The organism is Exiguobacterium sp. s161, assembly GCF_018619045.1.
Classification (GTDB): Bacteria; Bacillota; Bacilli; order Exiguobacteriales; family Exiguobacteriaceae; genus Exiguobacterium_A; species Exiguobacterium_A indicum.
On record NZ_JACSNH010000008.1, the window covers coordinates 57,672 to 110,256 of the forward strand.

Below are 52,585 nucleotides of genomic sequence, written 5' to 3' on the forward strand. Positions count from 1 at the left end.
AGTGACCGTGCTAAGGCAGCAGCAAAAAATGATGGAGATGTTTTTGTTAGCATTCATACAAATAAATTTAATGGCGAAGTAAACGGACAAGAAACCTTTTACTATGCGAAAACAACAGCGACAAATCCGAACGTCCAAGAGTCACGTGCGCTTTCCATTTATCTGCAGGCACGCATGCAAGAAGCGTGGAAGTTGACCAATCGTCAAGTTAAAGTAGGGAATTTAGCCGTGCTGCGTGAAAACACAGTTCCTGCCTCCCTAACTGAAATAGGATTTATCGATAATTCGAAGGATCTTCAATTTATAAAATCGGAGTTGGAGCGTCAAAGAATGGGGAAAGCGTTATTTCTCGGTACACTGGACTATTTTTACCATTATGAAAAACGAACTGATGTATTGCCATACTACAAAAAAGCTGGAGCTTCGCTCAGCAAAAAGCTGCATTGAGCTACAACTATTTTTAAGTACTGCTTCTGTAATGAAGGAAAAGATTGAATATCTTGTATTTGAATAATTTTCAGCATTTTTCGCCAACTCTTTTTAATGGAGAAAGATGAGTTTTATATGAATTTACCATTTGTCTTGTTCGGATTCGAAAGAAATTCTGTCATTAAGTTTTTTTAAAACTGTTTTTAGTTTCAGCAAGTTGTTTAACTAGTTGTTGGTGGTAAAACACTTTTGACCAAAGGTAAATAGCCAGTCCAATAAGCAAAATGGGCATTTGCCATCCCGTTTTATCATTCAAAACAAAATCATAAAGGGCCCAAACAAAGAGAGCCACACTATAAAAGAGGAATCCGTATGTTGAGGATCTCTCTTTTTTTTGTTTTCTTTTGTTCTCTTTTTTCGTTGCTGTCATCTTTTTTCTCCCTCACTTCTTCTGTTTAGGTATTTTTACTAACTGAACTTATCCCGTCAGGTAATTCTAACTCTAATGGATTTAGGCGATTAATCAACTAAGTAATAAGGCAATTCAATGAAAAAAGATATGTGCATTGGTACTGAAATGGATGGGGAATCAACCATGAAGCAAACATCTTTCTTGGTCTTCCGTCAAGAAAGTGGACACAGAAAAACTGTTCTTTTTCTTCCAAAACTCTATCGCGCTCTGCTTGATCGGACACAAGCAGTTGTAACGGCGATAAAGAATGGATGGGTAGAACTGAAATAACTGTTTTTATTAGTCAGGACTTCAAATGATGTGAGCTTTGAAAAAATTAATGAATATGCAGTACTAATCGATAAGTAAATTTCCAATTTTTTTCCAAAAATCGATATTAGAAATGCAGCTAATTTAGAAGTCTTAAATATCTTTGGCTGGAATTTTTAGTTTACATATCATGAATTTATCGGAAGTTACTTGAATACGAAGGGAGAGAAGAGGGAACAACCACATCTTCTCTCCCTTTTCCGTTATATCTGGACTTCTTTGAATATTTCTTTATGGATGAATACAAAGCTTTTATAAAAATTATTTTAAAAAGCTGTGACGGAAGAGTGAACTTATGTGTCTAATTAGATAAGAGGATGGTGATCTTATGGAAACAGAATCGTGGTTCGAAGACTACGCGGAGGAGATGTACAAATATATTTTGTTTATGGTGAAGGACCGCGGTACGGCAGAAGACCTGACGCAGGACACCTTTATCAAAGCTTTTGTCCACTCAAGAGAATTCAAGGGAGATTCCGCAGTCCGGACATGGCTTTACCGGATTGCCTATACGACGACAATGAATCATTTCCGGAAGAAGCACCCGGTTTCCACCCTGTTCGACTCACCCATCAACATGAAAAGCGCAGAATCCGCTTTTCTGGAGCAAGACAATCTGAAGGAATTGTACCGAACGATTTCCACGTTGAAGATGAGCCATCAAAAAGTGATCATTCTCCGGAAAATTCAAATGCTGTCGGTCAAAGAAACGGCGGAAGTTCTCGGATGGAGCGAAAGCAAAGTGAAGATGCAACTTTCCCGAGCTTTGGTGTCATTGAAGGATTCCATGAAGAAGCAAGGAGGGGTGAATTATGAACAATCGACAAGATGAGGAGTTCCAGCGGCTGTCGAATGCTGTTTCACTGTCCAAGGAATCGAAGGAAAAAATGCGACGTGCCGTTTTTAACATTCCACGAAGACAAATGAATACGTTTCGGTTTGCTGCCATTTTTGCACTCCTGTTGATTGCAGTCGCGTCATTCCTCGCTGTGACCCTTATCCAAGAAGGACAGGAGTCCTCGGTTGGATCATTGGGACAAGGGGAAAGGGCTGTGATGAATTTTTCCGATGAGAGCAACAGCTGGAAAGTAACCTATACCCAAAAGGGGATAGAGGGGGATAGACGGGAAGCGTTTATGACCATCGAGTATACCGGGGAGGGCACGAAGCCCGAGAAAGTCTCCTATCGGTTTGTTTACAAAAATGATCAAGGATCCTTTGGGGGAGCGCTTCTACTGAGTGAAGATGGCGGTTATCCAAATGTAGATTTAGGGACTTGCACAACCTGTATTTTATATTCGGAAGAGGATGAAATCGCTGGAACGATCGAATGGGGAGATCAACAGGAAAGCTTGGTCCTAACAAAAACCGATGAGTCGAAATGGCAAGAAAGCCCTTTATTTGAATCAGGTAGCTATACAATGATCGGTGAAGAAGAAAAAGCAGGCTTTATTTATGATGGCGGTGAAGTGGTCCGCTTCTATGAAAATAAACCCCAAAAGTACATGTGGCATTTCTGGGGAAGCCAAACAGAGCTTACCGGTTCGTTCAAAGTAGTTGGAACCCATGAGAACAGCAGTGAGGGAATTGAAGTGGTTCCTGAAGGGGATATATTGATACCAAGTCCGAATAATGGCGCCGATCATCATATCCCGACCCTGATGTCCCTGCCCGAAACGGGCATGTGGAAGTTAGAGGCGGTTATTAATGACAAGGTCATGGGCACGGTATATGTGGAAGTGCATGAGCAGTAGCTGGAAAATCAATGGCTTCAGCTCGTTCATATTACAGAAACAGACACCACATATCAGCACTTATTGGAAGGGAAGGAGGTAGAAAACGCTTCTTCCTTTTTTGTTTGTAAAAGTGTACTTTTCCGAACTATTTTTAAAGTAGCTGAATTATTTTCAACTAATCATGCTAATTTGATAACTTAATATAAAAAAGGAGAGATTGATAATTTTACTCAGTACCAATCTCTCCGTTTATTCTTTTTCTTATAGGTTTACGAGTAACTTCATTCTCTATAAATCTGTCAATGTGGCTTTTTGTTTTAGCTCTTTAAGATATTTATTAATGTCTCCATTATGCAGCGCAGATTTTAAAAAAGTTTTTACTTTAACATTTATCTGCATTTTGTGTGTTGAACGTTTTTAATCCTTTGAAAATTTATTAAACCATATCATGCGATTGTTAGTACAGTATGGCACTAACCAAAGAATATTTGTCTTTTTTATGGTGTATGGACAGAATTTTTGGCTACTTTCTTTCCATGTAAAAAGTAGTAAAGGACGGATACTGCAAAGACAAAAAATCCTAATATTGCATATAATTTATTAAATCCGATTATTGATATAAGACTTCCGAGAATAGTAGGACCGAATCCATTGCCTAAGTCAAAAAAGATAAAGAAAGTTGCTGTCGCAAGTCCCATTCTATGTGGGGCAACCATATTAACGGCTATTGTTTGACTAACTGATGAAATGTTTCCAAATCCTAAACCAATCAGAGCACCTGCTAATAGTAAAGTAATGTTGCTACTTGCTACACTAAGGAGTAACATTCCAACACCAAATAGAAGGAAAGCCGGGTACATAACAAAGTTTGCACCTTTTTTATCAATAATTCGCCCGGAAAACGGACGAGAAATCAGAACGGCTACAGTATAGACAATAAAGAAAAAGCTGGCCGCTTCAATTAAGTTTAGTTGCAAAGCATACAAATTTATATAGGAAAGAACACTAGAGAAAACAAATGTCATCATTAAAATCATAATGGAAATTGGAATTGCCTTAGGTTCAATCACGTTAGAGAGCGTAAAACCGGATTTTTTTTCGATAACATTCGGTTTTTCCAATACAGGAACTTGAACGAAGAATGCGGTGATCAAACTTAAAATGCCTAATAAAAGACACAAAGTAAAAATCATGTCGAAGCTTGTTCGTTGGCTCAAGTAAAGACCAATGAAGGGACCAATTCCGGTACCCAGCGCTGTACTTACGGCAAAATAGCCAATACCTTCCCCTCTCCGCGATGCCGGTATAGTAAGAGCGACGATTGTCCCAATCACAGTAGTTGCTATACCTACGGTAATTCCGTTTAGAAACCGGCTTACCAGGAGAGAAGGTATACCGTTCCCTACAAAGTAGAGTAAGGTTGTTAAAATGAAAAGGGATAATCCAGTTATCAGTATGCGCTTTTGTCCAAATTTATTCGTAATTGGACTTGTGAATAAGCGACCGATCAATGCTCCGATAATAAAAATTCCTGCTGTTAGACCTGCTTGAGTTGTAGACGCATTAAATTCATTTACAGCATAAAGAGCGATTGTTGCATTTAATAGAAAAAATATTAGTGTCAAGAAAAAATTAACAGAAGAAAGAATGAGGAAATCTTTTGTCCATAATTTAGATGTTGTATGCATTTATACTTCTCCTCTATATTTAGAAGGTGTATGATTGACCATCATCCGGGATTAAAACATGGGATGAGATTTCTTTTTCTTCAATAAAGTTTTTTAGTTCTTCTCTAGATAGCGCCCAATGATTCACAGCTTCCATGTGGACTGAAATGATTTTTGCGTTCGGCGCAGCTTTATATACCTCGTAAATATCTTCTTTTCCCATTACTAAAGAACCGCCTTCATGGAATTGATTGTCTCCAGCGTTTACCACAATAATACTCGGGTTGTGGGCGTCAATGACTTCTTGAACTCCTTCATACCAAACAGTGTCGCCAGCCACGTATAATGTCTTCTCGTTTGAGTGTTTGAAGACAACACCGCAAACTTGACCAGCTAGTTCCACCATAGGACCTCGACCATGCTCTCCATTTGTTTTAATCAGTTGTATGTCCTCAAAAATTGTGTCTTCTTTCAAAATCTCAACGTCCTGAAAACCATCTGCTTGAAGAATGGTTGCATCTTCTTCGTTTTGTACGTATAACTTGATCTTTTTAGGTAATGCCTCTTTTGCTGCATCATCCCAGTGATCATGATGTAAATGTGTAACAATAACAGCATCTACATCTATAATGTCATTAATAGACATAGGTAGGTCCACTAAAGGATTATTTTGTTCTTGCCTAGGTGAGTTAGGGAAAGGGGCAAAGGTACCTTTCTCAGCTAACATCGGATCGATTAAAAATTTCTTACCGGCATATTTTACGACAATTGTTGCATTACGAATGTGGTGTATCTGCATTTTTCTATCTCCTTTTATTATGTTTGTTTTAAACTATTTATAGTCTATACTAGGTACAATTAATAAATACATGGCTTGATTAAAGTCATTTGTGTGTTTGACTTTATTAATGAAAGGAATTTACTGATGTTAGATAAAACGGATGTACTCATTTTAAAAGAACTCTCTCAAAATAGCCGGATTACGATGAAAGAATTAGGTGAGAAAGTACATCTATCTAGTCCTGCGACTTCAGCTAGAGTAATGAAGTTGGAGGAACAAGGTATTATCGAAGGATATACTGTTAAATTAAATCAAGATAAATTAGGTTATCCAATACATGCTTTTATTACAATCTTCAATAAAAGTGATCGTCATCAACCTTATCTTTTGTTCGTAGAAACACAAAATCAGCACGTAATAAATAACCATAAAATTAGTGGAGAGGGTTGTTACCTTCTTGAATGTAAATTTTCATCTAATAAATCCCTAGATGAATTTTTAACAGAATTGAATAAACATACCAATTATAAATGCTCCATCGTTATCAATTAATAAGGCTAGAATGATATTAAATTGGATTAGGTATCGCAAGCGATGATTCTCAGATTCTCTAACTTAATCATAATAAAGCTGAAGAACTATAATATTAATAAACAAATACGGTCTCTGATTTAAGGTCGGAGACCGCTTTTTTTATTTTAAGGTACAGAGAATAAACGAGCTTTTTTAGTCGACAAATTAAAGGTTTACATTTTGAATTAAAAATAAAGTACACATTGCGGATGTAGATACGTCATTTAATTTATAGTGCATTTACCATCTAACAAAACGGTCGTTTTATATAAAAATCTAATATACAAGTAAACTTAGTAGAATGACCGATAAATGTTATATTTTCTCGTATATTAATCAATGTCTAATTATTAAGGAGATTTGACGTTTTATATAAAAAGTCCCTTAATCATAAGGTAGCACATTTAAATTAGATTTTTTTAATTGTTGAAGATACGTATTCGTAGTCGTTATTGACTCATGCCCCGAAAGATTCATGACTTCATATAAAGGAATTCCATTCGCTAATAGCTTTGTAATAAAAGAGCGGCGAAACCAATGGGGTGAATTTTTTTGTAATGTTAATTGTGCGGAAGCAGCTTGAGCGATAAGTCTCAATGCTTCATAAGAAATAGAATTATTATTAGTCCTAATATTGAAACAAATATAAGGATTCGTTAACCCTTCAATTTGCATTAATTGCTTTAATCGATCGATAAGATGGATTGATTTTTGGGATAACGGAATGCGTCGCCACTTTTCACGCTTTCCTTTAAATTCAATATAGTTACTAGAAGAATGCTCTTGAACCTGGCTGAACTGTAGTGCTAGTAATTCACTAGCACGCATCCCTGTCGTCAACAACAGATAGCCCATCGTCTCATTGCGCAGCTGCAACAGCTCGCGGTTCTTTTTCTGCTTCACCGTATGGCGGAAGGCAAGGGCAATTGCTTCCATCTCATCAAAATCAATTTCTCGGCGAAGCGGCTCTGGCTTCATCTGCTCCTTCACCTGCAGCGACAGATCGCGCGCATGATAATCGTTGACGTGCAAGAAGCGAAGAAAGCGTCGCAACATGGCATTACGCCGCTTGACGGTCCTTGGCGCATACTGGTCATGGACCTCTTTTAAGTACTCGTGCAGATTCAGGATCGTCAATTGCTTGACACCCTGTGTCTTCGTCACAAAAAATCGTAAAATATAATCGAGATCTTGTTTGTAGGCCCGCTTTGTATGCGGGCTTTTTTGACTATAAATCGGGAACAACTCCGTCGCCCAGAATAACTCAAAGATCTCGATGTCACTCAGTGCTTCCATATTTAAGTGGTCATTCTCGAGTACCGCGAGCAACTTCTCCCGGCTATCGGCAAATGCCAATGCTGCCTCTTCTCGGATCTCCACTTCATTCATTATTTCCTCGTTCATCATCGATCCTCCCATCAATCTACTCAACGCTTCCTCTTTTGACACCTTTTTTATTCATGTGCTAAGTAAAATACCAATTACTTGCGTATTACATTTGATTATGACTGATATACAAACGTATTTAAAAGGTATCTAAGTAATCATTAATTGTATTACATCATTTATTTATATTCAGTATAACAAACAACTACTTGTGATAACAGGTAATTATCACAAGTGATTTTAAATGGATAATATAGTTGACATAATATCTTTTGGGGTGAATTTAGCGGGGGGAGAATTCATGAGAATCAGTCATCAGTCAATTGGATGTTTCTCTCCAGGTTATCTCCAAGACGTCGAACGATTTATCGTCTCATAAAGAGAAGTATTCTTATGTTAGTGAGACGAATGATGGAGAGAAATATTATGACTCTTTAAAGTTTGATGAATCTGTTAAATCGTGCTATGAGGATGTGCGGATTTTAACACGTAAATGTCTCTGCAAGGGTACTGTAGTTACGAAGTCACATCGAGCGGGGAGGGGTTATCATGAGGAAGGACATTGAGTGCCGATATATAGCAAGTATCTTCTTTTCAGTTGCCCTCTCTCAAGAAAGATTAAGCTCCCTCGCCTTAACACGTAAGGCTATGACGTGCATCAGACAAAGAGAGACGAAGTCTTTTTTTATGATTTGGAGAAGGAAGTCATGCTGCTATGAAACATCGCTACGCCCCGCTCGCCTTGCCCGTCTTATTGGTGGTGTTGCGTTTCCTTCTTGACGCAACCAGTCGAGGTTAAGCCAGCGGAGCAACAGTAAGAAAGGTATCATTTTGTTCTATTGATACAAGTCAACTTTGAGCGAGAGATGATTGGTTTGAGTCCGATCAAACTGTATTTACTTCTTTACAAATCAACTATCAATTATGAAAAATATTTGAGGTTGCATGGATATGCTTATTTGCATGATGAAGTAATAGGAGCTAAAGGTTTTATAGGATAAACACATGTAGTCAGAATCAAATCAGTAGACCATTTGTCTAGTTTTAGTGCTTACGAAACGATAACTTCAACTGGAGATGATTAGACTGTTTTAATGAGATATATAATTTATACTGCACCTTAGCATAAAGAAATTATGTTCTCTTCTTTAGCTGAATTTATAAATCAGGTAACATATCTACCTTCAAGCCTTTAAACTACTATTTTCTAGGTTCAGGGAAGGCTTCGAGGGGGAGTTAAAGTACCGTTAACATTAGAAGCGGCGATGATATTGATATTCCTTAATCACCCCTAAAGTAATTCTATATTACAACATGATCTATACCAGTTAATGAGGGTGTAGGTCGGAAAGCATCGAGTACTTTAGCATTAAATAAGGGTCAGTTTAATGTTAAGAACTCGACTTTTTCATTAATTAATTTGTTAATTGTATCCGAGGAAAAAATTTTTTCTTGATCTTTATATAAAAGAATTAATGAAAATGAAAATGGACGATTAAGCGTACTTACGCTCAAATGGTCAAATATTTTAACTAAATCTATAACATCATCTTTACTATTTAAAGTACACTCAACTTTATAATAAACAGGAGGAGTAGTAATATGAAATTTTTGGATTTTGTGTAATTCAAAAACTTTGTCTGATAAATACTTTAAATTATTGATCATGAATCCTTTGTTTTCTTTTTCTACAAAAATTGAAAGTAAAGTGGTTAATAATTTAGCAAGATTAATAATTGTATTGAATTGCAAAATTTGATTCTTCAAACACCCTTTCGTTTTTTCAAAGTTAAGATTTCCTTGTACATTTTTTCCCCACGAAGCATGAATAACTTTATTTCTGTATATCCTCAAATTTTCATAAAGTGTAATTAGGATTAAATAAACTGATTTATTTTGTACCTCAAGAGGTAAAGCAGAATTTTTTTTATTTAAAATTTTTTTGAATTCTTTAATTTTATATAAATAAGTCGATTGAGAGTTAATGACGACATTATTACTTTCCAATATCCATTCAACGATCATATCTATGGTTTTAAAAGAATTTACAAATAATAATGGGCTCAATTCTATATAAGTATCAATTTTGTAATGAGTTAATAATGAATCACTAACTCTAAGGAAATGATTAAATGTCCCTTCATCAATAGTATTGAACTTTACTAATTGTGGACCATCATCAATTTGTTGAGAAAATAAATTACTAATTTTGTCCAAAATCCACCTTTCATATTCTACTTTCTCGTATAGTTGATCAATATCGTACATTAATTATTTCTCCTTTATTTTTAAATTATATAAAATTTAGACTTCTTTAAAATAATAGATAGCTTAATTTTCTTCAGATGATATAACGTATGAAGGATATTCATAATTAGTTTTCAATAGCATTTCTATAAACTTTAATATATTCTCTGCTTCTTTTTCGCTTTTTAATTCTATTTTATGAGTTGCCTCGTTTCCCTGTAATCGAATATAGTCGATCCAACCTTTATTCGATTTATTTATATAGCCTTCATCTGATAAATAATTAACGTAAAAAATAAAATTTTTATTCTCTTCAGCACCGAAGTGTACTGCTATATTCATCAACATCTTTCTAGCAAGTAAAACAGTGCCTGTGTAAGCACCTCCAGAAAAAGAATTTCGTGCTTCAGTATAAAGAGATGCGATTTGTGGAGGAAGCTCTTCTACAAAATGACCAATCATTTTACCGGGGAATTGTCTCTCATTAAAATCAAAAAAAGTAGGACCTTTGCATGAAGGGCATATATAAATCCCTTTGTAGTGAAATGTATTACCACTTCCGTCAGAAAAATTATTAATTTTATACCCTTTATCACTCGATACTTTATCATTACAGAATCCACATAAATAACTCATTGATGCAACTCTTTCTGGATCTGACCAATGAAAATCTGAACCAAAAATTTTCTTAGTAGTTTGTTCTTGTTCCATAATAATTCTCCTTATTTTATAATATATTAATGGAAAATACCGTTTCCTTTGAAGGAAATTAACTAAAGTTCACTTGCATAGTCTTTTTCTAGCAGCCGCTTTGAATTCTCAATCGTATCCGTTTTTCCATGCCATTATAGTGATGTGAATATCCATTGAATTTGTCTGGTAATACATAGAATGAATTAAACTACACCCCGTTTACTTTGAGTACTTTCCGTAATATAAATCACCATGTGCATTATCACCCAAGATATTTTTATAAATCTGAATTAAAATAATCTTAATTGTGAAATCTCTTGTATTTATAAATAATAGATAAACATCGATTAATACATTACGATCATTCCTATCTTAAAAATTCCTGCTACACAAAAGCCCTTAATTCTAGCGAAGGTATACATGACATCGACACAATCATTAAGGTTGTTTTCAATTAATTTCATTGTCTATTCTACTCGGAAAAGTCGATTAATTACTAAAGTAACAATTAAATTGAATTCCATAGGTATCGATTAAGTGTGAATCTGTTGAAATAATGACTTGTTTCATTGAATCAGTTAATTTACTTCTGGAAACTCCGGGCTGAACGATTGAAATATTTAATCGAGTTACATAGCCTGATCGAATCATTTTTTTTAAGGTATTCAATATATTTAAGTCCCCTTTTTCGAATCTAGAACTTAAATGACTCTTTCTTCTAGCATTTTCACGATAAATCATACGATCAATCAGTTCAATGATGTTATCGTTCCAAATAATCGATTTTTCTGCTTGACCACATACTTCATATAAGTCTTTAACTCTAGCACCGGGTTTAACTCCATCTGAATATTTGCAGTGGTATAAATTAAATGTTATATCTTTCATCTTTTAATTAATTTGGATCGAGACAACATCTGCGATTTCTCCAGAACCATCATCATCAAAGATAACATCTGATGATTGATCTACAATGTTATGAATCGTAGCATACTGAATAGAGTCAGTTTTTTTGTTAATGCCTTGAGATTCAGATTTAATATCGACACCAAGTTGAATCCAATTGATTGGTATTAATTTATTTGGATTTAATTCAATATTTTTTTTAGGATTGACAGTAATGCTTAAATTTTCTTGTACAACAACGACTAAACCATTATTTTGAATAAATGATATTTCAGGAGCATTATTAAACAAATATTCTGTTGCGCTTATCTTCTTAGTTCGACTAATAAGTATAAATAATTCATCACCTTCGATTTGTGAGAAAGAAAATGAGTTTTTTTCGATACTTTGTGCAAAAACATATTTGCGTTCATTTATCCATAGTTCAAAATGAAGTTTTTCTTTTATAATTTTTGGATTTTTTAATTCAGCATTAAAAAATGGATAATGTTTATTTTCTTTTTCAATATAAAATTGCTTACTCAGTGAATTGGATGTTTCGATGGATTCAGGTAATAAAATTTTATATGGCGTACCCTCAGGAAATTTATTAATTGGTTCTGAGACTAACGAATTTTCAAAAATTTCAGTGGTACTAATACTATCATCTAATATTTTTGAGCCAATTAATTTGCACCATTCCTTCCAAAAACCAATGCTTTCAACCCATCTCATCCATACTTTTCCTTTATAAGAACAACCAATGCTGATTCTATTTCCATTCTGATATCCATAGCCAAACAAATTTGATTTAATTGAACCTGCAGATATTGATTCATTAATTCCAGATTTAATATCAGATCCAGTAAACATTCTAAAACTTATTCGTCCGCTTGGTTGTTGCTTTAAACCTAGTGTTCCAATCATTAAACGATTGATATCGCTTAAACTTCGATAAATTACATCCCCTTTAATAGCAGATGTTTCTTTAAAGATTTTTTCGATGAGTTTGTTTCCTTTACTGACATCGGTTTCATGTATATGAATCAATTTTTTCTCTTTATCATAAAAAACAACAAAGAAATCATAACCATATTGAAAGATATTTTTTTGATCTGACCAATGTACTCTAGATTCAATTTCTTCGATGAAAATAAAAACATTATCTTGTTCATTTATCAAGTTTGTTGTTCTAGTTTTATCTAATACATCTTCCCAACGATTTATATCAATTTCTGCAGAAAAATTTCTAAAAATGCGAGTACTTATTTTAAGTTTTATTTGTGACAAATCAATATCTTTCACATGACCTTTTTTAAAACTACTGTAAAATTCATCTGTTTCAATTTCTTTAGAAATAGCATTGCTTGAATGAATATTTAAAAGTTGATTCCAATCAGAGTTTTGGTGATAGAGTTCTTCAACGGATTCTTTCAAATCGTCTATTGCAATATTAGTTACTAATTTAGCGTTTCCTAGCTTCTTTTTTCCAGATCTAGCGAATCTACCAATGAACTGTAGAGTTATAGGTAAAGATTTGTATTTGTCATGAATAGCTGCAATTTTTAACGTCGGGATATCTATCCCTTCTCCAAACATGTCAACGCATACCACGATTTTAGATTTACCGTTCTTGATAGATTGCATCTTTTCTTTTCGTTCAGCTGCAGGAATATTTGAATGGATTACAACCGGATTAAGATGAGTAAACGTCGAATAAATCTCTTTAAACAGTTCATCCGCTCTCTTTTGAGTGTTTGCTCTAGCTAATAAAATATGATTGAACCCTTCATCTATATCTTTTTCCAAAAGTTTAATTGAAATTTTTGCAATTTCTAAATCAGATTTTTGCTCGTCGAATTCTTTAATAGGATAAAAGTCGATAGGCATAAAATATCCGGCATTTTGAGCTAGTGAAAGATCGTAATTAAAAATGATTTTTCCATCGATCTTTTTTCCATCATTTCTAAATGGAGTAGCTGTAAACTGCAGTATTTTATTTTCTGTAAACATCTCTCTGACTAATGACCACTCTTTAGCTGCTAAATGATGAGCTTCATCAAAGAACACTACATCTACTTTTTGAACTAATTGTTTCATTATTTTTGGCGACATAGAACTTAGCATTCTAGGAGTCGTAACAATGATATTAGACATTAAAATATATTCAAGTAACAAATCTTCATCTTCTTTTTTAGGTTTTGATTTATACATTAAAGTTGTGGGGAGTAATGCTTTTTTTGATATCATTTCTAATTCAGGTAAAATCCCAAATTTTTTAGCACCCTCGTAAAGCTGTTCTCTTAAATAATTTGAGGGAACAACAATAAGAGATGAAGTAATTCTTTCAGAGACTATTGTAGAAAAAATAGTTTCAGATTTGCCAGTACCAGTAGGTAAAACAATAGTGGCTGGAGTGGATGAAGTAGTCCAATGAGCTCGAATAGCAGATAATGCACCAAATTGAGGTACTCTTAATCCAATTTCTTCTTTCTCTCTAGATACTTTTTCTATATAGTTATCTTTCCAGCTATCTGAAATTTCTTCTGGACTTATAAATATCTCTTTATCATTAGTAGTAATACTCAATCGATTTGATCCTAATTTTTTCTCATAACTTTTAAATTTAGACAAAATAATCACTACTTTCACAATTTAATATGAAGGAAAAATAAAATGGAAAAGTTAAAAAATACAATTAATTTTTATTCGTTTTAATAATATGGATTTAAAACCATATTATCTCTTTTCTATGAGAGTTAGCAATAAATGCGAAATAACATAAAAGTGGTTACTTAATTTGATACGATTTTCGCAATCAATTTTCCTGAAATGACTTAGCTAAATTTTGAGTTATAATAATCATTTTACTTATTTAAATATTTTACAATTTGAATACATATTCACCGCATCAAGTCTAATTTTATAAAATTAGACTTGATGCAACTAGTATCGTCATTATTCGACATATGTAATAAAGTTGACATATTAAAATATAAGTTGAATTAACAGAATAATCTGCTATATTCTAACTATCATCAGGAAGACATTGTCATAAAGTAGTTCTCAAAGGAAAGGAGCATGTACTATGTACCGATTCGGAGAGTGGTTAAAACGCGAACGTCTGGAACATGGTTGGAGTCAGGTAGAGTTGGCGGAAAAGACGTACGGAGAAATCTCACAGGCAACAATTAGCGCCTATGAGCGGAATCGTTCACTTCCTTCCATCCTGGATGTCCAAATCCTTGCGACAGCCTGTGAACAGACGCTTGGATCTATTCCTTGGGATGAGTTCGACTTAAGGATGGAGAAGAAGAGAAATTGGTCCAACCTAAAGCAAGAACGTTTCGATCTAGCAGAACTGCCACTTGCGGATTCCGTCCGCACGTTTGACGGTAAGACCTATCAGCTGCATGGACGAATTGCGATCGAACAAGAGAGTAAAGAGACGCAAGAAATTTCGCAACTCTATTACCGAATCCGTACGGTCGTCGGAGAGAATCAAGTGATTGCAAAACGAAAGCATCCGGATGACGAATTGATTCATGTTTCACGCCGTAAACTCGTCCATCAGTGAACCATCTATGAATATGTATCTGCTTATGGAGTAACACGAAACAATGACCGGAAGAAATGATGACTGTAGCAGCATATCGCTAAGGACAGTCCTTCCAAACATATATTGGCGTGTCCCTCACGAGTGACCGGGTGAGCGGGATATACGCAGAAATGGTTTGGCGAGAGTCGCCTAAAACTCGCCCACAGGTCACGTATTCGTTGAGGGTTATCGAAAAACCCTAGACAGATGTCCGGTACCGGACATCAGAGTTCGTGGGAGAACGTGCTCCAAACCCACCGCCCTGCTCGACTCCGACTGTCCTTAAGGATGTGCTGCTGCGCATCGACCTCAAGGAAGGAGTGTATGTTATGCCGACACGTGAACAGAAGCAGAACAAGACCTTTGCCGAGAAGTTGCTCCGGATTCAAGGGAAAGACTATGAAGAGTGGCTCGACGCCCAACATCAACTCGTTATCCAGGAGAACCAGGAACTGATCTTAGAAGCACTCGACTCGAAACTGAATTTCACATTGCCTGCATCCGCGTCACGGGATTGAGAGGAGGAAAACAGATGGGATTGAATGAAACAGGACTCAGCTTACTCCAGTTCTTTCAAGGACTCGCTGTCATCGCAGCAGCCATCGCCTTCGCAGTTGGTGGCTTCTACTTCATCTTCGGGGGAGACCGCGGACGCTCGAAAGCGGTCGGTTGGCTCGTCGGTGGCGCTGTCGGTCTGATCATCGTCATGGGTGCCTTTACGCTGGCTGAGATGGTCAACGATAATATCAAATTCTAATTGAACAAGTGATCGCGCAGACTGTCATTCCGAATTGGATGGCTTTTTTTATTGCCTTCGTTACGATGTCTCGCTTCAAAGGAGGAGAATATATGCTCTTCATCCGTTTCACGGATGTACCGAAAGATGGCTTTCCGAACTATGAGCGTCTCCCGTATGAGGAGGCGCTTTTATTATCGACACAAGTTCATCAGGAAGCCCAGCAAGCGAACGAACGCTTCTCGAGTGAGTTCCGGATTTTTGATGATGCTGACCAACTCGTCTACAAAGGAATGTTCCAGTTTGGTGATCCGACCTATCCGAATCTTTATCTGCAGCTGAAAGACCGAATCCCACGCATCCGGATCCGGAAGGAGGATGCAACAAAGAAGATCTTATTGCTCGAGAACTTGGAACGTTTAACACCGGAATCCTACAAGACGATGACGGCGTCAGCGATTCAGCAACAGCCGAATGCGACCCACGTCTCCCGCTTACGTCGCGGGCAACGTCGTCTCGTCTACGGCGTCAGCGGTGTCAGCCTCTTGCTCCTCGGTGCGTTGTCCGTTGTCCAACTCGTTCAGCCGGATCCACCGAGCGGCGTCCAAGCGGAAACTTCAGATTGGCAACCATTGTATGAAGCAGCGTTGACGGGAGAGACGGGTCCACTCGTCGAACGCCTGGAAAAACGAAAGTCGTTGAACGATGAACAACAGCAATTCCTGATTACACAGTATGTCGAAGAACAGGACTACGACCAAGCGGTCTCCGTGACGAAGGATCCAATCGATGTCGAGACGATCATCATGCAGTCGAAGTCATTCGCAACAGATCGTCAAGAGACATTGCAAGCCTTCCAAGCCATTTATCCGACGGATGAAGGGACCTTTGATCTCGCTATCCTAGATAAAGACTATAAACGTGCAGTCTCCATCCCGGACGTCGAGATGACGACAGCTCGTCAGGAAGCCAAAACACGCGCTTACATCGCATTGAAAGATGTGACGAAGGCTCAAGAAAGCGTCAAGACGGTTCATAACGAAGAATTGAAGGAGCAAGTGGCAATACTCGTCCAGTTAGATGAAGAGATTCAAGCACTCGAGGATCAAAAGCAACAGTTATCAAAGAAGACGGACAAAAAAGAGCTCGAGAAGCTCAATGAGTCGCTCGAAGCGAAGCAAAGACAAGCCTCTTCTCTTTTTTAACGAAAGTGTGGTGACTGAAATAATGATGAATTTCTCACTTCGTTCTCTTGTTACATCCGCTTGGCTGTGGCGATGTCTCACCTTTTTGATCGCTTTACCCATTGTATTGTTCTTAGTACTCAATGTGGCGTTTCAGTTCCTGCAACAGACAGTCCAAAATCTCTTTCAGGATGGGAAGTTAACGACCGGATCCCCGCTACAATACGATCCGAATTGGTGGACGACGCTTGCCTGGTCGACCTCCATCGCTTTCGCTTTGTTCGGTGTCTGCTTCCTCTTAGGAGGATTTCTCTTATTAAAGTATTGGCTCAACTTCCGCGATCTCAAAGCAGCACAAAAAGGAAGTGCCCGCTTCACGACATTTCAAGAGCTGAAACAGCAGTATCGCGATGTTCCGGATCGTAAAGAAATATATAGCGGTTCTGGCGGTGTTCCGGTCGGCCGCTATCGTGACCGCCTCTATATCGACGACAGCGCCGTCAATAACCTCGTCATCGGGACGACCCGATCCGGGAAAGGCGAGACGTTTGTCTTCTCGACAATCGACCTCTACAGTCGTGCCGAACGCCAAGCAAGCTTGATCATCAATGATCCGAAAGGTGAACTATTCGCCGCCTCCAAAGAGACACTCGAAGCACGCGGCTATCAGGTCGAGGTCCTGAATCTGATGAACCCATCGCAATCAATGTCCTACAATCTGTTACAGCTGACAATCGACGCGTATTTGGACGAGAACTACTCTCTCGCCCAACAGTATGCTCGTTCGGTCGCCTACATGCTTTACCATGACCCGAAGGCAAAGGATCCGTTCTGGAGCAACTCTTCAACAGACCTCTGTACCGCCCTAATTCTCGGGTTATGCGAACAAGCGAAACACGAACCAGAGAAAATCACGATGTATAACGTCGCTTTGATGTTATCCGATCTCGGCTCACGGACGATCATCGATGAAATGGGACAGGAACAATCGGCACTCGACGCCTTCTTCGCATCGTTTCCGGAGAATCATCCAGCACGCATGCAGTATGCGACGCTTCATTTCTCCGGTGGCCAGACCCGTGCCAGTATCCTCGCCAATACAAATGCCAAGCTCGGGATTTTTACGCTTGATGCGACGGCACGTTTAACGGCACAGAACTCACTTGATATGAAACTGATCGGCTTCAATCGTTGGATTCGTGGACGTGCCCTTCCCTTGTCACGGTTGACGTTCTCCTTCCAAAGCGGGAAACAACTCGCCTTGACGACGGACGACGACGGGAGTTTTGTACTTCATCACGAAGAAACCCTCAAAGTGGATACCGATATCACCGTAGAAAGTGAAGGACAGCAGTATACCGTGTCACTCTCAGGTTGGAGAGACGAAACAGTCGGTGTCTTCGACTGGACAACGGATGCACCAATCGACATACGGGAGATTCGGCAGCATCCGTGCCCGGTCGCCGTGTTCCTGATCGTTCCGGACTATGATCCAACACTGAATGTCATCGCCTCACTGTACGTCAAGCAAGTCTATACCTCCCTCGCTCGCGTCGCCTCGCAAGCGACGAGCGGACGTTGTGAACGCCAGGTCATCTTCCTGCTCGACGAATTTGGGAACATGCCAGCGATTGAAGGGATGGCGAACATCATCACCGTCTGTCTCGGTCGGAACATCCGCTTCAACCTCGTCATCCAGTCTTATGCCCAACTCGAGAACCTCTACGGGGAGGATTGGAAGACGATCGACGGGAACTGCGGGAACACGCACTACCTATTGACAGCAGATGAGTCGACGGCAGAATTGATTTCGAAGAAGCTCGGGGAGCAGACGATCGTCACGAAATCACGTTCCGGACAGACGTTCTCTCTCTCGAAGTCGAAGACGGAGAGTGTCGATGGTCGGCGCTTGCTGACGGCAACCGAAGTGATGGGACTGAAGGAAGGCGAGATGCTGATTATCCGCGTCATTAAGCGGCAAGACAAACAAAAGAAACGAATCCAATCCTATCCTCTCTTTTTGACAGGACGGACGGCGATGAAATACCGCTATGAATACTTGGCGGATGACTTTAATACGGACCGTTCCATCAACGATCTCGTCATTCCCTGTGCACATGCCCATCTCGACCTGAATACGCTTCGTGTCCCGTTTCATCTCGGTGCCTCAGTTGCATCGAAAACGGTTGAGACGGAGGAGGAGACACTTGACGTAACAGAATGGCGCGTCTGCGATGTCCTGCAACCGAAAATCCTACGCTCGATCTTCGAGACGACCGAATACGATACGTTACCGATTGATCTGTTCGAACAAGGCATTGAGGATAGGACAATCCCTGTAACCGACAACCAGCGCCATTTCTTGAAGACGATCATCAGCAAACGACTCGAGAAACTTCGTCATGGCGTCTAAGGAGGGCATCAAATGACAGAACTGACACGCACCGAACGCGTCCAGCGTGAACTCCGCGTCATCGCGACCATCATCAAGGAGAACAAGAAGCGTCTCCGTCGTGGTGAGGTATTGAATATCCAGACCCGGGACGGATTCCTCGTCGTTTTTGAGGAAGAAGACCCAGACTCAGGCGACCGAAAAACTGTTACGCTTATAGACACATTCGATTTCCGAGTCCACGTCAGTAATGGTGATCTGACGGATCCGGAATAGGTGTCATAAACGGAAAAGGGGTGGAGGCATGCAAGCGAAACGAGTACTCTCCGGACTATTGATTTCCTCTGCGTTACTTTTGGTCGGTTGTAGTGAAAATAGTGAAGCAAAGTCTCTTAAACAAGTCTCTGTAAAAGAAATTGATCAACTAAAAGATAGTAATCAAAGCAATTTCTTACTTGTTGATAGCGACAGTAAAGCAGAATTTGAGCCTTATGTAGATAAAGTGAAGGACATCGCTGAGAAAGAAGATGTACAAGTAAACTTGTTCAATCCTTTTCAACCCAACGGAAAAGATTTAGAAAATCGTGCTACAGATGAACATGGAGAATTAAAGGGTGGTCGTCTGTACAAACTAGAGAATGGTAAATTAGTTCGTTCTCTCGACCTTACTGCGTTAGATGACAAGGCAATCGAAGATGAAGTAACCTCTTTTATTAATTAAAAGCAGACAGAGAAGGGAGGACCATCATGGCTAATGGAGATCTAGCATCCAAACTGGAGGAATTTCAAGACTTATTGAGCATCAGTGATTTAGTGAGAGATGCGCTTCGTTCTATTGGTTGGCTTCTCGTTAGAGGTCTCTCCTTCATCATCGATGGTCTTGAACAGATTACAAATGACATCCTCCTCGTAAAATCATTCTTTAATAATCCTCAAGTGGTTGAATTCGTTCAGACGATTCAACCTTTTTTATATGTCATTTTAGCTGGGAGCTTTTTATTTACCGGTTACTTGATGATTTTTCAGAAAAAATTTGATCGAGAAGGGTTTCTCATCAATCTGTTTATCACTTTGTTAGTTTTAGGGTTGTTGTCTCCGACAATGATAAAGACAAGTGAGTTCACAGACAAAGCCATTACAAGCATCAATCAAGATGGAGTATATGAAAATCGGGATCATACTCTATCACAATCAGTGCTACAAAAAAATGTACATGATTTAGTCGAATACGATAAAACTGCTTTCAAAGATACAAAAATTAAAATTCCAAACTCTATTCCAGCAAGCCAAATCAAGAATATAGACATCAACGATGTATTTGATAGCGATGAGTATCGATTGAGTAAAGAAGGTGAAAATATTTCTCAGAACAAACTTGCTTGGAACGGGAAAGAAATGACCGAAACCGAGTTAGACCAGAGCGGTGTTGAATGGAACAACCAGTACTACTATCGCTATCATCCGAACTGGTTGACGATTCTTGTCACCCTTGGCGTGATGGGCTTCACCCTCTTCTCGATTGCCTACAAGCTGGCTCGACTTTCGTTCGAGTTGGCTTTTAATTATGTTCTAGCGATTTTAGTCGCCCCCGCCGATCTGCATAGCGGACAAAAGACGAAGAAAGTCATTCAAAGTATCCTGAACACGTTCCTCGTCATCATCTTGATTTTCGTCTCGATTAAGCTCTACACGATTGGGACGGCTTATCTTGCTGATACACTCGACGGTCTTGCCTATTTGATCGCGTTGATTGCTTTCTCCGCTGCCTTGATTGATGGACCGAACATGGTCGAACGCCTCTTCGGGATGGATGCGGGTCTGAAACGTGGGTGGGGTGTCGCACTCGGTGCGTATGCTGTAGGGAAAGGAACGGCAAAAGTAGGGGCTCGTGTCGCTGGACAGACGATGAAGAGGACATCACGCCCTACTACTCCATCCGCCTCAGAAGCTGCCAGTACGAAGTTACCACCGAATCCACCACCTAATGGTGGCACACCGACGGGTCGTCCGGATCGTTCGTCTGACAGTGTGCCAGTTCGTTCGCAAGCACAAGAGCGCACTTCACGATCAACCGGACAAGAGAACCAGCGCATTGAATCCACTGATTTATCGACGCACGACACGAATTCGGAGAGTCCGACTGCAACAATATCAAAAGAGTCCATACCACGCCGTTCGGACTCCGTCTCACCACAATCACCTGCGACTACTCCGTCATCATCGCAAACACCTGTTTCACAACCGAAGATGCCCGATGGATCGATGAAGGAACAATCAACTACTTCAGCTGATTCGTTCAATACCTCTGAAACAACTGTCGCATCACAGCCTACTTCATCGTCGGAGCAGCCCATTGGAACACGTGCACCTAATCCATCTTCTATTCACTCAGGATCAACATCTGACACGACACCTAAAGAGACAGCACATACTGTACCCTCTTCAGGCGCGAGCAATTCTTCACCTTCTATAAATGAGTCGCAAGAGACATCATCCGGAATACAGCGGCAACGAAAGTCGATCTATCAAACACTTGAGACGACGACACAAAAAGAACTCAAGCATGTCGAACAAACGCAGACACGTGTGACGTCAGAGTCGTCCCGGATGTACTCGACCGATGTCCCGCGGCTAGATCCGAAAAAGGAGTGAGACCATGCAACAGCGTCAGTATCGGATTCCGAACGAAGTCACGACCGAGCTGAAGATCAATAAGATGCTCTATCTCTATGATTTACTCTTTCTCGTCGCTTTGATCATCGTCCGGTTGATCGCCCTGCCGTTCATCCCGGACGCCTTACATCTTCCGTTCACATTCTTCCTGGTCGCGTTCGGACTCTTCCTCGTCATCCGCCCAACGACGAATCCAGAGAAACGAATGATTCACGTGCTCTATTACGCGCTGATGAAGAAGAAAGACACGTACATCGCATTGACCGACAGCAAGGACGAATCGAAAGGAGCGTGATGGCATGAGTTTATCGGAAGAGAAACGATCTAAAAAAATTCCGACGACAGACATTACTTGGCTCGATGAGATGCAACTGACGACACCTTCAACACGAAAGGAAAAACGCGTCCGGATCCCACTATCCGTCGCCTCGCTATTACCGATTGTCGATTCGACAGTATTCGACATGTTTGAGATGCAGGACGGGACGTTCTGCGACATCATTCAGCTGACTTCAAAAGATATCTATGGGTTGTCCGAGACGGAGAAGGATCATGACATCTTCTCACTCGCCTATCTGTTGCAGGCGTACATTCATCCGTTGAAGGTGATTCCGCTCAATACACCGCTTAATTTGGAGAAACAGAAACAGCGCATCGAACGACAGCTGCGGCAGAACCAAAACGCCGCCTATCGTCCGTTCCTGCAAAAGAAGAAACAAGAACTGATCTACCTTGAGGAGCATCGCACCAATCGCGATTATCTCCTCTTTTTTTATGCACCGGATGAGGCGATGCTGCGGGAACGAAAGCATCAATTGACGAAACTGCTTCGACGCAGCAATCCGATGGTCGAACTGACGCTCGAACAGAAAATTCATGTGTTGTTCCAACTGCACAACCCGAACACGAAACCAACACAGGACGGAAAGGAGTGATGGTGTCATGTGGCGTACGCGTTTCCTACGGAAGCAGGACCCGGAGACAATCAAACGACAGAATGGCTACAATCCGACATTCGTTAAAACGATCCAACCGCAAGGCGGACTCCGCTTCGAACCGAACTATGTCAGGACCGGTGACGGGTATCTTGCCTGCCTCCATGTCTACAAATATCAATCGACCGTCTACGATTTCTGGCTTGAACCAATCCTCAACCTCCCCGGTGTCCTGACGACGCTCGACATCGGGACGGCGGATAAACGGGAGATGATCCGGACCATCAACAAATCGATGGCTGAACAGAATACGCGCTACGAGAATGCGAAGGATAATGTCGACCGGATTGATGCACGCGAGACCTACAAGGAACTGAATGAACTCTACGAACAGATCACACAGGGCGAGACGATGAAGTACCTGCATCTCCGACTTTACGTCAAAGCGAAGACACTCGATGTACTCGAACGCCAAGTCCAGGATGTGATGGAGGAACTCGAAGCGCGGAACTTCCGCGCAACCGTCTTCCTGAACGAACAGGAATGGGAATGGCAGAGCCTGTTCCTCAGCTACGAGCAACAACAAAAACTACCGAACCGACGTCGCGGTAAGGAGATCCCTTCACTGTCAATTGCGGGAGGTTACCCATTCCATTTCACGTCGCTACAGGATCCGACGGGGACTTACTACGGGACGACGGATACGAACGGGAGCGTTATCTTCGACTTGTTCCATAAGGACAAACAACGGAAGTTCTACAACGCCTTGATGATCGGCAAGATGGGCTCCGGTAAGTCGACGTTGCTCAAGAAGACGGTCCTTGATCAAGCCATCAAAGGCAATCACGTTCGTATCTTAGACGTGACGGGCGAGTTCTCCGACCTCGTCCGACAACTTGGCGGGAAGGAAATCGCGCTCGACGGTTCCGCGGGGCGGATCAATCCGCTCCATGTCTATAAGACGGTGACGCACGCCGACGGATCGGCAGATGAGGCGCTCTCGTTCATGCAACACCTATCGAAGATTGCGGTCTTCTATCACTACATCAATCCGGCAGCTACGCAGGAAGAAGCGAACGAGTTCGAGATTCTCTTACGGCAACTCTACCTTGAGAAAGGGCTCTGGAACGAGGACGGCGACGCGCCGATCACGACGCACCCAGCAAACACCTATCCGGCCTTCTCCGACTTCTTAGCGCTCGTCCGCTCTGAATTATATACGGACGTCGCTCGGACGACAATCCGCGAGACGATCAGTCCGAACCGTGTCCGCCGGCTTGAGAACATCGAACTCGCGATCACGAATCTTGTCCACAACTACGGCAACATCTTCGACGGACATTCTTCGATCGAGCGATTCGATGAGGAAGCGATTGTCTCATTCCCACTACGCAACCTGACCAATCTGAAAGACGAAATCTTTCAGGCACAGGTCTTCAATCTGATGAACATGCTTTGGGACGGGATGATCCTCAACGGTGCCGGACAACTCCGCAGTTACAACCAGGGCGAGTTATTAATCGAAGATGCCTTCAAATATCTGATTGTCATCGATGAGGCACATCACCTGATCAATACGCGCGATATCGCGCAACCGGCGATTTTATACCTGCAACAGTTCATGCGCGAAGCGCGGAAATACTTCGGGGGTATCTTCTTCGCTTCCCACTTGATCATGGACTTTGTTCCGACTGGCTCGAAGTCGGAGAACGCCGAGAACGTTAAGACGTTGTTCCAACTGACGCAGTATAAGTTCATCGGCGAGCAGGATGCCGAGAGTATTCCGACGATCCAGACTGTCTTCGACGGACAGTTGACCGAGAGTGAGACACGGTTGATTCCGTCGCTCGAGACGGGACGCATCGTCCTCAGCATCTCCGGTGTGAAGACGTTGATTTTCGATGTCGATGTCTCACCCGAGGAGCTGACCTTATTCGGAGGTGGTGCATGATGTGGAGTACGGTCCGGCAGTCGGCACGTGTCACCGTCCGGATGAAATGGCGCCTCCTGACCTTAAAGTACCGTTTGATTGCGCTTGCTATCGCGCTCCTGCTCCTCCTATTGATTATCCTCGTCGCAGGGATTCTCGATACGTTGACCGGGATCGAGAACGAACAGGCGACGGAGACACCGATCGCTTACTCGGACGCGAGTCTGCAAGTCAGTGATGATGTTCTACAATACCGGGAAGCGATTGCGCGCGAATTGAAGAAGGAACAACTTGAAGGACAGACGAACGTCGTCCTTGCGTTGATGATGCAAGAAAGTGGCGGACGCGGGAACGATCCGATGCAAGCGAGTGAATCGAAGTGTGGACAGATTGGTTGCATCACCTCGCCTGACGAGAGCATTCAGTACGGCGTCAAACACTTCGTATCCGTCTTCCGGCAAGCAAACGAGGACGTCAAGTTGACGCTCCAAAGTTACAACTTCGGCGGAGGCTTCATCGATTACGTCCAAGAAAATGGAGGACGCTATACGAAACAACTCGCGATTTCTTTTTCACAGTTGATGTACCAACGCGTCAAGAAGAGCGGCATTTATCAGTGCCATCGCCCAAGCGCGATCGAGCATCAAGCCTGTTATGGTGACATCGAGTATGTCGATGCCGTCCTTCGTTATTTGACGCCGACGGTACTGGCAGAAGGCAAGACAGGACCGATCAAAGGTAAACTCCATGCTCCGCTCGACATCCCGCTACAGATGACATCGGGATTCGGATCACGAATTGTTTTTGGAAAGACGGACGTCCATACGGGCATCGATTTCAGCTGTCACGATACCGATACCGTCCACGCCGTCCGTTCCGGTACCGTCACCTATAGTGGTCTACGCGGACCGTATGGGCAGTTGATTCAGATCAAACAAGGCGACTGGATCACCGCTTACGCCCACCTTTCTGCACGCCAGGTTAAGGCGGGGCAAAAGATCGAAGCCGGGCAGGCGATCGGGATGTGCGGTTCGACCGGACGTTCGACGGGCAATCATCTGCACATCGAATTCAAGACGAGTGATTGGTCCGGACACATTGATCCAGCACCACTGTTTTCGCTATAAGGAGGGATGCACTATGGCATTGACGAGTCGTCATCTCCTCTGGCTCGTATTGTTCTGTTTGCTGCTGTCGATCAGTGCCAATGTCTATCAATATCGCTCCATCGCATTGGATGAACCGCATCGAATCGTCGAGAAAGACGAGAAGAAGATGTTACCAAGAACGACGGTTTCAGATCCGTCCATCTCAACTAATGAACAAGAGCAAGAACAAAATTCAATCATTTCGAAGAGCGCGGAACGCTTTATCACGTTCGCCTTCACATGGGAGGATGGGACCTATCCAACACGCAAACGACAAGCCGATCAGTATATGTCGGAGTCCATCAAACAAACGTTGTTCGCGAGTAGCGGAAGCGATAACAAGTTCGCCGCCTCCGTCTCGGACATCGAAGTCTTTCCGCGTCACGACGATCCAGAACATTGTATCGTCCGCTTCCAACGGACGTTGACGATCGATGCCAATGGTTATGAAGAGACGTCTGAAGAATTAGTTGAACTGACCTTTACGCATCAAGATAAACGTTACGTTGTCGATCAGATGAAGAGCCTTCAAACGTCAGGAGGTGTCTAAATGCATCCAGGAAAACGAAAGACGCTGACCCGTGACTGGTCACGACTGTACCTCGGAACAGGTCTGTTCTTCTTGATTGGTTTTCTGTTTTTCGGTTTCTCTTCCCTCTTCTTTGCTGAGGAACAACCGATCAATGCGACACCTATCGGTGAAGAACAACGGTTGACGAATGGACAGACCGTTACGCTTCTCGATTGGTCCCATGATGTGCAGCGGAAACAAATGCGCATCCGTCTTCAGTTCGATCAACCTCAAGACTACGCGTCAAAGCTTGTGGCGCGCATCGCCTACAAGGAACGACCAACGGATGAGCAACACGTCCGCGTCGTCTATCAACAGGACGAGCACTACGTCTTCGAAATCGAAGATGTACCTCGCGACTTTGACCAACTAGCACTACGCTTGTATGTCATCAAGCCTGAACAGTCACTCGAGAAGCTGCGTGCTACGAAGCGAGAAGATTCTCTCGTCGAATCACTCTATATGGATCAGCGACGTGTGTTAAAGATGTCACTTTCTATTCAACAAGCGGACGATTATGCACAACTTTTTCTCGCTGACGAGCACCTCCAAAGTCAAAAACGGATCAAGAACATGAAGCGTGAACAGACAGAACACGCTTCCCTCATCCAACAAATCGAACAGGACATCGAGGCAAAACAAACTACTTTACCTGACCTGACACTCGATGAACAAGTCGAACGTGAGGATGAAATCTTCAATCTGAAGCAGGACAAAGAAGACGCACTGTTACGACAAACGGAATTGAAAAAACAACTCACGCAAGAAGAAAAAAGACAGGATCAGCTACTTGTTAAAGCACGTGAACTGAAATGGTAAGGTGGCAAACACCGTGCCAAAATGCCGTTTTTAGTGGCACGCGGTGTGACCTTTTGGCGATTTTGATGATATCAGGGAAACACTAGGCTCCGCCTAGGCTAGCACGCTCCGTGATAGCAGTTTCCCCTTATGCTCTTTTTCGCGATTTCAGATCCATTTTGTTTTTTACTGCTTCTGATTTTTGGCTGGAGAACTTGATCATTCTTTTATCGAGTCCAATAAAAAAACGAGCATCGCGGCTCGTTGAATGTGTTCAAGGATTATCTTTTTAACGACTCAAATACTTTCAACATGACATAAAACGAACCAAAACTAAAAGCTAATCCGAACAACGCGAGCACCCAAACCGACATCTTCCATCTCCTCCTCTCATCCTTATACAGCATTCGGAAGCGTGAGGTTTCAGCAAATGGAAAAATGTATTAATTGATACCGATTGATTCTTTCTTTGCACTAGAAGCGTCACTCATATCAACTGAGAGAGATTCACGTGTGCGTGTCTTCGCATACAGGACTTTTAAAAGTTCCACGATCAAGGAGACAATCACGGCTTCTCCAAGTGCGTAACTCTGTTCGATGATGGATTGCATATGTTTCCTCCGTTCTTTGTCTAAGTAGGATTGCCTTTCTCACTTCTAATGACAGGAGGAACGAGTAAAATGTTCGGAAAACTTTTTATTTTTTTAATCATTAAGACTGACTTTCCTGATGGAAGGAGGAAGACGAATGGATCTCTTGATACGTGACATCGATCCCTTTTTCGTCAAACAACTCGACGAACAGGCGGAGAAACAGATGTGTTCCCGACAGGAATTATTAAAAGGATTGCTGACGACCTGGTGCGCGGACGGTATCCAGTCGACACAGATCGCACGCCTCGAACGACAGCTCGAAGCGAACACTTTACACCTCAAGCGGAGTGCAACCGAACTCGAACGATTGACTACACTCTTCCGTGAGGTGATGCAGGATGAGTAACATTCCCGGCGTCATCATCAAGTCGAAGTTCAAGTTACCGCAAGCAAACCGACGTGCGCGTCGTTACACGACCTACCTCAGCTACATCGATCGTCCGGAGACGAAAGCGCAGTCGCATCAATTCGAAAACTATCACGACTATATGGAAGATGAACTAAAATCAAGCGGTCTGTTCACGGCGACGCAAGACCGATTGAATGCGAGGGAACGAGAGCAATTACGCGATATCTTCCGACGAGCACAAGAGAACGGCAGCATCCTTTGGCAAGATGTCATCTCGTTCGATGAGGCATGGTTACAGGAAGTCGGCGTCAAAGAAAATCGTTACATCGATGAACAACGGTTGATGCAGGCGACACGGAACGCGACCGCGTTGATGATCGAAAGGGAACAGATGTTGCACGCAACATGGACCGCTGCGATTCATTACAACACGGGTAACATCCACGTCCATGTCGCGACAGTCGAGACGATTCATCCACGCGAACGGGGCAAACGCAAACCGAAAACGATCGAGAAGATGAAGGCACAAGTCGTCCAGACACTCGCCGATCGGACACGTGAACAGGAGAAATTGAATGTCTTCATTCGTGATGAAGTTCTGGCTCACAAACGAAATCACGCAACACTATCCGTTTCGAATCGCGTACTACATCCAGCACTCGTACGCCAATACAAAGCGATCCAGAAACGACTACCGGATGATAAACGGCAGTGGTATTACAACATGAACGGCATGCAAAATCTGCGTCCTTCGCTTAATCAATTCACTGACACATACCTTGCGACACACTTCGAGAAAGAACACACCGCGTTCAAGCAACGACTTGATACGGAGGTCGCATTCTACGAACGAAGTTACGGATCGGCATCTCAAGCATCGACTTATCGGAAGACGAAAGAACAGGACCTCTATACACGAATGGGAAACGCTATCCTGTCCGAGATGCGTGAATCAGATAAGTCGTCCCCGAAGCTTACGAAGGGAGATACATCCTCACCGAAACAAAAAATCCGATCAGCGTTTCGACGTGAACGGATCATGCAAGAGACACTCTATCGAATCGGACGACACATGAATGATGAATGGGACCATATCAAGAATCAGCGTGCGTTTGAACAACTCGAACAGGAAGTCCAACACGAAAGGTAAGGTGACTGGCAGTGGAGGAAACAAAACAAGTCCGGATCAAGATGAGTGCCGTGACCGCTGAATTTTTAGAGGAATATCGGGAGAGAGAACGGTTGTCCGGGATTGGTCCGGCAATCGATCACATCATCCGCGACTATCAAGAGATGATCAAAAAACAATGGGACTTGAACTATGTCAGCCGTTCCGTCTCGAAACAGATCGAGCGAGAGTTGACGACGTTCTGGGAAGAACAGATTTCAAAAAGTCTCTCTCCGTTACGAAAGAGCGTCCAACAAACAGACCTTCAAACACAGGTATTGATCGAATTGCTGCAAGCCCTGATGCAGACGGAGAGCATCGAGGACATCATCCCGACGACCGAATACCGTCCCTCCTTCCTCGAGACAGCAGAGACGGCTGTCAAACGGCGAATCGACCAACGAAAGCAATATAAGCATTCAGACGAAGAAAGGATGATCCACAAATGAGACGACTCGAAGCCTTCACACTCGCAACACTTCTCGAACTGCATCAGACTCATGTCGCCGTCATGATTCATCAAACGCGCTATAACATTCCCCTTTCACAGGAGGAACACGCGCTACTGCAACTCTTGCAGGAAGAACCCTTGGTATTACTCCCGGTATCACGTGATCACCGTCAGTTACTACTCGATCGACTGGCTACCGACCCGATGGTATTAGAAGAGTTGAACGATTTTGAAGGTGCTGCTGATTCGTCCGTTTCGTCGGAAGGAGCGTGAGTGGTATGGCATACAAGAAGAAAACACGTGAAGATTACCAGAAGGAAGTCCAAGCATTGACCGACAAGATGGAGACACAGCTCGCTTCTCACTTCGTCAGTCAGGAGAGCATCAAGGAACACCTCGACTTCATGAGCCGATTCCATCGTTACTCGACGCGGAATATGTTACTCATCGAGGAGCAGTTCCAAGGCGCCCGTGCGGTCGGTTCCTATGCCTACTGGGAGAAGCAAGGTGTCCAGGTCCAAAAGGGTGAGAAAGGGATTAAGATCTTCGTTCCCTCCCCCGTTACGTTCATCAAACGAGAGACGGAGTGGGTGGCGTGGAAAGACGCCACGAAGACGGAGCAAAAACGCGCCAAAGAAGGTTCTCTTCCGACACGGAAAGCGATGTATTATAAGATCGGTCACGTCTTCGAGTATACGCAGACCGATGCTCGGGAGAAAGGACTCGAAGTCTCCGAATTGTTCGCTTCCTATCACCGGAACGGATCGATCCGTGAAGCAGAGTTATTTCGCCGCGCGTTGAACGGAATTGCTGAGACACAAGACGTGAAAATACTCGATCAGCCATTAAGCGAGCTTGGTACCGCGAAAGGATGCTTCTATCCGGAACTGAACGCGATTGCTCTCAATCCGCGGAACTCGGATATTGAGAACGTGACCATCCTGATTCATGAACTCGCTCATGCCAACCTGCATAATATGGACCGGAACGAACAGCGTGGAATCGAGTTGAATCCACATGAGAAGGAATTCCAAGCGGAGATGGTCGCTTACACGGTCGCGGCACACTTTTGTTTTCCGACGGACGATTTTTCCTTATCGTATCTCGCCAACTGGACGCAAGGGAGAGACTTGCGCGATAAAGAAGACCTGTTACACGAAGTCCATCAGACATCCGGTCATTTCATCCGTGAAATCCATTCTGCGCTCGAGCAGGAGCAAATCTTGGAACGCGAAGCATCCCCCCTTAAGATGATTGAGTACATCGAACAGACTGCACAGATCACAGAACACGGATTACCATTATCTGAACGGCTAGAGCAAATCATGCAACATTCACCGGAGGACGTCGGCGCTTATCTAACGAGTATTGCAAAACAGGACACGCAGCAAGATCTGTCATCGTTTGACGAACCAATGATGCTGGTCCATGGAGCGACAGACTTTTTCGAACCGTTCGCGAAAGCTAACGACCGTGACTTCGACGAGCATGAGACCGTCGCCTATACGCTCGTCATCCCGGGCGAAGAACCGATCAGCCAACACTTCCGCGTCCTCGACGATGCGATGGGACCGTACCATCACATCCTGAACACGGAAGTCGTCAGTAAGGAGACCGAACAAGTACTTGAAAAAGCATGGTACAACGAAATGATTTCGACGGAAGATCGTGACCTAGAAAAGGTACGACAAATCGTAACGCGTCACTTCAATGTACCGGAACAAGATTTCCGTAGCCGTTAAAAAGATATCCTCTCCTCTTTTAAAATCAAGTACTATAAAAAAGTAGGATAAAAATGACAATACAGACAAGACGGAGGATTGACCATGACTAATAATCAAGCAATTGCTTATGCTGTTATTGCAATGGAGCAACTCGGCTACACAAGTGAACAGATCGAAAAGGTTCAGGCGAGTATGCTATCTGAGATGGACTGGACAGATGAAAAAACGGCAGAAGTAAAAGCATCAGCTATTTTAAATAGATAAATTTCTAATTAAAAAGAATTATTCAATTTTAAAGTGAAAAGCGGTACCAACAACTATTAAACGGCTTGATCCCGTTAGAATACCGAGTTCAAGCCGTTTAAGGATTTTTTATTATTTGTCTTATCTAATTGACAAGAAGCAGTTCATTTAAATAAAGGTTGTTTCTAAATAGATTTTCAAGTTTTTCAATTTCTTGATCGAATTACGAATTCCTATTATGTCGCTTTCTTCAAGTACTTCACTATCATCAACATGAATTAAATAATCTCTTACTCTAATTATAAAATTGAAATCAAGCAATACTTTTTTATTCATCAAAACCTTTTCTTTTTCCAGCATTTCTATCTTTTCTTCTAGTGATGAATTGACAATTTTCATTAATTCATCTTTATTAACAGATTCATCTTTATTAATAGATTCATCATTAATAGATTTATCAAGATACTTAAGAATTATTTTTGCTGCCATTTCGTCTACTATCCAGTACAAATTAAGGAAATATTTTTTCAACTTATTAAATTCTAATTTAGGTTCTGATAAAATATCATTTTTATCTTCTAATATAATATTTCTGGAAATAATTTCTTTTTCATCATCAGATACTTTAATTTTATCTATATTTTCTATTGCTTTGTCTAGCTTTTCTTTAATTTCAGTTACATACCTATCAATTTTTTCGTAATCTTCCTTACTCAAAATATTATTGTGAGCAACTTGGTTTCTGAAAGAATATAATTTAGTCCATCGATTTTTCAAATATTCTGCTTCGCTGTCTACAATTTCAGAAAAATATCTTTCCCAGTTTGAAGCAGGTACGAACTTTTTTAAGTAAGTTAAAGGGACATCAGTATTATCATCAGAACTTTTAATTTTGTCTAAAAGCTCACTAGTATTAAAAGGTGAATATTCTTTAAATAATATATTCGATAGTTGAATAAAATCTAAGGTATAAAGATAATTAACATTTGATTTTTCTTTTAAATTCCCCGGAGCATCCTTCACTTCTTTTGGAATATGTTTATCAGTCCAACTAAGACCAACATTTATAATCATAAATTTCGTTATTAATTTCCTCATCAAATTTTCTATTTGATGAATTTTTGGATAGGCAAGTTTTGCATAGTGAAAGCTTATATCATCTCTTAAAATATGAATATCTTCGCTTATTTTATAAAAAATACTTCTAATAACTCTTAAAAATTGCTCATATTGATTGATATCAACTTTGTTATCACAACTAAAATAAACATGAATTGATCTTTTGTTATCCTCCATTTCTTCAAATTGAACTTTATATCCTACTTTTAGTTCTTTATATTCGATGTAACTTCCTTTTAAACTTAAATCTGAGTTAGTCATTAAAAAATTATCAAAAGTTAAGTTATTAGAACAAAAGTTATCTTTTCCTTCTAATATTAGTAAATATTCTACATTTATTTTTTGGTTACTCAAAAAACTAACCCCTTCCTAAAATATAAATGTTAATAAAACTAGCAATTATATTTTAACACTTTTCAAAGGCAAGATTAATCTTCCCATAGCTTTTCCATCAAATCATCAATTTCGTGTGAAAGTCGCTGCCGTTCGCGGTCATCCTTCTCAATATGACCGTATTCATCCATCCAAATAACATCGCCGGATTCCACCGTCATCGGGAAGCGGGAAATCAGGATATCGCGCATCCCATCATCGAACTCAACGACGACCCACTTCCCCTCAATCCGGTCGATGATCCCTTTTCGCTTTTTCATTTTGACTTCTTGATCGTGTAGGACGATCCGTTCCCTTCGAAGACGATCGTGCCACTCTTATCCGTCCGCAGCATCGTCGCCTTCGCACGCTTCAAGTTCGTCACGACTTCCTTCGTCGGGTGTCCATACGCGTTCTTCCCGACACTGATGACGGCGTACTTCGGTTTAACGTACTTGAGGAACGTCGCGCTCGTCGATGTCTTCGCCCCATGATGTCCAACCTTGAGGACGTCCGCACGTAACGTCTTCTTCTTCGCGATCATGTCCTGTTCCGACTTCAATTCCGCGTCTCCCGTGAACAGGAACGTATTCTTCTTGTAAGCGACGTGTAAGACCGCGCTCCAGTTATTCAGATCACTCTTCGCATAGTCTTTGACCGGTCCGACGAACTGCGCCTTCACGCCTTTAACCGGGAGTGAGACGCCCGCCTTTGCCGTCTTGATCGTCAGCTTCTCGCGTTTGACCGCCAACAAGAAGTCCTTATAGGCTTGCGTCGTGTGCTTAACCTTCGGTGCATAGACGCTCTTGACCTTGAACGAGTCGAGGACCTCATCAAGACCACCGATATGATCGGCATCCGGATGCGTCGAGATCAACACCTCAATGTCACCGACCTTCTGTTTCTTTAGATAGGCGACGAGTGCATCGCCTTTCCCCTTGTTGCCACCATCGATGACGATATCTTCACCACTTGGCATCTTGATGTAAATCGCGTCACCTTGACCGACATCGATATAGTGGACTTTGATTTTTGGCGTTGCCGCTTCAGCTCCTTGTAGTGGTCCAACGAGTAATCCAACACTTGCAAGCGCTAAGCTCGCGCCCATCCATTTTCGTTTCATCATTCATCGCTCCATTCCTGATTTGTAAGTTATCTTCAGTATACAGTGAATACCAGGATAAAGTTGGTTATATTTCCCACCGTTCTATTTTTATTGATAGGTTAGCTTATATATTAATCAATAGACAAAAAAACAGACCTCAAAGGGTCTGCTTAGTAAAATGCGTTTGCATGAAGTTTGTCAGTCGATCAACATCGATAAACCATGTCACGTGCTCGATCGAACCGTCTACTTCTCGTACGAATCGAAGCTGGGCATCAATCAATGTCACCTTATCCGATATCTGTTTTTCCTTCGCTTGCTCCATGACCTCGAACATCTCTACTATACTCATGTATTCCACTCCTCGCTGTTTTGTTGAGCACAGCATAGAATGATTTAAGAATCTAATCGAACTACCTTAGATCAGATAAGCCAAGTGATAGGTAAGATAACTGATTCGTTACGAAATAATACACGATTGATTTTCCACGCAAAGACAAAAAAAGAAACAACCTTTTCTAGCATCGTTTCTGACATGAAAATGGATATGATCCTCTCGCACATCGAATTAATAGAGATAAACAAGTACACCTACGATCAAAATGAACGGAACCAATAATATTTTACTGGTCCGGCTCAAAAAGCTCTTCTTTTTTTTTGAAAACAAAAAGTCGATTAATAAGAAAAGTCCAAATGCAATCGGTACGAGGTAGAGTAGAGGGACATTTGTCAGTGCTGCACCGAATACATCAGTCGATCCGTCAAATTTCATATGTAGTTTCTCCTTTTTAGATATCCTCGCATACGATACATCATTCACGACCGAAGCACTAACGACGATCTTATACGCGGACAAGAATCTTTCCTTTAATATGCCATGCTTCCACTAAGCTCTAACCTCTTATTTTTCTTTTAGCATTCTCTGTAACGCTCCGTGTCCTCCGCCGCAAGGAACAGGAACGTAGAGATGCCTCGCGCAGGCGAGTCGCAGCTCTCGTTATCGGTCCGGCAGGAGGGTAGCGGTGCGATGAGGATGTTGCTGCGTGCAGCCTACAGCCTCACGCATGAGCCCGAAAAATCTTCTTATGCTGTACATCCAGTAGAAAGAGCATCACTACCTATCTACAAGAGGATCGATTCACTTCAATCAGCTATCTCTCCTCAAACCTTCGTACACTCCACTACTGTCTCACTACTGCATCCTCCATAACACCCTTCTATCTATATAGAAAAGAATAGATGTACTTTCTTACCCGCTATACAATTGCAATAAAAACGCTATATGAGCAATTATGGGCGTCTGAGAAGCCTATTCGAATTACGACATCTCTTTTAGGTAAACGTTTAGGGATAATAGCCAATCTTGAAAGACATTTAGAACAGCTGCCTATTACAAAGCGTTTACTTGAGCAAATTACGGAAAGTGTGGAACAATTTCAAATTCGCAGATGCTGTAGAATCATTGATAATTTGAAAAATGAATCAAGCGATGTGAAATTGTGGCGTGTTCAAAGATTGGCAGGGATAAAGTCAAAGGATTTTAAAACGATTCGGTCAATATTAGAGGCGTATTTACAGGAAGGTGGAATCGATGAAAAGCAAAGATATAAAGCTTAAGAATTGGCCGTTTGATCAAGGTGCACGCGTGAAATTAGAATGGATCGGTGCACCTTTTAGATACGAAAAAAAGATTGTGCTGCCAGTTTATTTTAGTGGAAAAGTTAATGGATATTATACAACTGAAAAGTTAATAGTTGATTGGACTGTATTAGCTTCTTTAAGAATCCAGCATTATTACGTAGATGGGGTTATTACGCAACCTATCTCACCTAACCAAACTGAAGAAATTATCATTACAATAGATCCAAATTACGTTGGCTATTTTGAACAAAACTATTCAATACGCGGGACAAAATATACAGAAATATCGCAAACTTTCGTTATCAAATACAATGGGGAGCGTTTCTACCTACCTTTAATTGAAGTGCTTAGAGGAATCATTGCACCGAATGCATTCCTGTTGAATTGTTTATTTGAAATGAACTCTTTCCCGTTATATTTCACAGAACAATATGAGTCGGATTTATTACGATTACACTTCGCGTCTTCATACAATGCAAAGTATTTAAAGAACGAGTATTTACATCATTTAGTGTGGCTATTAATGAACAATAACGCTCGTAAAGTATATGAAAGTATAGCTAGTAATTTTCATTTTAATGACTCTCTTAAGTTTGAATGGCCATTTCAAACACCAATCAAACTAAAGCTACGTGTGAAAAAAACACCAACAGGATATACAGTTCTATATATTAAGGCGATGCTAGATAAAGAATTGCAGGTTTCTAATTTGGAAATTACTCACCCTAGCCTTGTTCGTCATGAAAAATCGAATGAACCAAGAAAACGTATAATTCTCCCCCTTTCAACTTTAGGCGATTATGAAGCGGATGTAACAGTTGATGGACGTACAAATGAATTTGATGAAGTAATGACTGATACTTTAACTCATGAATACGTAGATGCTCTAGTAATTACTAAACAAAGAATAACTTCATCCAAACAACGCGAGGGAATTGATCACAACACTAAAAAGACTGTCAAAGCAGTTAATAACAGCCGTTCAATGGGGGATATTGGCGGAACAAGTCTATAAGGAATGGAAAAGAAGTTGCATTGTTAGAAGTTGAACGCGCTGGGCGTAGTGTTTCTACTTTAATTATTACATCCTTAGATTGTTCAAATATTAAATTGCATATTGAGCCTTTACTAAAATACATTATATTCAGCTCAGGTAGTTGGTTAAAAGAAGGTTTAGTTAAATGGGAAAAGAGCCTAGCGATTTATAAAGTAAAGCACACGAGTAACTTTAAAAAGTTGGTATTCAGTAAAATCTCAGACGTTTAATAAATAATCCTTTTAATACACTTAAATGGAACACTCCATAAATGGTGGTTGCGACAAAACAAAAACTTAACTTTTGTGTGTCCGAAACCTTGACCTAAATCCAGCTCGCTGTTACCCTGTTTTTTGGTAGATAGTATAGTTAAATGAGATTTTATTTATTATATTTGTGAAGTAATCTACTTAAACAAACGAAAGTGCTGTAGTTTAAAAAGGATTTATAACGTATACATCAATAAATATAATAACGTTCCCAAATGGAAGTTTGGGGGCATAGGGAAAAGCGACAAACATTGATATAACGGCCATTTGTCTCTTTTTAGTGGAACATTGTTTATGCAACTTTTTATGCAAGCACGGCAAACACTTGATACAAGGCAGAACAATCTATAAAATAGTAAATGGAAAGGGAGATTATAGTTTCTACCCGTAATCTTTTTTCTGCAAACGGGCCATTATCCAAAATACCACATAACAGAAGAAATTTATGATAAATATATATTAAGTTTTGAAATATTGGTATTTATGCCAAAGGGTATTCAGTACAGTGCAAGAAAAATAGTCTTAGTTAACTTGACTTTTTTTATTAAAAATATATAATTACTAATGTATTTTATAAACTATTAGGAGGATTATTAAAAATGACACATTCTATGAGACTACGTTCCCTATCTTTGAACAAGTAATTAAATACGTTCAAAGGCTCTGTTTGTATTTACAGAGTAAACGGGAGTAGTCTGTCCTTTTTTAATAATCTTCATTTCAAAAATCCACCCAATCCATACTTGTGGTTTGTCTAACTATTTTGATGTAGGCAATATACTGTTTGATTTATTTGGGATGGAAAGATGTTATGATGAGAAAGGCGACTTGTTCTGCCCTTCTTTATTTTTATCTTTTTCACTTTCTTAGCCATGCTCATGCTAGAGCTAGGTATGTTTAGTGATGACTTTCTACAAGTCACAAAAAATAAGGATGGATCTCTTTCCCTTTACTCTAAAATCACAAGCAGATGCTTGTGATTTTTTTATTATTTGGAGGTAGGGAAAATGGATAATATGAATTGGAAACGGAAATTTATTGCGATTTTTACAGGGCAGTTCTTTTCACTATTAAGCAGTGCTGCTGTTCAATTTAGTATCATTTGGTGGTTAACAGATACATCAGGAGGTTCTCCACTGATTTTAACATTAGCAGGACTGGCTGGATTTATGCCACAAGCATTGTTAGGTCCTTTTGCAGGAACTATTACTGATCGTTATTCACGAAAAGTGATTATGATAATTGCAGATATGACGGTTGCACTTGGAAGTTTAGCTTTATTTGTATCAATGTATTTTTATGATCCGAGTATTATATTGGTGATAATTGTATTGATCGTTCGTTCATTAGCAACTGCATTCCATATGCCGGCTATGCAAGCGTCTATTCCACTAATAGCCCCAAAAGAGCATTTGACAAAAGTTTCTGGATGGGGACAGACAGTGGCTTCTATATCAAATATTGTTGGTCCAGCAGCGGGGATGTCATTACTAGCGATAAGCTCCGTTGAGTGGGTTCTATTACTAGATGTCTTTGGGGCAGTAATTGCTAGTAGTATTTTGCTATTTATTCACATTCCAAATGTACAGAGTTCAGAAACTGTTGATTCTTCTAGTTTTATCAGCGATATGAAAGAAGGATATCATGCACTTGTAAAACATCCTGTTTTATTAAGGTTAACAGTCACGATTACGATTGTTTCGGTGCTGTATATTCCGCTAGGCACTTACTTTCCGCTTATGACACGAAATCATTTCGAGAAGGGCGTAGTTGAAGCTGGAATAATCGAAATTGTTTTTGCTGTTGGCCTCATCTTTGGTGGTATATTAATGGGGATTTTCGGAGATCGATTTGAAAAATTGAAACTCATTGTTAGCGGAATGATACTGATGGGGATTGCCTTATTCATTTCTGGCACACTTCCATCAACTTTATTCTATGGATTTATCGTAATGGCTGGTCTAGTGGGATTGTCTGGTCCATTATTTTCAGCTCCGTTTTATGCTCTTATCCAAACCGAAATTGAACCTCATTTACTTGGGAGAGTGTTTAGTTTTGTTGGAAGTTTGGCATTACTTGCAACACCGTTGGGTTACGCATTTGCTGGGGTTCTGATCCACTTAACAAATGTGGCCGTATTATTTTTGATTACAGGTATATTAATTGTATTAAATGCTGTTATCGTAAGAAAAGCAAAATAGGAGGGGAATTTCATGCAATTTTTACTATTCTTTTGATACGAGCTTGGTTTTGAGAAAGAGGCTCGTATCGATTCTAGCTATCGATACGGAATAAAAATATTTCGGGGGTAGCGAAAGATGGAACAAATCTGTTTTGAATTAGAAAATGTAGAAGTGACATATCTAGATAAAGAGGTTTTAAAGATTGAAAGATTAGCTGTACACCAATTTGACCGTATCGGCATAGTCGGTAAAAATGGTGCAGGTAAAAGCACGTTACTAAAATTACTGGCGGGTATCATTAAGCCAACAACGGGAAAGGTGAATCGGCTTGTTGAGAATGGCTATTTTGAGCAACTTGAAACTCCATCAGTACGTGATGCTGATCCAGTGTTACTTGGAAAATTAGACGTACCAAAAGACTCTAATCAACTAAGCGGTGGGGAACAAACAAGGATGAAACTCGCTAAATTGTTTACTCATTATTATGAAGCTTTATTAATTGATGAGCCGACTACTCACTTAGACCAAGAGGGGATTTCGTTTTTGCTCGATGAACTTAGGTATTACTACGGAGCGCTTGTATTAATTAGTCATGACCGTTCTGTATTAGATGAACTAGTTACGACAATTTGGGAAGTTCATGAAGGTAAGGTACGAATCTATTCAGGAAATTACAGCGACTACATGGCACAAAAGAAGTTAGAACGTGAACAGCAGAGTAAAGCACATGAACAGTTCATAAAAGAAAAGAGCAGGCTAGAAAAAGCAGCACAAGAAAAAATGAAGAAAGCTGAAAAAGTTGCACAAGCAGGTCGATTGTCAAAAAAAGATGCGAATGCAAAGCCGGATAAGTCCTTTATGACAAAATCCAAAGGTACGAGCCAAAAAGCTATGCAGCGTGCAGCAAAGGCCATTGAGCAACGAATGGAAAAACTTCAGGAAGTCGATGCTGTAAAAGAGGATAGGCAAATAAACTTCCATCAATCGAGAAATTTAGAGCTGCATAATAAATTTCCGATAATGGCAGACCGATTTACTCTTCAAGTGGATAATAAAGTATTATTAAATGAAGTAAGTTTTCAAATGCCGCTTGGTAAAAAAATTGCAATTTCGGGTAAAAATGGTGCTGGCAAAAGTACTTTACTCCACCATATTGCTATCAATGCGCCCGGTTTAACAATTTCACTAAAAGCAAAAATTGGATACTTTCGTCAAATGAGCTATCAATATACAAGGGATGAAACGGTATTGGAATTTCTGAAAAATCGTTCTGAATACGATGAGAGATTTTTACGAAGCGTTCTACATTCCATGTTGTTTGTCGGCACAGATATATTAAAAAGTGTAAAATCATTAAGTGGTGGTGAAGCGATTCGTCTACAATTATGTCAATTATTTTTAGGAGAGTATAATATTTTATTGTTAGATGAACCAACCAATTTTTTAGATATCTATGCTATTGAAGCGTTAGAAAGATTTATTACAGCATATAAAGGCACTATTATCTTCGTATCACATGATCGCAGGTTTATTGATTGTGTAGCAGATTGTATATATTTCATTGAAGATCAACAGCTAAAATTAAGGGGTTGATTAATGATGAAGGAGAAATAATGGGGTTATTATCAAAATAAGATCTTTCGTAATTGGGTACTGTTTTGAAGAATACAGTAGAGAATTATCAAAATTTTTTATAAAAATAGTGTAATACTTCATAAAGAAAGAACCCGTTTTGATCAAACTTTTTTCAAAACGGGTTCTTTAAATTTAACGTAAGATAAGCCTTTGTCGCTTCATTTTGATCAAACTTTATTTTAAACCAACACCCGCAGTGGATCCGTCCACTGCGGGTTTCTCATTGCCCTTGGATTCGGGACGAATCCATCCCTTACTCGCTTGCGCTCTCTCAAAAGAAAAACGTCGTCGTTTTTCATCCATGCCCTTACACGCAGACAGGACGGAGGTGTCCCGTCCGTCTACGCTCTATTATCCCCTTTAAAGAACACCTTGTGCCTTCAAGCTGACGTATTCTTCTCCGGCACCGACGATGATGTGGTCAAGAAGCTGGATACCGACGATGCGTCCGACCTCGACGAGCCGTTCGGTCACCTCGATATCTTCACGTGACGGATGCGGGTCACCGCTCGGGTGCTGATGACTGACGATGAGTGACGTCGCATTGTTGAGGATGGCGGACTTGAAGATTTCTCGGGGATGGACAACGCTCGAGTTGATGCTACCGACGTGTGCCCGATGGACGGCAATGACGCGGTTCTTCGTATTGAGTAGGATGACGAGGAACACCTCACGGTCATCGTCCTGGATGAAGCGCTTGGCGATACAGAACGCGTCCTCGGGGGACGTGATGTGCGTCGTCTCGAGCGCGACGTCCGGTTCTCGGACCTCTTGGCGGATACGAGTGATTTCAACGAGTGTAGTCAGTTTCATGGAAAAGCTCCTTTCGCGAGTGGGATGCAGTCCGACACGGTGCCGTCCTGTTGACGGGAACGCAGCGAGCGTTGCGAGACGGTGCAAGGGTGACCGCAGGGAAAGATCAAAAAAAGCGGACAGCGCACCGGGACGAAGGCTTCCGGAGCCCGCGAGCGAAAAGCTTTGCTTTGAGCCAAAACGCGGAGGAAGACGAGGAACGGCAGCGGCTTTTTTTGATGGCCCTTGCGCCGACGAGGAGCGAGCTAGAGTACGGAAACAGGACGGCTTGCAGTCCCTTTCCATCAGACAGAGCGGTACCGCTCTGTTCCATGCCTTTGAAAAGATCATTTACCGCACCACCGATTTCAATTAAGACAGCAAGAACTGGTAAGTAGCGTTATAATGAAGGACGCAACGATAGACTGAATGAAAAAGGAGTACACTCATGAAGATTTCTTACATAGCGATTCCCCTTGCCGTCTTATTGATGGCAGGATGTACAGATATGGAGACGACCTCACCTCCATCAGATCAAACAGAACAAGTAGCGCAACAAGACGACACGACTACACAAAAGACCGAAGCGAAGAAGAACTCCGATCAACATCCAGAAAAAGAGGCTGATACTCGTACAACCAAGCAACTAAAGGAGACGAATGCATCAACGGAATCAAAAACGACGACTCTGCAGGATTCTTTCACAGGATATAAAAAGATTACGGTCGATGGCGGAGACCTGTCCGGTAGTCGGCAGGCGAACGTCGTCGTCAACATCGGCTTCGGTGACCGGAGATACTGGGCGTTCACGAATGAGCATGGACAGTTGGTCCGAGTCATCGCGAAGAAGATCGTCCTCCAAAATGATGCGACGGAAGACGTCACGCATGATGGACGCTATTACTCTGATGAGGCGAAAGTGCCAGGCGTCGAACGCGCGGATCTCGATGAAGGACATATCATCGCCGACTCGCTCGGTGGCGTCTCGAACGCCTACAACATCACTCCGCAGGACAGCACCTTGAACCGTCATGGTGATCAGGCGTACATGGAGGACGTCATCCGCAAGGCAGGTGGCGCGACGAACTTCGAAGCTCAGATTACCTATCCGGATACGTCGACGATGATTCCATCCGCGTATCAGTATACCTACACGGTCCGTGGAAACACCGTCGTCGACCGGTTCAAGAACGGCAATCCGGACGAGACGAATGTTGCACTCGGTCTGACAAAGAAAAAGGAGACGAAAACAGAATCGTCAGCGACGTCCTCTGCCGATACCACAGCGACCGAGGATGTCTCGCGCGTCGATACCGACGGCAATGGTCAAGTGACAATCCAGGAAGCGAAGGACGCAGGCTTTGCGATGCCAATCACGGAGAAGCACTGGTTGTACCAATATATGCAGGACAATGACCATGACGGCATGGTCGGAGAATGAATCTCTAGTCCAATCAAATAGCCGAAACATAATGAGGTAGTGACGAGGTAATCGTCGCGCCTTTTTTCGTTCCCAGAAACGGAGGCATTGATGAGACGTCGAAAAAGCGGATTGAAAACAAGAGAAACGAGTAACATAATAAGAACAAATGTTCTTATTATGTAAAGGAGTGATTTTAATGAATTATGAAGACCGAGGCAATAAGAAGTGGATCCCGTTCCTCATGCCCGAACACAAAGGATTGCTGAAACGCTATTATCAGGAAGTGCATCATCTCAAGTTCGAGGATACGGAGGGACCGATCGATGGGACGATCGAGAACGCGTTGAACGACGCCATCTTCAGCGGAGACATCGTCACAGTGACGGCGATGAACGGTCCATTGACGCATCGTTTCGATGCCTTCGTCGAGAAGCTCGACTATGTGCAGGAGGAGGTCCACCTCGTCAAACGAAATCTAGACGTCGAGATCGTTTCATTCAAGCAAATCTTGAGTGTTACGCTATCGGGGTAAAGAAAAAGATAATGATAGTTATCCTCTTTTTTAACATAGTCAAAACACAAGAGAATGAACATGTTTATCTCAATTTGAATAGATTTCGATCTACTTCCTTACGACGAATCCTATTCATTTAAGATATTGAAAGGTCGAATCTTATGTAAGTGATCCAGTATTGATTACAATCGTATGAGTAAATCTGCATCCATACTACAATGTATGATAGAGGAGTTGATGAACATGAGTATGATTACAATTCGATTGAACGATAATGAGATACACCTCATTAGAGAATATGCGAAGGCGAAGGGCATTACGATTTCCGCACTCGTGCGAGATGCTGTCCTCGATCGCATCGAAGACGACATAGATCTACAGCTTTATCGTGAAGCTAAAGAAGCACATGAGAAGCAATCAAAAGCACTCTCTTTTGACGATGTGATGAAGGAGCTAGAATTAGAATGACAACATATACAGTTGTGTTTTAGGTGTGGATTTAAATCTCCCTTCAGAAGGTGGATTACTAAAAATATAGATCACGATGTCCTTAATCAAGCGAAATCTGATTAAATTGATGTATCGCGTTGTCACAAAAAAGATAGAACGTGTTACGAATCGTTGGATGAATGATGATACAGCAGGGGTGAAGATTCCCGAATCGCTAATATTTATTAAGAGTTGTATACAAAAAAAGATTGTAAACATTTCGCCAAAGGGTTCTTGTCCATTTTCCGAGCATACTACGGTCAATACTCTGGTGATGAATGGTATACGTCCTTCATTCAGGAGATGAGTGATACGTATCCTGAATTCAAATCACTCTGGATGGAGAGTCAGGTCAGTAAGGCTCCGGAAATCCTGATTGAATTCCGACACGGAAAAGTCGGTAAGATGCTATTCGACTTGACCTCCCTCCAAGTACAGGGAGAAGACGACTTGCGATGTAGCATCTATACACCTGTTGAGGAATCCGATACAGAAGAAAAACTGAAGCGATTGATCTCAGCTCAGTGAATTCGAAGGAATTGAAAACTAACGAAAGCCTGCGAGCGATCGTCGAGACACTTTCAATGCCAGGATTGTTTTTAAATCAGTCAGGATCGTTCGACTTTCGGTTAAAAAAAGTAATCGTGGTCAAAAACAAATAAACATAGTCAAAATACGATGATTTGACTATGTTTATGCGTGTATGAACAACATTAAATACGTTATAATGAGTTTAAACATAGTCAAACACTATGAAATGAGTATGTTTAATTTTATATGATCTATTTCGTGAAGGGAGTTCGACGCATGCGCGACTATACATATACCTATCTCAAAGACCTCGCCCTGCCGATGGAGACCGTCCGTTTGATTGGACGGATCAATGAGTATAAGGGCAAGCAGGATCTCTATAAACAGCAAGCGCCTCAAATCCTCAACACCTTACGCGATGTCGCCGTCATCCAATCGACGAAAGCATCAAATGCGATCGAAGGAATCATCGTCACGGAAAGTCGTCTCCAAACCATTATGTCGAAGTCAGCCGACCCTGCCGATCGTTCAGAGGCAGAGATTGCTGGTTATCGCGACGTCCTCAACCTGATCCACGCTTCAGCCGAAGACATCCCGGTTAATGCAAATATTTTGTTGCAACTACACAAAGAACTTTATAAGTTTGTCCCCGTCGAAGGTGGGCGGTGGAAGAACGTCGACAACGAGATTAGTGAGACGTTCCCGGATGGCACGCGCCGGACGCGCTTCACCCCTGTCCCTGCGTTTGAGACCCCGGCAGCGATGCAGGCATTATGCGACAGCCTTCGTGAGCGCAGGCAACAAGAAGACGTCGATCCACTCATCCTGACGAGCTTGTTCGTCCTCGATTTCCTATCGATTCATCCGTTCAATGACGGGAATGGTCGAATGTCCCGGTTGTTGACCCTCTTGCTGCTCTATCAGTATGGCTTCGAAGTCGGACGCTACATCAGTCTTGAGAAGATCGTCGAATCACGGAAGGAAGATTATTATGAGTCACTTCGTCTCTCCTCCGTGCGTTGGCACCAGAATCAACAGAATCCGTTCCCTTGGATCAATTACTTGCTGAGCACGATTCTCGCTGCCTACAAAGAACTCGAAGATCGCGTCGGATTAGTCACGACAGGTAGTCAGAACAAGAACAATCGGATTCGTCGTTTCGTCGAAGGACGCATCACACCATTCACGAAGGCAGACGTAAGGAAGGCTTGTCCCGACATCAGTGAGGCGACCATCAATCGTGTGTTGCGCGACTTACGTGACGAGGGGATCATTGCCCCGTCTGGTCTTGGACGGAGTGCGAAATGGATGAAGCAATAAAATCACGTAGTATTACGAAAGGTTGTGAAGAATACATCAGTCGTCACATTCTAAGAACTTTAACCAGGTAAGCCCATAATATTAGAAAACCTGCATTGGCGTTACAATGCAGGTTTTCTGTATTTACCGTTCTTCTAAAATCACATCAAATCGTAATCGGGATCTTCACCTTTCTCAATCTCTTCGTTGAAAGCGATGATACTAAATTCTTTTAAGTTAAAGATCGATAGCAGAGTTTCGTGATCACTGTACAGTTTATTTAGTGTCACTTCTTTCATAATTTTTGCTGCTTCCAAACTCCAGTTCATTTCTTTCCCAACTTCTTCAGCAGAACTTACGGACTCTTTTTTTACTTTTCCTCTATTGAAGGCATTCCAAATTAAACTAACTGAAGAAATGCTAATTGTAGGAACTTTTTTAGATAGAGCAATAAAAGCATTTGAAGTTAAGCGCTTTAAGCTACTAACGTCTACTCCTGAGTATTTACCAATTACCTCTAAAAAGTCGAACATTTTTTTTGATTCTTGATACTCACTGGGATCAATATTCTCCGTTTCCTTGATGCGCTTGAATGTTCTATATGCAACAGATCCAAATAATGCATAAGCGAGCGCAATATTTAACTTTGAAGGATCTTGCTCCAATTTGACAACAGTAGGTCGACTAACCCCCATCATATTTGCCAAATCGACTTGCGATATTTCGAGTATTTGACGTATTTCCGTGATCTGACTTCCTAAAGAGTGCAGATAATTGTTCATTTCTTATCACCTCCTCATTATTATATCATCAAGTAAAAATAAATACTTTGTATTTAATAAAAATCTTTTTGTAAATATGTTGACAATAAGTATTAATGGTTATATATTGTATCTATAAGAAACAGCACCACAACAATAACACTAGATAAGACAGGGTTACGTAAACTGGCCTCTTTTTAAGAAAAACGAAAAGATATCGACTAACTAAACTAATTATCGTGTTACATCCAGATAAGTGCGTCCTAAAGTATTTTAACAAGAAAAAATGATTGAAAATTCAGAAAGGTTGGTTTTTATGAATAAACTAATTCAAACATTAATTATTAAAGCTCTTGAAATGGTGATCTCTTCACTATTGAAGTTCGTCATAAACAAGTGGAACAACAAAAAGTAATATCTTTACTGAAATATATTTATCAAGGAGGTGGATCTCATGAAAAAAGTGATTTTTGCTGTCGCATCAACCATCTTTCCATATGTTTTAAATGCAATTTTAACGCTTATCGGAATTGAAGAGTAAGCTGCAGCGTTTCTTTTAAATTTACTAAAGGAGGTGATCCTATGCATAAGGATGCTCGTAATATCATCATTATGGTTTTACCGATTCTCACTGCAGCAATCGTAGAGATGATAAAAGATGAAAAATAATTCTTTCTCACTACTACTTCTTTTAAGGAGGTGATCCCATGCACCCGAACATCCGAGCCATCCTCGTCGTCGTCTTACCAGCAGTTACAACGGCAGTCGTTAACATCCTTAATGACGGAAAATGATTCTGCATGACCCATTACAACTGATTCAAGGAGGTGATCCCATGCACCCGAACATCCGCGCCATCCTCGTCGTCGTCTTACCAGCAGTCACGACGGCAGTCGTCAACATCCTCAATGACGGAAAATGATTTTGCAGTATCCTTACAACTAATTCAAGGAGGTGATCTCATGCACTCAAATATCCGTGCCATCCTCGTTGTCGTCTTACCAGCAGTTACAACGGCAGTCGTTAACATCCTTAATGACGGAAAATGATTCTGCATGACCCATTACAACTGATTCAAGGAGGTGATCCCATGCACCCGAACATCCGTGCCATCCTCGTCGTCGTCTTACCAGCAGTCACGACGGCAGTCGTCAACATCCTCAATGACGAAAATTGATTATCTATACACTTCAAATCACTTAGGGAGGTGAATTTCATGCTTCAAAACACACGAACTTCATTCATTTTAGTTTCTCCAGTTCTAACTACAACTGCTTTTGACTTACTTGAAGAGAAAGGAACGTAAACTAGTTTATGCAGATCATTAGCACCAAAGTATTATCCTCACTGAATACTATGAAAAAACGTTAACCAGACACATCTAAGGATGAGTAGTTAACGTTTTTTTATATAAAAATAAAATTAATCCTTTATTATTCAATCTGTCAGCACAAAAAAAATCATTTTATTTTAAAGCGTTTAATTCCTTGTTGATTACTTATTTTCTATTAGTAGAATCTGCAATCATATAAATACAAATAGTAAATTTTGATAATGATTAAGAAGCTATTTATCAAAGTACTGGCAACCTAAATAGTAATACATATGATTTTTTAATTTTTAACTTAGTGATTCGAGCGACGAGCGAAATCCAATCTTCTTTGATAAAACATTGTAAAGACCCATATTAAATGGCCCACATCATTTAAGCGATGTGGGCCTTGGTCGTTTAGCGTAATTCTTGATCAAGCGGAATAATCGATTCATCAAGCACAACACGCCAAGCACGTTTCATACCGGGTCCGTACTTTAGTAAAATGGCTTCCGGATGATTTTCTTTGTAGTTCGCAAAATTCTTACTCTCAATGATTCGTCCTACATTGGGTATGACGTCCATCCCTACTTGATATTGTACAGCCGATGTATGCAGCTCTTGCTCATCGACATACCATTCCTGTGCAAACGTCTCGATCTTATGCTGATAAGCTTGTGTAAAGTAACGACGCTTGACCACAAAAATATCTTCATCCGGTGAAACGACTTGATCATCTATCGCATTCAAAATCGTTTGATAAACTGCTTGCACGACTTCTGATTTTCCGAGTTTTTGAAGAGCTCGTTCAATTTCAGAGCGGATGTCTTCATTGTTCGCAGAGTATGTGCCGAGGAGTTGATCAATATAGGTAGAATCAATATCGTATAGTTTAATCGCATTTTCTCCGAAGAATTCGATTTCAGAGTAATCTGCTTCGTCATTCTTGTCTGCTTCCGTATTTCCACCATCCATCAATTCTTCAATTAAAGATCCTTTAACTGTGTGATAGATACCAAGGAAAGCTTCCAGTGTTTTTACTTGATCGGCAAGTGCCTGTGATTTCTCCATATCATCATTATAGTCATCGTATGTGATCAAAGCTTCAAACGCATTGTTAAGTTCTTGGAATGCTTTGACAAATTCAATTCGTTCTTCCAGCGGTGAATGTTCATCGATTTCATCTGGACTTGTCACTTGTTGTAATAATGCCTTATGTGCTTTTTTAAAACGTTTCTTCGATTCATCGTACGTCGGATAGACCAGATTCGTATCTTCGTTCTCGTTTGAGTAGAGACGCGTCGCTGCGCGGACGTTTTCTTCCATCGTCGCAGGACGCCGAAATGTGACGACTAATCCTTTTGTCTTATCCGGATACGTTCGATTCGTTCGTGAGAACGCTTGAATCAAGTTCGCATAGCTGAGATTTCGGTCGACAAACAATGTCTGGATTGTCGGCGCATCAAAGCCAGTCAGCAACCGATCAACGACGATGACGAGATCGATATGTTTTCCGAATTGCTTGAACTCCGCTTTTTTCCGTGCCAATCGATTATTGATATCGCCGTTATAACGTTCGATGTCTTCGATGGACCAAGCCGTTCCATAATAGTCGTTGTAGGCACGAATGACTTGGCGCATTTCTTCTTGGACTTCCGTCGCGTTCTCGGTGTTCTCTTGCATTGAGTAGGTAATCGCGATCCGTGGGAAATCAGGATCATCGATCGTCCGTCCTTTTCGAAGCGGATGCCCCGCAAAGTGTGCCTCCATCCAATTTGGATCCTGCTTCATCTCTTGGATGGCGTGGTAATAGCGCTTCGCCATCGCGATCGAACTCGTCGTCAAGATGGCCGATTTTTGTGGTCGCCCGTTCTTGAAGTCAAACTTCGTGTAGGCATTATCCGGACGGAACAGCTTCTGTAAGACTTTCTCGATATGCGCGTCCCGTTCATACAAATCATTCGGGATGTATGTCTCCTTCGTCATCTCATCCATTTCTTCGATCAAGGTACCGATTTCTTCGTCGGTCCGGTCCGCATATTTAGCATCTGCTCGTAGACTCGAAAAAATATAATTGTAGAGCGAGGCAGGTTCAATCGTATCCTCGTGTTCGACTTGGAAACCGAGGACGGATCCATCTTCGAGCGCATTCTTGATCGTATACGTATGTAGAATCTCACCGTATTGATCCCGTGTCGTCCGCGCCAATTGACCTTGTGCTTGTTTCTTGTTTTCATTGAAGATCGGTGTTCCCGTGAAGCCAAACCAGGTCGAGTTCGGGAAGAACCCTTTGATGGCCTCCATCCCTTCCGCACTCAAAGCACGATGACATTCATCGACGACAAAGACGATATGCTGTCCAATCAGCTTCTGGAATCGTTGCGTCCCTTTTTCAGCTTCTTGCTTTTGCGCATAACGTAATGCTGCCTCGAGCTTTTGACGCGTCGTGATGATGACGGTGTTGGAGTTCGTATCCGACAGTAGTGTCTCGCTCAATTTTTTTGAGCTCGACGTGCCGATGATTAGGCTATTCGCGGAACCCGTCCCGGTCGAGATCCCCGTGTTAAACTCCGAAGCAAACTTCGTGAATTCACTCGTCGTCTGATTATCCAGATCTTTTCGATCAATCAGCATGATTGTCCGGTCGACTCCTGGTTTACGGGCTAACAACTTCGTTGAGACAAAACTCGTCAACGTCTTTCCTGATCCTGTCGCATGCCAGACAAAGCCCGATTCATGACGCATCGCCGCTGTGAACAGTGCTTCGATCGCATGAATCTGATACGGATGGAGCACCATCAACGCTTTATTGTCTTGGTCTTCACTGACGATTGTATAGTTCGCGATCAAGCGGTGTGCATCGGGAATGTTCAAAACTTGTTTGACGAACTCATATAGATTGTCGACTTTCTGATTATTCGTTGTCCGCCAACTGAAAATAAACTTCCGGTGCATGTCCTTGGGCAGCGCATTGGCAAAATAACGTGTCGTCTGTTCGTTCGAGATGACGAACAGCTGCAGTGTCGAAAAGATATTGTTTCGGAACAAGCCTTCTTCCGCGTATTTCTTAATTTGATGATGCGCTTGGAAGACGCCGTCCTTCGCCGTGACTTTCTTCAGCTCGATTTGAACGATTGGTAAGCCGTTGATTAAGAGTGTGACGTCAAAACGACGATCCCGTCCGTCCTCTGTCGACCGTTGTTTCGCGATTTGGTGGACGACTTCGTATGTCGAGATGCCGCCACCAATATCTTGGTTCGAATAAAGGATGAGTGACATCGATCCAAGAGTGGCATCTTCACGTTCAATCGTAATGCGAGAGATCCCATTTTCGCCTTTTAACCAGCGCGCTGCGTCAAATGGCGTCTGTGTTTTCGACAACAACTCCGTCTTAATTTTATCGAACTCTGCGTCAGTGATTGGATGCTCACCAATCTCCGATAAGTTATTTCGGGTGATCTTGTGACGTAAATTGTGCCATAGATCTGCTTCTGACTTTAAGTCTGGACGATAATTCCATTGGTTATGTCCTTCACCGAGGACTTCAATTAATCGTCGTTCAACCGTCAGCTCATCATCATGTGTTAACTTCACCACGATTCCTCATTTCTTCTTAATTGGTTAGACAAACATTTTTTGAAGGAAACCTTTTTTTGTTTGTATCAGGGCTTCGAGTTCTTGCTCCTTTAGATCGACAACCTCATCTAATTGTCTGAAGAATTCACCAATTTTAACTTGTTCTTCATATTCTGGAATATGCAATATCATCCGGTTTAAATCAGGAAGATTCACAGATTGCACCGTCGTTCCGGTCTTAACGATGTTGTTCAATATATACGATTCTTTTGCTTTTATCTGAGCGACAATAAATTCTGGATCAATTTTAGTCTTATCAAATATCAAAGCTTTGATATCTTGATTAATTGCAACTTCGTTCAAAGAAATACTGATTGGAAATCTTTTAGCTAGAATTCCGCTACGTGTAACTATAAGTGGAGTACCTAATGGAACAACCTTTGTTCGATTATCTCTTACTGCTTTTTCTGAAATTGTATATGTTCCTTTGGAAACATACTTATTTTTAATTTCTTGAGAAGAAAGCCAAACGATATCTCCAATCCAATATTCTTTATTCCCCTTCAAGGGTGTTGCACCACCAACAAGTTTAATTACTTTCCCAAATTCATCTTGTTTCCACGTTTCAACAAATAAATTAAATCGAATTGTAGGTAATGTTTCTTCACCCTTAGGAAACATCTTTTGTAAGAAACCTTTTTTTGTTTGGACGGTTTGTCAAATTAAGCGCAACACTTCTTCGGAAAAGACCTCGTATGCAGTTTTCCAATCCAAACACTTTCTTGGTCGATTGTTGA

Annotated in this window: 54 protein-coding genes and 1 pseudogene (1 of these 55 running past the window's edge); 37 read left to right on the plus strand and 18 right to left on the minus strand. The window is 41.4% G+C overall.

Annotated elements, in window-relative coordinates; translation table 11 throughout:
• Positions 1 to 447 carry the end of an N-acetylmuramoyl-L-alanine amidase gene (locus tag KNQ14_RS15500; RefSeq protein WP_251138427.1) on the plus strand. Its footprint begins 975 nt before the window's first position, so the window shows 447 of its 1,422 coding nt (coding positions 976–1,422); the start codon falls outside the window, past its left edge; its stop codon occupies positions 445 to 447.
• A gap of 163 nt (positions 448 to 610) precedes the next feature.
• On the opposite strand, the gene KNQ14_RS15505 is transcribed toward KNQ14_RS15500, so the two are convergent.
• Positions 611 to 859 carry a hypothetical protein gene (locus KNQ14_RS15505; RefSeq protein ID WP_225218477.1) on the minus strand — a complete coding sequence of 83 codons (249 nt, stop codon included), beginning with the start codon at positions 857 to 859 and terminating at the stop codon, positions 611 to 613.
• Between the two features lie 117 nt (positions 860 to 976).
• Between KNQ14_RS15505 and KNQ14_RS15510 the strand changes: the two genes are divergently transcribed.
• The 3 genes from KNQ14_RS15510 to KNQ14_RS16840 all read left to right on the plus strand — a co-directional run bounded on the left by KNQ14_RS15510 (position 977) and on the right by KNQ14_RS16840 (position 2,964).
• Positions 977 to 1,171 (plus strand): hypothetical protein, encoded by a 195-nt coding sequence (locus tag KNQ14_RS15510; protein WP_101803054.1) that lies wholly within the window; start codon positions 977 to 979, stop codon positions 1,169 to 1,171.
• Between the two features lie 367 nt (positions 1,172 to 1,538).
• Positions 1,539 to 2,042, plus strand: a complete 504-nt coding sequence (locus KNQ14_RS15515; RefSeq protein WP_214861720.1) for an RNA polymerase sigma factor — start codon at positions 1,539 to 1,541, stop codon at positions 2,040 to 2,042.
• The gene (locus KNQ14_RS16840) at positions 2,023 to 2,964 is read left to right on the plus strand and encodes a DUF4871 domain-containing protein (protein ID WP_251132685.1); all 942 of its coding nucleotides are present in this window, start codon (positions 2,023 to 2,025) and stop codon (positions 2,962 to 2,964) included. The genes KNQ14_RS15515 and KNQ14_RS16840 overlap by 20 nt, the downstream gene beginning before the upstream one ends.
• A 479-nt stretch (positions 2,965 to 3,443) precedes the next feature.
• Here KNQ14_RS16840 and KNQ14_RS15525 read toward each other — a convergent pair whose 3' ends face one another.
• Both KNQ14_RS15525 and KNQ14_RS15530 read right to left on the minus strand, forming a co-directional pair.
• Positions 3,444 to 4,634, minus strand: a complete 1,191-nt coding sequence (locus KNQ14_RS15525; protein WP_214861722.1) for an MFS transporter — start codon at positions 4,632 to 4,634, stop codon at positions 3,444 to 3,446.
• A gap of 19 nt (positions 4,635 to 4,653) precedes the next feature.
• A complete protein-coding gene (locus KNQ14_RS15530) occupies positions 4,654 to 5,412 on the minus strand; it encodes an MBL fold metallo-hydrolase (RefSeq protein WP_214861724.1) in 759 nt (252 codons plus the stop codon).
• 126 nt (positions 5,413 to 5,538) lie between these two features.
• On the opposite strand from KNQ14_RS15530, the gene KNQ14_RS15535 reads away from it, so the two are divergent.
• Positions 5,539 to 5,946: an Lrp/AsnC family transcriptional regulator gene (locus KNQ14_RS15535; protein ID WP_058266030.1), complete on the plus strand. Its 408-nt coding sequence runs from the start codon at positions 5,539 to 5,541 to the stop codon at positions 5,944 to 5,946.
• 405 nt (positions 5,947 to 6,351) lie between these two features.
• On the opposite strand, the gene KNQ14_RS15540 is transcribed toward KNQ14_RS15535, so the two are convergent.
• From KNQ14_RS15540 to KNQ14_RS15560, 5 genes are all read right to left on the minus strand, one after another.
• The gene (locus KNQ14_RS15540) at positions 6,352 to 7,371 is read right to left on the minus strand and encodes a tyrosine-type recombinase/integrase (protein WP_214861726.1); all 1,020 of its coding nucleotides are present in this window, start codon (positions 7,369 to 7,371) and stop codon (positions 6,352 to 6,354) included.
• A 1,362-nt stretch (positions 7,372 to 8,733) separates the two neighbouring features.
• Entirely contained in the window at positions 8,734 to 9,621 is an 888-nt protein-coding gene (locus tag KNQ14_RS15545) for a hypothetical protein (protein ID WP_214861728.1), read from the minus strand.
• A gap of 63 nt (positions 9,622 to 9,684) precedes the next feature.
• Positions 9,685 to 10,311 carry a DUF4145 domain-containing protein gene (locus tag KNQ14_RS15550; RefSeq protein ID WP_053451928.1) on the minus strand — a complete coding sequence of 209 codons (627 nt, stop codon included), beginning with the start codon at positions 10,309 to 10,311 and terminating at the stop codon, positions 9,685 to 9,687.
• Positions 10,312 to 10,782: 471 nt separating this feature from the next.
• Positions 10,783 to 11,181, minus strand: coding sequence for a hypothetical protein (locus KNQ14_RS15555; protein WP_214861729.1), 399 nt, complete (start codon positions 11,179 to 11,181; stop codon positions 10,783 to 10,785).
• Between the two features lie 3 nt (positions 11,182 to 11,184).
• Positions 11,185 to 13,767, minus strand: a complete 2,583-nt coding sequence (locus tag KNQ14_RS15560) for a DEAD/DEAH box helicase (RefSeq protein WP_214861730.1) — start codon at positions 13,765 to 13,767, stop codon at positions 11,185 to 11,187.
• Positions 13,768 to 14,266: 499 nt separating this feature from the next.
• Between KNQ14_RS15560 and KNQ14_RS15565 the strand changes: the two genes are divergently transcribed.
• From KNQ14_RS15565 to KNQ14_RS15630, 14 genes are all read left to right on the plus strand, one after another.
• Positions 14,267 to 14,755 carry a helix-turn-helix transcriptional regulator gene (locus tag KNQ14_RS15565; protein WP_214861731.1) on the plus strand — a complete coding sequence of 163 codons (489 nt, stop codon included), beginning with the start codon at positions 14,267 to 14,269 and terminating at the stop codon, positions 14,753 to 14,755.
• Between the two features lie 350 nt (positions 14,756 to 15,105).
• Positions 15,106 to 15,294, plus strand: coding sequence for a hypothetical protein (locus KNQ14_RS15570; RefSeq protein WP_214861732.1), 189 nt, complete (start codon positions 15,106 to 15,108; stop codon positions 15,292 to 15,294).
• Between the two features lie 14 nt (positions 15,295 to 15,308).
• The gene (locus KNQ14_RS15575) at positions 15,309 to 15,533 is read left to right on the plus strand and encodes a hypothetical protein (protein WP_050678812.1); all 225 of its coding nucleotides are present in this window, start codon (positions 15,309 to 15,311) and stop codon (positions 15,531 to 15,533) included.
• A gap of 92 nt (positions 15,534 to 15,625) precedes the next feature.
• On the plus strand, positions 15,626 to 16,717 hold the full coding sequence (locus KNQ14_RS15580) for a hypothetical protein (RefSeq protein WP_214861733.1): 1,092 nt from the start codon (positions 15,626 to 15,628) through the stop codon (positions 16,715 to 16,717).
• 22 nt (positions 16,718 to 16,739) lie between these two features.
• Positions 16,740 to 19,109 carry a VirD4-like conjugal transfer protein, CD1115 family gene (locus KNQ14_RS15585; RefSeq protein WP_214861734.1) on the plus strand — a complete coding sequence of 790 codons (2,370 nt, stop codon included), beginning with the start codon at positions 16,740 to 16,742 and terminating at the stop codon, positions 19,107 to 19,109.
• A gap of 12 nt (positions 19,110 to 19,121) precedes the next feature.
• Positions 19,122 to 19,364 (plus strand): hypothetical protein, encoded by a 243-nt coding sequence (locus KNQ14_RS15590; RefSeq protein WP_214861735.1) that lies wholly within the window; start codon positions 19,122 to 19,124, stop codon positions 19,362 to 19,364.
• A gap of 28 nt (positions 19,365 to 19,392) precedes the next feature.
• A complete protein-coding gene (locus KNQ14_RS15595) occupies positions 19,393 to 19,809 on the plus strand; it encodes a hypothetical protein (RefSeq protein WP_214861737.1) in 417 nt (138 codons plus the stop codon).
• A gap of 26 nt (positions 19,810 to 19,835) precedes the next feature.
• Positions 19,836 to 21,740 carry a pLS20_p028 family conjugation system transmembrane protein gene (locus KNQ14_RS15600; RefSeq protein WP_214861739.1) on the plus strand — a complete coding sequence of 635 codons (1,905 nt, stop codon included), beginning with the start codon at positions 19,836 to 19,838 and terminating at the stop codon, positions 21,738 to 21,740.
• 4 nt (positions 21,741 to 21,744) lie between these two features.
• On the plus strand, positions 21,745 to 22,056 hold the full coding sequence (locus tag KNQ14_RS15605; protein WP_214861741.1) for a DUF5592 family protein: 312 nt from the start codon (positions 21,745 to 21,747) through the stop codon (positions 22,054 to 22,056).
• Positions 22,057 to 22,060: 4 nt separating this feature from the next.
• A complete protein-coding gene (locus KNQ14_RS15610; RefSeq protein ID WP_214861743.1) occupies positions 22,061 to 22,696 on the plus strand; it encodes a hypothetical protein in 636 nt (211 codons plus the stop codon).
• Between the two features lie 7 nt (positions 22,697 to 22,703).
• Positions 22,704 to 24,647 carry a VirB4 family type IV secretion system protein gene (locus tag KNQ14_RS15615; protein WP_214861745.1) on the plus strand — a complete coding sequence of 648 codons (1,944 nt, stop codon included), beginning with the start codon at positions 22,704 to 22,706 and terminating at the stop codon, positions 24,645 to 24,647.
• Positions 24,644 to 25,753 carry a lysozyme family protein gene (locus tag KNQ14_RS15620; protein ID WP_251138428.1) on the plus strand — a complete coding sequence of 370 codons (1,110 nt, stop codon included), beginning with the start codon at positions 24,644 to 24,646 and terminating at the stop codon, positions 25,751 to 25,753. The genes KNQ14_RS15615 and KNQ14_RS15620 overlap by 4 nt, the downstream gene beginning before the upstream one ends.
• A gap of 13 nt (positions 25,754 to 25,766) precedes the next feature.
• Positions 25,767 to 26,324: a hypothetical protein gene (locus KNQ14_RS15625; protein ID WP_214861747.1), complete on the plus strand. Its 558-nt coding sequence runs from the start codon at positions 25,767 to 25,769 to the stop codon at positions 26,322 to 26,324.
• Positions 26,325 to 27,164 carry a hypothetical protein gene (locus KNQ14_RS15630; RefSeq protein WP_214861749.1) on the plus strand — a complete coding sequence of 280 codons (840 nt, stop codon included), beginning with the start codon at positions 26,325 to 26,327 and terminating at the stop codon, positions 27,162 to 27,164. It begins immediately after the preceding gene.
• Positions 27,165 to 27,586: 422 nt separating this feature from the next.
• Here KNQ14_RS15630 and KNQ14_RS15635 read toward each other — a convergent pair whose 3' ends face one another.
• Positions 27,587 to 27,754 (minus strand): hypothetical protein, encoded by a 168-nt coding sequence (locus KNQ14_RS15635; RefSeq protein ID WP_214861750.1) that lies wholly within the window; start codon positions 27,752 to 27,754, stop codon positions 27,587 to 27,589.
• A 136-nt stretch (positions 27,755 to 27,890) separates the two neighbouring features.
• Here KNQ14_RS15635 and KNQ14_RS15640 point away from each other — a divergent pair, with 136 nt between their 5' ends.
• The 6 genes from KNQ14_RS15640 to KNQ14_RS15665 all read left to right on the plus strand — a co-directional run bounded on the left by KNQ14_RS15640 (position 27,891) and on the right by KNQ14_RS15665 (position 31,752).
• Entirely contained in the window at positions 27,891 to 28,142 is a 252-nt protein-coding gene (locus KNQ14_RS15640) for a hypothetical protein (protein ID WP_214861752.1), read from the plus strand.
• The gene (gene mobP2, locus KNQ14_RS15645; protein ID WP_214861754.1) at positions 28,135 to 29,295 is read left to right on the plus strand and encodes a MobP2 family relaxase; all 1,161 of its coding nucleotides are present in this window, start codon (positions 28,135 to 28,137) and stop codon (positions 29,293 to 29,295) included. The genes KNQ14_RS15640 and mobP2 overlap by 8 nt, the downstream gene beginning before the upstream one ends.
• Before the next feature lie 11 nt (positions 29,296 to 29,306).
• Positions 29,307 to 29,762: a hypothetical protein gene (locus KNQ14_RS15650; RefSeq protein ID WP_214861756.1), complete on the plus strand. Its 456-nt coding sequence runs from the start codon at positions 29,307 to 29,309 to the stop codon at positions 29,760 to 29,762.
• Complete coding sequence (locus KNQ14_RS15655) at positions 29,759 to 30,037, plus strand: hypothetical protein (protein WP_214861757.1); 279 nt, start codon at positions 29,759 to 29,761, stop codon at positions 30,035 to 30,037. The genes KNQ14_RS15650 and KNQ14_RS15655 overlap by 4 nt, the downstream gene beginning before the upstream one ends.
• A 5-nt stretch (positions 30,038 to 30,042) precedes the next feature.
• On the plus strand, positions 30,043 to 31,506 hold the full coding sequence (locus KNQ14_RS15660) for an ArdC-like ssDNA-binding domain-containing protein (RefSeq protein WP_214861759.1): 1,464 nt from the start codon (positions 30,043 to 30,045) through the stop codon (positions 31,504 to 31,506).
• 84 nt (positions 31,507 to 31,590) lie between these two features.
• The gene (locus KNQ14_RS15665) at positions 31,591 to 31,752 is read left to right on the plus strand and encodes a hypothetical protein (protein WP_214861760.1); all 162 of its coding nucleotides are present in this window, start codon (positions 31,591 to 31,593) and stop codon (positions 31,750 to 31,752) included.
• Between the two features lie 147 nt (positions 31,753 to 31,899).
• Here the strand turns inward: KNQ14_RS15665 and KNQ14_RS15670 are convergent, their stop codons facing one another.
• The 5 genes from KNQ14_RS15670 to KNQ14_RS15690 all read right to left on the minus strand — a co-directional run bounded on the left by KNQ14_RS15670 (position 31,900) and on the right by KNQ14_RS15690 (position 35,099).
• Positions 31,900 to 33,204 (minus strand): HEPN domain-containing protein, encoded by a 1,305-nt coding sequence (locus KNQ14_RS15670; RefSeq protein ID WP_214861761.1) that lies wholly within the window; start codon positions 33,202 to 33,204, stop codon positions 31,900 to 31,902.
• A gap of 74 nt (positions 33,205 to 33,278) precedes the next feature.
• Positions 33,279 to 33,503, minus strand: a complete 225-nt coding sequence (locus tag KNQ14_RS15675; RefSeq protein WP_214861762.1) for a DUF3006 domain-containing protein — start codon at positions 33,501 to 33,503, stop codon at positions 33,279 to 33,281.
• Complete coding sequence (locus KNQ14_RS15680; RefSeq protein WP_251138429.1) at positions 33,500 to 34,345, minus strand: ComEC/Rec2 family competence protein; 846 nt, start codon at positions 34,343 to 34,345, stop codon at positions 33,500 to 33,502. Before KNQ14_RS15680 ends, KNQ14_RS15675 begins: the two co-directional genes overlap by 4 nt.
• Before the next feature lie 139 nt (positions 34,346 to 34,484).
• Complete coding sequence (locus tag KNQ14_RS15685; RefSeq protein WP_214861764.1) at positions 34,485 to 34,679, minus strand: hypothetical protein; 195 nt, start codon at positions 34,677 to 34,679, stop codon at positions 34,485 to 34,487.
• Between the two features lie 216 nt (positions 34,680 to 34,895).
• Positions 34,896 to 35,099, minus strand: coding sequence for a hypothetical protein (locus KNQ14_RS15690; protein ID WP_214861765.1), 204 nt, complete (start codon positions 35,097 to 35,099; stop codon positions 34,896 to 34,898).
• A 467-nt stretch (positions 35,100 to 35,566) separates the two neighbouring features.
• On the opposite strand from KNQ14_RS15690, the gene KNQ14_RS15695 reads away from it, so the two are divergent.
• The 5 genes from KNQ14_RS15695 (at position 35,567) to msr(G) (ending at position 41,049) form a co-directional block, all read left to right on the plus strand.
• Entirely contained in the window at positions 35,567 to 35,944 is a 378-nt protein-coding gene (locus KNQ14_RS15695; protein ID WP_214808492.1) for a hypothetical protein, read from the plus strand.
• On the plus strand, positions 35,919 to 36,983 hold the full coding sequence (locus KNQ14_RS15700) for a hypothetical protein (RefSeq protein ID WP_214808490.1): 1,065 nt from the start codon (positions 35,919 to 35,921) through the stop codon (positions 36,981 to 36,983). The genes KNQ14_RS15695 and KNQ14_RS15700 overlap by 26 nt, the downstream gene beginning before the upstream one ends.
• Entirely contained in the window at positions 36,980 to 37,234 is a 255-nt protein-coding gene (locus KNQ14_RS15705; RefSeq protein ID WP_353048879.1) for a Tn7-like element transposition protein TnsE, read from the plus strand. The genes KNQ14_RS15700 and KNQ14_RS15705 overlap by 4 nt, the downstream gene beginning before the upstream one ends.
• Positions 37,235 to 38,280: 1,046 nt before the next feature.
• On the plus strand, positions 38,281 to 39,474 hold the full coding sequence (locus KNQ14_RS15710) for a macrolide efflux MFS transporter Mef(F) (protein WP_101035418.1): 1,194 nt from the start codon (positions 38,281 to 38,283) through the stop codon (positions 39,472 to 39,474).
• Between the two features lie 117 nt (positions 39,475 to 39,591).
• The gene (msr(G), locus tag KNQ14_RS15715; protein WP_214808484.1) at positions 39,592 to 41,049 is read left to right on the plus strand and encodes an Msr family ABC-F type ribosomal protection protein; all 1,458 of its coding nucleotides are present in this window, start codon (positions 39,592 to 39,594) and stop codon (positions 41,047 to 41,049) included.
• Between the two features lie 402 nt (positions 41,050 to 41,451).
• Here the strand turns inward: msr(G) and KNQ14_RS15720 are convergent, their stop codons facing one another.
• On the minus strand, positions 41,452 to 41,904 hold the full coding sequence (locus tag KNQ14_RS15720) for a JAB domain-containing protein (RefSeq protein WP_316500097.1): 453 nt from the start codon (positions 41,902 to 41,904) through the stop codon (positions 41,452 to 41,454).
• A gap of 427 nt (positions 41,905 to 42,331) precedes the next feature.
• Here KNQ14_RS15720 and KNQ14_RS15725 point away from each other — a divergent pair, with 427 nt between their 5' ends.
• The 5 genes and pseudogenes from KNQ14_RS15725 (at position 42,332) to KNQ14_RS15745 (ending at position 46,160) form a co-directional block, all read left to right on the plus strand.
• Positions 42,332 to 43,324, plus strand: coding sequence for a DNA/RNA non-specific endonuclease (locus tag KNQ14_RS15725; RefSeq protein WP_214861767.1), 993 nt, complete (start codon positions 42,332 to 42,334; stop codon positions 43,322 to 43,324).
• 178 nt (positions 43,325 to 43,502) lie between these two features.
• The gene (locus KNQ14_RS15730) at positions 43,503 to 43,838 is read left to right on the plus strand and encodes a YolD-like family protein (RefSeq protein ID WP_214861769.1); all 336 of its coding nucleotides are present in this window, start codon (positions 43,503 to 43,505) and stop codon (positions 43,836 to 43,838) included.
• A gap of 225 nt (positions 43,839 to 44,063) precedes the next feature.
• The gene (gene relB, locus KNQ14_RS15735; protein ID WP_214861772.1) at positions 44,064 to 44,288 is read left to right on the plus strand and encodes a type II toxin-antitoxin system RelB family antitoxin; all 225 of its coding nucleotides are present in this window, start codon (positions 44,064 to 44,066) and stop codon (positions 44,286 to 44,288) included.
• A 237-nt stretch (positions 44,289 to 44,525) separates the two neighbouring features.
• Positions 44,526 to 44,837 (plus strand): annotated as a pseudogene (locus KNQ14_RS15740) (MmyB family transcriptional regulator); the annotation flags it as partial.
• Between the two features lie 279 nt (positions 44,838 to 45,116).
• Positions 45,117 to 46,160: a Fic family protein gene (locus KNQ14_RS15745; protein WP_251138430.1), complete on the plus strand. Its 1,044-nt coding sequence runs from the start codon at positions 45,117 to 45,119 to the stop codon at positions 46,158 to 46,160.
• A 140-nt stretch (positions 46,161 to 46,300) separates the two neighbouring features.
• Here KNQ14_RS15745 and KNQ14_RS15750 read toward each other — a convergent pair whose 3' ends face one another.
• Positions 46,301 to 46,921, minus strand: a complete 621-nt coding sequence (locus tag KNQ14_RS15750) for a helix-turn-helix domain-containing protein (protein WP_214861774.1) — start codon at positions 46,919 to 46,921, stop codon at positions 46,301 to 46,303.
• Positions 46,922 to 47,690: 769 nt separating this feature from the next.
• Between KNQ14_RS15750 and KNQ14_RS16885 the strand changes: the two genes are divergently transcribed.
• Both KNQ14_RS16885 and KNQ14_RS16890 read left to right on the plus strand, forming a co-directional pair.
• The gene (locus KNQ14_RS16885) at positions 47,691 to 47,822 is read left to right on the plus strand and encodes a hypothetical protein (protein WP_256442259.1); all 132 of its coding nucleotides are present in this window, start codon (positions 47,691 to 47,693) and stop codon (positions 47,820 to 47,822) included.
• Positions 47,823 to 47,945: 123 nt separating this feature from the next.
• Positions 47,946 to 48,077 (plus strand): hypothetical protein, encoded by a 132-nt coding sequence (locus tag KNQ14_RS16890; RefSeq protein WP_256442260.1) that lies wholly within the window; start codon positions 47,946 to 47,948, stop codon positions 48,075 to 48,077.
• A gap of 552 nt (positions 48,078 to 48,629) precedes the next feature.
• Here KNQ14_RS16890 and KNQ14_RS15755 read toward each other — a convergent pair.
• A complete protein-coding gene (locus KNQ14_RS15755; protein WP_214861775.1) occupies positions 48,630 to 51,809 on the minus strand; it encodes a type I restriction endonuclease subunit R in 3,180 nt (1,059 codons plus the stop codon).
• A gap of 24 nt (positions 51,810 to 51,833) precedes the next feature.
• Positions 51,834 to 52,469, minus strand: coding sequence for a restriction endonuclease subunit S (locus KNQ14_RS15760; protein WP_214861776.1), 636 nt, complete (start codon positions 52,467 to 52,469; stop codon positions 51,834 to 51,836).
• Between the last annotated feature and the right edge of the window lie 116 nt (positions 52,470 to 52,585).

Coding starts and splice junctions, on each gene's coding strand:
- KNQ14_RS15690 (WP_214861765.1), bottom strand. CDS start 35,099: ATGAAATTTGACGGATCGACTGATGTATTCGGTGCAGCACTGACAAAT.
- KNQ14_RS15635 (WP_214861750.1), bottom strand. CDS start 27,754: ATGCAATCCATCATCGAACAGAGTTACGCACTTGGAGAAGCCGTGATT.
- KNQ14_RS15710 (WP_101035418.1), top strand. CDS start 38,281: ATGGATAATATGAATTGGAAACGGAAATTTATTGCGATTTTTACAGGG.
- KNQ14_RS16885 (WP_256442259.1), top strand. CDS start 47,691: ATGATTCTGCATGACCCATTACAACTGATTCAAGGAGGTGATCCCATG.
- KNQ14_RS15580 (WP_214861733.1), top strand. CDS start 15,626: ATGCTCTTCATCCGTTTCACGGATGTACCGAAAGATGGCTTTCCGAAC.
- KNQ14_RS15600 (WP_214861739.1), top strand. CDS start 19,836: ATGGCTAATGGAGATCTAGCATCCAAACTGGAGGAATTTCAAGACTTA.
- KNQ14_RS15525 (WP_214861722.1), bottom strand. CDS start 4,634: ATGCATACAACATCTAAATTATGGACAAAAGATTTCCTCATTCTTTCT.
- KNQ14_RS15700 (WP_214808490.1), top strand. CDS start 35,919: ATGAAAAGCAAAGATATAAAGCTTAAGAATTGGCCGTTTGATCAAGGT.
- KNQ14_RS15615 (WP_214861745.1), top strand. CDS start 22,704: ATGTGGCGTACGCGTTTCCTACGGAAGCAGGACCCGGAGACAATCAAA.
- KNQ14_RS15565 (WP_214861731.1), top strand. CDS start 14,267: ATGTACCGATTCGGAGAGTGGTTAAAACGCGAACGTCTGGAACATGGT.
- KNQ14_RS15630 (WP_214861749.1), top strand. CDS start 26,325: ATGCATCCAGGAAAACGAAAGACGCTGACCCGTGACTGGTCACGACTG.
- KNQ14_RS15750 (WP_214861774.1), bottom strand. CDS start 46,921: ATGAACAATTATCTGCACTCTTTAGGAAGTCAGATCACGGAAATACGT.
- KNQ14_RS15605 (WP_214861741.1), top strand. CDS start 21,745: ATGCAACAGCGTCAGTATCGGATTCCGAACGAAGTCACGACCGAGCTG.
- KNQ14_RS15540 (WP_214861726.1), bottom strand. CDS start 7,371: ATGAACGAGGAAATAATGAATGAAGTGGAGATCCGAGAAGAGGCAGCA.
- KNQ14_RS15725 (WP_214861767.1), top strand. CDS start 42,332: ATGAAGATTTCTTACATAGCGATTCCCCTTGCCGTCTTATTGATGGCA.
- KNQ14_RS15575 (WP_050678812.1), top strand. CDS start 15,309: ATGGGATTGAATGAAACAGGACTCAGCTTACTCCAGTTCTTTCAAGGA.
- KNQ14_RS15730 (WP_214861769.1), top strand. CDS start 43,503: ATGAATTATGAAGACCGAGGCAATAAGAAGTGGATCCCGTTCCTCATG.
- KNQ14_RS15505 (WP_225218477.1), bottom strand. CDS start 859: ATGACAGCAACGAAAAAAGAGAACAAAAGAAAACAAAAAAAAGAGAGA.
- KNQ14_RS15550 (WP_053451928.1), bottom strand. CDS start 10,311: ATGGAACAAGAACAAACTACTAAGAAAATTTTTGGTTCAGATTTTCAT.
- relB (WP_214861772.1), top strand. CDS start 44,064: ATGAGTATGATTACAATTCGATTGAACGATAATGAGATACACCTCATT.
- mobP2 (WP_214861754.1), top strand. CDS start 28,135: ATGAGTAACATTCCCGGCGTCATCATCAAGTCGAAGTTCAAGTTACCG.
- KNQ14_RS15610 (WP_214861743.1), top strand. CDS start 22,061: ATGAGTTTATCGGAAGAGAAACGATCTAAAAAAATTCCGACGACAGAC.
- KNQ14_RS15655 (WP_214861757.1), top strand. CDS start 29,759: ATGAGACGACTCGAAGCCTTCACACTCGCAACACTTCTCGAACTGCAT.
- KNQ14_RS15515 (WP_214861720.1), top strand. CDS start 1,539: ATGGAAACAGAATCGTGGTTCGAAGACTACGCGGAGGAGATGTACAAA.
- KNQ14_RS15620 (WP_251138428.1), top strand. CDS start 24,644: ATGATGTGGAGTACGGTCCGGCAGTCGGCACGTGTCACCGTCCGGATG.
- KNQ14_RS15625 (WP_214861747.1), top strand. CDS start 25,767: ATGGCATTGACGAGTCGTCATCTCCTCTGGCTCGTATTGTTCTGTTTG.
- KNQ14_RS15535 (WP_058266030.1), top strand. CDS start 5,539: ATGTTAGATAAAACGGATGTACTCATTTTAAAAGAACTCTCTCAAAAT.
- KNQ14_RS16890 (WP_256442260.1), top strand. CDS start 47,946: ATGATTCTGCATGACCCATTACAACTGATTCAAGGAGGTGATCCCATG.
- KNQ14_RS15665 (WP_214861760.1), top strand. CDS start 31,591: ATGACTAATAATCAAGCAATTGCTTATGCTGTTATTGCAATGGAGCAA.
- KNQ14_RS15680 (WP_251138429.1), bottom strand. CDS start 34,345: ATGAAACGAAAATGGATGGGCGCGAGCTTAGCGCTTGCAAGTGTTGGA.
- KNQ14_RS15640 (WP_214861752.1), top strand. CDS start 27,891: ATGGATCTCTTGATACGTGACATCGATCCCTTTTTCGTCAAACAACTC.
- KNQ14_RS15555 (WP_214861729.1), bottom strand. CDS start 11,181: ATGAAAGATATAACATTTAATTTATACCACTGCAAATATTCAGATGGA.
- KNQ14_RS15545 (WP_214861728.1), bottom strand. CDS start 9,621: ATGTACGATATTGATCAACTATACGAGAAAGTAGAATATGAAAGGTGG.
- KNQ14_RS15695 (WP_214808492.1), top strand. CDS start 35,567: ATGTACTTTCTTACCCGCTATACAATTGCAATAAAAACGCTATATGAG.
- KNQ14_RS15530 (WP_214861724.1), bottom strand. CDS start 5,412: ATGCAGATACACCACATTCGTAATGCAACAATTGTCGTAAAATATGCC.
- KNQ14_RS15675 (WP_214861762.1), bottom strand. CDS start 33,503: ATGAAAAAGCGAAAAGGGATCATCGACCGGATTGAGGGGAAGTGGGTC.
- KNQ14_RS15720 (WP_316500097.1), bottom strand. CDS start 41,904: ATGAAACTGACTACACTCGTTGAAATCACTCGTATCCGCCAAGAGGTC.
- KNQ14_RS15585 (WP_214861734.1), top strand. CDS start 16,740: ATGATGAATTTCTCACTTCGTTCTCTTGTTACATCCGCTTGGCTGTGG.
- KNQ14_RS15685 (WP_214861764.1), bottom strand. CDS start 34,679: ATGAGTATAGTAGAGATGTTCGAGGTCATGGAGCAAGCGAAGGAAAAA.
- KNQ14_RS15660 (WP_214861759.1), top strand. CDS start 30,043: ATGGCATACAAGAAGAAAACACGTGAAGATTACCAGAAGGAAGTCCAA.
- KNQ14_RS15745 (WP_251138430.1), top strand. CDS start 45,117: ATGCGCGACTATACATATACCTATCTCAAAGACCTCGCCCTGCCGATG.
- KNQ14_RS15760 (WP_214861776.1), bottom strand. CDS start 52,469: ATGTTTCCTAAGGGTGAAGAAACATTACCTACAATTCGATTTAATTTA.
- KNQ14_RS15570 (WP_214861732.1), top strand. CDS start 15,106: ATGCCGACACGTGAACAGAAGCAGAACAAGACCTTTGCCGAGAAGTTG.
- KNQ14_RS16840 (WP_251132685.1), top strand. CDS start 2,023: ATGAACAATCGACAAGATGAGGAGTTCCAGCGGCTGTCGAATGCTGTT.
- KNQ14_RS15590 (WP_214861735.1), top strand. CDS start 19,122: ATGACAGAACTGACACGCACCGAACGCGTCCAGCGTGAACTCCGCGTC.
- KNQ14_RS15595 (WP_214861737.1), top strand. CDS start 19,393: ATGCAAGCGAAACGAGTACTCTCCGGACTATTGATTTCCTCTGCGTTA.
- KNQ14_RS15510 (WP_101803054.1), top strand. CDS start 977: ATGAAAAAAGATATGTGCATTGGTACTGAAATGGATGGGGAATCAACC.